This is a genomic window from Brevibacillus sp. WF146, assembly GCF_001673705.2.
In the GTDB taxonomy this organism is placed as follows: Bacteria; Bacillota; Bacilli; order Brevibacillales; family Brevibacillaceae; genus Brevibacillus; species Brevibacillus thermoruber.
The window spans coordinates 4,036,657-4,093,175 of sequence record NZ_CP109943.1 but is presented as its reverse complement, the minus strand read 5'-3'; the positions used below and the strand labels follow the sequence as shown (position 1 = coordinate 4,093,175).

Annotated in this window: 57 protein-coding genes and 2 riboswitches (2 of these 59 only partly in view); of the genes, 37 read left to right on the top strand and 20 right to left on the bottom strand. The window is 59.6% G+C overall.

Going from position 1 to position 56,519, the window contains the following annotated elements; all coding sequences use genetic code 11:
* The 5 genes in view from A6764_RS20290 to xylA are tightly spaced (at most 39 nt apart) and all read left to right on the top strand, a layout consistent with a single transcriptional unit that may run on beyond the window.
* Positions 1–458: the 3' portion of a sugar ABC transporter permease gene (locus A6764_RS20290; protein ID WP_231558734.1), read on the top strand. Its footprint begins 679 nt before the window's first position; 458 of the gene's 1,137 nt are visible here — the last part of the coding sequence; its start codon lies beyond the left edge, outside the window; it ends in the stop codon at positions 456–458.
* Between the two features lie 39 nt (positions 459–497).
* A complete protein-coding gene (locus A6764_RS20285) occupies positions 498–1,490 on the top strand; it encodes a Gfo/Idh/MocA family protein (RefSeq protein WP_065067715.1) in 993 nt (330 codons plus the stop codon).
* A 26-nt stretch (positions 1,491–1,516) separates the two neighbouring features.
* Complete coding sequence (gene xylB / locus A6764_RS20280) at positions 1,517–3,061, top strand: xylulokinase (RefSeq protein ID WP_065067716.1); 1,545 nt, start codon at positions 1,517–1,519, stop codon at positions 3,059–3,061.
* Positions 3,058–4,158 (top strand): M24 family metallopeptidase, encoded by a 1,101-nt coding sequence (locus A6764_RS20275; protein ID WP_065067717.1) that lies wholly within the window; start codon positions 3,058–3,060, stop codon positions 4,156–4,158. The genes xylB and A6764_RS20275 overlap by 4 nt, the downstream gene beginning before the upstream one ends.
* A gap of 31 nt (positions 4,159–4,189) precedes the next feature.
* Complete coding sequence (gene xylA / locus A6764_RS20270; RefSeq protein ID WP_065067718.1) at positions 4,190–5,359, top strand: xylose isomerase; 1,170 nt, start codon at positions 4,190–4,192, stop codon at positions 5,357–5,359.
* 153 nt (positions 5,360–5,512) lie between these two features.
* On the opposite strand, the gene A6764_RS20265 is transcribed toward xylA, so the two are convergent.
* From A6764_RS20265 to A6764_RS20245, 5 genes are all read right to left on the bottom strand, one after another.
* Positions 5,513–6,910: a sodium:solute symporter family protein gene (locus A6764_RS20265; protein WP_065067719.1), complete on the bottom strand. Its 1,398-nt coding sequence runs from the start codon at positions 6,908–6,910 to the stop codon at positions 5,513–5,515.
* A 3-nt stretch (positions 6,911–6,913) separates the two neighbouring features.
* Positions 6,914–7,879, bottom strand: a complete 966-nt coding sequence (gene speB / locus A6764_RS20260) for an agmatinase (RefSeq protein WP_065067720.1) — start codon at positions 7,877–7,879, stop codon at positions 6,914–6,916.
* 27 nt (positions 7,880–7,906) lie between these two features.
* On the bottom strand, positions 7,907–9,238 hold the full coding sequence (locus A6764_RS20255; protein ID WP_065067721.1) for an aspartate aminotransferase family protein: 1,332 nt from the start codon (positions 9,236–9,238) through the stop codon (positions 7,907–7,909).
* A 57-nt stretch (positions 9,239–9,295) separates the two neighbouring features.
* Positions 9,296–10,672, bottom strand: coding sequence for a sigma-54 interaction domain-containing protein (locus A6764_RS20250; RefSeq protein WP_065067722.1), 1,377 nt, complete (start codon positions 10,670–10,672; stop codon positions 9,296–9,298).
* A gap of 220 nt (positions 10,673–10,892) precedes the next feature.
* Positions 10,893–11,723, bottom strand: coding sequence for a copper amine oxidase N-terminal domain-containing protein (locus tag A6764_RS20245; protein ID WP_065067723.1), 831 nt, complete (start codon positions 11,721–11,723; stop codon positions 10,893–10,895).
* A 314-nt stretch (positions 11,724–12,037) separates the two neighbouring features.
* Here A6764_RS20245 and A6764_RS20240 point away from each other — a divergent pair, with 314 nt between their 5' ends.
* From A6764_RS20240 to A6764_RS20220, 5 genes are all read left to right on the top strand, one after another.
* The gene (locus A6764_RS20240; protein ID WP_029100732.1) at positions 12,038–12,322 is read left to right on the top strand and encodes a DUF4183 domain-containing protein; all 285 of its coding nucleotides are present in this window, start codon (positions 12,038–12,040) and stop codon (positions 12,320–12,322) included.
* 155 nt (positions 12,323–12,477) lie between these two features.
* Positions 12,478–12,882: a DUF4183 domain-containing protein gene (locus A6764_RS20235; RefSeq protein ID WP_035290389.1), complete on the top strand. Its 405-nt coding sequence runs from the start codon at positions 12,478–12,480 to the stop codon at positions 12,880–12,882.
* A 128-nt stretch (positions 12,883–13,010) separates the two neighbouring features.
* Positions 13,011–13,424, top strand: a complete 414-nt coding sequence (locus tag A6764_RS20230) for a BlaI/MecI/CopY family transcriptional regulator (RefSeq protein ID WP_065067724.1) — start codon at positions 13,011–13,013, stop codon at positions 13,422–13,424.
* Between the two features lie 3 nt (positions 13,425–13,427).
* The gene (locus A6764_RS20225) at positions 13,428–14,078 is read left to right on the top strand and encodes a M56 family metallopeptidase (protein WP_065067725.1); all 651 of its coding nucleotides are present in this window, start codon (positions 13,428–13,430) and stop codon (positions 14,076–14,078) included.
* A gap of 58 nt (positions 14,079–14,136) precedes the next feature.
* A complete protein-coding gene (locus A6764_RS20220) occupies positions 14,137–14,544 on the top strand; it encodes a DoxX family protein (RefSeq protein ID WP_065067726.1) in 408 nt (135 codons plus the stop codon).
* A gap of 334 nt (positions 14,545–14,878) precedes the next feature.
* Here A6764_RS20220 and A6764_RS20215 read toward each other — a convergent pair whose 3' ends face one another.
* Both A6764_RS20215 and A6764_RS20210 read right to left on the bottom strand, forming a co-directional pair.
* A complete protein-coding gene (locus A6764_RS20215; RefSeq protein WP_065067727.1) occupies positions 14,879–15,544 on the bottom strand; it encodes an MBL fold metallo-hydrolase in 666 nt (221 codons plus the stop codon).
* Positions 15,545–16,183 (bottom strand): TetR/AcrR family transcriptional regulator, encoded by a 639-nt coding sequence (locus tag A6764_RS20210; protein ID WP_065067728.1) that lies wholly within the window; start codon positions 16,181–16,183, stop codon positions 15,545–15,547.
* 257 nt (positions 16,184–16,440) lie between these two features.
* Here A6764_RS20210 and A6764_RS20205 point away from each other — a divergent pair, with 257 nt between their 5' ends.
* From A6764_RS20205 to A6764_RS20175, 7 genes are all read left to right on the top strand, one after another.
* A complete protein-coding gene (locus A6764_RS20205; protein WP_065067729.1) occupies positions 16,441–17,829 on the top strand; it encodes an L-cystine transporter in 1,389 nt (462 codons plus the stop codon).
* A 224-nt stretch (positions 17,830–18,053) separates the two neighbouring features.
* Positions 18,054–18,971, top strand: a complete 918-nt coding sequence (gene metA / locus A6764_RS20200) for a homoserine O-acetyltransferase MetA (protein ID WP_065067730.1) — start codon at positions 18,054–18,056, stop codon at positions 18,969–18,971.
* 599 nt (positions 18,972–19,570) lie between these two features.
* Positions 19,571–20,833 (top strand): group II intron reverse transcriptase/maturase, encoded by a 1,263-nt coding sequence (gene ltrA / locus A6764_RS20195; protein ID WP_065068426.1) that lies wholly within the window; start codon positions 19,571–19,573, stop codon positions 20,831–20,833.
* A gap of 200 nt (positions 20,834–21,033) precedes the next feature.
* Complete coding sequence (locus tag A6764_RS20190) at positions 21,034–21,918, top strand: LysR family transcriptional regulator (protein ID WP_029100724.1); 885 nt, start codon at positions 21,034–21,036, stop codon at positions 21,916–21,918.
* A gap of 102 nt (positions 21,919–22,020) precedes the next feature.
* Positions 22,021–22,410, top strand: a complete 390-nt coding sequence (locus A6764_RS20185) for a CidA/LrgA family protein (protein ID WP_065067733.1) — start codon at positions 22,021–22,023, stop codon at positions 22,408–22,410.
* Positions 22,388–23,083, top strand: a complete 696-nt coding sequence (locus A6764_RS20180) for an LrgB family protein (protein ID WP_065067734.1) — start codon at positions 22,388–22,390, stop codon at positions 23,081–23,083. Before A6764_RS20185 ends, A6764_RS20180 begins: the two co-directional genes overlap by 23 nt.
* Positions 23,084–23,188: 105 nt before the next feature.
* Positions 23,189–24,019: a protein-glutamine gamma-glutamyltransferase gene (locus A6764_RS20175; RefSeq protein ID WP_065067735.1), complete on the top strand. Its 831-nt coding sequence runs from the start codon at positions 23,189–23,191 to the stop codon at positions 24,017–24,019.
* Positions 24,020–24,215: 196 nt separating this feature from the next.
* On the opposite strand, the gene solA is transcribed toward A6764_RS20175, so the two are convergent.
* Positions 24,216–25,346, bottom strand: a complete 1,131-nt coding sequence (solA, locus tag A6764_RS20170; RefSeq protein ID WP_065067736.1) for an N-methyl-L-tryptophan oxidase — start codon at positions 25,344–25,346, stop codon at positions 24,216–24,218.
* 225 nt (positions 25,347–25,571) lie between these two features.
* Positions 25,572–26,297, bottom strand: a complete 726-nt coding sequence (locus A6764_RS20165) for an ArsR/SmtB family transcription factor (RefSeq protein ID WP_264622345.1) — start codon at positions 26,295–26,297, stop codon at positions 25,572–25,574.
* A gap of 104 nt (positions 26,298–26,401) precedes the next feature.
* Here A6764_RS20165 and A6764_RS20160 point away from each other — a divergent pair, with 104 nt between their 5' ends.
* A complete protein-coding gene (locus A6764_RS20160) occupies positions 26,402–27,004 on the top strand; it encodes a flavin reductase family protein (RefSeq protein ID WP_065068419.1) in 603 nt (200 codons plus the stop codon).
* Between the two features lie 126 nt (positions 27,005–27,130).
* Here the strand turns inward: A6764_RS20160 and A6764_RS20155 are convergent, their stop codons facing one another.
* Positions 27,131–27,574: an Hsp20/alpha crystallin family protein gene (locus A6764_RS20155; protein WP_065068420.1), complete on the bottom strand. Its 444-nt coding sequence runs from the start codon at positions 27,572–27,574 to the stop codon at positions 27,131–27,133.
* Between the two features lie 196 nt (positions 27,575–27,770).
* On the opposite strand from A6764_RS20155, the gene A6764_RS20150 reads away from it, so the two are divergent.
* The 5 genes from A6764_RS20150 to motB all read left to right on the top strand — a co-directional run bounded on the left by A6764_RS20150 (position 27,771) and on the right by motB (position 33,062).
* Positions 27,771–28,553 (top strand): IucA/IucC family C-terminal-domain containing protein, encoded by a 783-nt coding sequence (locus A6764_RS20150; RefSeq protein ID WP_065068421.1) that lies wholly within the window; start codon positions 27,771–27,773, stop codon positions 28,551–28,553.
* A 584-nt stretch (positions 28,554–29,137) separates the two neighbouring features.
* Complete coding sequence (ltrA, locus tag A6764_RS20145; protein WP_065068426.1) at positions 29,138–30,400, top strand: group II intron reverse transcriptase/maturase; 1,263 nt, start codon at positions 29,138–29,140, stop codon at positions 30,398–30,400.
* Positions 30,401–30,601: 201 nt separating this feature from the next.
* A complete protein-coding gene (locus A6764_RS20140; RefSeq protein ID WP_029100715.1) occupies positions 30,602–31,333 on the top strand; it encodes a ZIP family metal transporter in 732 nt (243 codons plus the stop codon).
* Between the two features lie 126 nt (positions 31,334–31,459).
* On the top strand, positions 31,460–32,263 hold the full coding sequence (gene motA / locus A6764_RS20135) for a flagellar motor stator protein MotA (RefSeq protein ID WP_035299045.1): 804 nt from the start codon (positions 31,460–31,462) through the stop codon (positions 32,261–32,263).
* On the top strand, positions 32,256–33,062 hold the full coding sequence (gene motB / locus A6764_RS20130; RefSeq protein ID WP_044897081.1) for a flagellar motor protein MotB: 807 nt from the start codon (positions 32,256–32,258) through the stop codon (positions 33,060–33,062). The genes motA and motB overlap by 8 nt, the downstream gene beginning before the upstream one ends.
* 36 nt (positions 33,063–33,098) lie before the next feature.
* Here motB and A6764_RS20125 read toward each other — a convergent pair whose 3' ends face one another.
* Positions 33,099–33,506, bottom strand: a complete 408-nt coding sequence (locus A6764_RS20125; RefSeq protein WP_065067738.1) for a winged helix-turn-helix transcriptional regulator — start codon at positions 33,504–33,506, stop codon at positions 33,099–33,101.
* Between the two features lie 142 nt (positions 33,507–33,648).
* Here A6764_RS20125 and A6764_RS20120 point away from each other — a divergent pair, with 142 nt between their 5' ends.
* Entirely contained in the window at positions 33,649–34,206 is a 558-nt protein-coding gene (locus A6764_RS20120; protein ID WP_029100711.1) for a DJ-1/PfpI family protein, read from the top strand.
* Positions 34,207–34,414: 208 nt separating this feature from the next.
* The gene (locus tag A6764_RS20115) at positions 34,415–35,224 is read left to right on the top strand and encodes an alpha/beta hydrolase family protein (protein WP_413541961.1); all 810 of its coding nucleotides are present in this window, start codon (positions 34,415–34,417) and stop codon (positions 35,222–35,224) included.
* 55 nt (positions 35,225–35,279) lie between these two features.
* Here A6764_RS20115 and A6764_RS20110 read toward each other — a convergent pair whose 3' ends face one another.
* Positions 35,280–35,750 carry a low molecular weight protein-tyrosine-phosphatase gene (locus A6764_RS20110; protein WP_029100708.1) on the bottom strand — a complete coding sequence of 157 codons (471 nt, stop codon included), beginning with the start codon at positions 35,748–35,750 and terminating at the stop codon, positions 35,280–35,282.
* A 97-nt stretch (positions 35,751–35,847) separates the two neighbouring features.
* Here A6764_RS20110 and atoS point away from each other — a divergent pair, with 97 nt between their 5' ends.
* From atoS to A6764_RS20095, 3 genes are all read left to right on the top strand, one after another.
* The gene (gene atoS, locus A6764_RS20105) at positions 35,848–37,701 is read left to right on the top strand and encodes a two-component system sensor histidine kinase AtoS (RefSeq protein WP_035299050.1); all 1,854 of its coding nucleotides are present in this window, start codon (positions 35,848–35,850) and stop codon (positions 37,699–37,701) included.
* On the top strand, positions 37,673–39,067 hold the full coding sequence (locus A6764_RS20100) for a sigma-54-dependent transcriptional regulator (protein WP_065067740.1): 1,395 nt from the start codon (positions 37,673–37,675) through the stop codon (positions 39,065–39,067). Before atoS ends, A6764_RS20100 begins: the two co-directional genes overlap by 29 nt.
* A 178-nt stretch (positions 39,068–39,245) precedes the next feature.
* Complete coding sequence (locus A6764_RS20095) at positions 39,246–40,574, top strand: TIGR00366 family protein (protein WP_035299054.1); 1,329 nt, start codon at positions 39,246–39,248, stop codon at positions 40,572–40,574.
* A gap of 86 nt (positions 40,575–40,660) precedes the next feature.
* Here the strand turns inward: A6764_RS20095 and A6764_RS20090 are convergent, their stop codons facing one another.
* The 5 genes from A6764_RS20090 to A6764_RS20070 form a co-directional block, all read right to left on the bottom strand.
* Entirely contained in the window at positions 40,661–42,478 is a 1,818-nt protein-coding gene (locus A6764_RS20090; RefSeq protein ID WP_035299056.1) for an APC family permease, read from the bottom strand.
* A gap of 78 nt (positions 42,479–42,556) precedes the next feature.
* A riboswitch (cyclic di-AMP (ydaO/yuaA leader) is annotated at positions 42,557–42,681 on the bottom strand.
* Positions 42,682–42,816: 135 nt separating this feature from the next.
* Positions 42,817–44,160, bottom strand: coding sequence for a hemolysin family protein (locus A6764_RS20085; protein WP_035299057.1), 1,344 nt, complete (start codon positions 44,158–44,160; stop codon positions 42,817–42,819).
* A gap of 200 nt (positions 44,161–44,360) precedes the next feature.
* The gene (locus A6764_RS20080; RefSeq protein WP_065067741.1) at positions 44,361–45,479 is read right to left on the bottom strand and encodes a site-2 protease family protein; all 1,119 of its coding nucleotides are present in this window, start codon (positions 45,477–45,479) and stop codon (positions 44,361–44,363) included.
* 119 nt (positions 45,480–45,598) lie between these two features.
* A complete protein-coding gene (locus A6764_RS20075) occupies positions 45,599–45,898 on the bottom strand; it encodes an iron-sulfur cluster biosynthesis family protein (RefSeq protein ID WP_065067742.1) in 300 nt (99 codons plus the stop codon).
* Positions 45,899–45,991: 93 nt separating this feature from the next.
* Positions 45,992–46,342 (bottom strand): DUF3905 domain-containing protein, encoded by a 351-nt coding sequence (locus A6764_RS20070; RefSeq protein WP_029100701.1) that lies wholly within the window; start codon positions 46,340–46,342, stop codon positions 45,992–45,994.
* A gap of 135 nt (positions 46,343–46,477) precedes the next feature.
* On the opposite strand from A6764_RS20070, the gene A6764_RS20065 reads away from it, so the two are divergent.
* The 4 genes from A6764_RS20065 (at position 46,478) to A6764_RS20050 (ending at position 48,226) form a co-directional block, all read left to right on the top strand.
* Entirely contained in the window at positions 46,478–47,641 is a 1,164-nt protein-coding gene (locus tag A6764_RS20065) for a glycosyltransferase family 2 protein (RefSeq protein WP_255309739.1), read from the top strand.
* Positions 47,569–47,838, top strand: a complete 270-nt coding sequence (locus A6764_RS20060; protein ID WP_044897088.1) for a DUF3886 domain-containing protein — start codon at positions 47,569–47,571, stop codon at positions 47,836–47,838. The genes A6764_RS20065 and A6764_RS20060 overlap by 73 nt, the downstream gene beginning before the upstream one ends.
* Positions 47,835–47,981, top strand: a complete 147-nt coding sequence (locus A6764_RS20055) for a hypothetical protein (RefSeq protein ID WP_160297061.1) — start codon at positions 47,835–47,837, stop codon at positions 47,979–47,981. Before A6764_RS20060 ends, A6764_RS20055 begins: the two co-directional genes overlap by 4 nt.
* A gap of 65 nt (positions 47,982–48,046) precedes the next feature.
* Positions 48,047–48,226, top strand: coding sequence for a hypothetical protein (locus A6764_RS20050; RefSeq protein WP_029100697.1), 180 nt, complete (start codon positions 48,047–48,049; stop codon positions 48,224–48,226).
* A gap of 116 nt (positions 48,227–48,342) precedes the next feature.
* Here the strand turns inward: A6764_RS20050 and A6764_RS20045 are convergent, their stop codons facing one another.
* Genes A6764_RS20045 through A6764_RS20035 form a run of 3 tightly spaced genes read right to left on the bottom strand, consistent with a single transcriptional unit; the run spans position 48,343 to position 51,548 of the window.
* Positions 48,343–49,530 carry an ABC transporter permease gene (locus A6764_RS20045; RefSeq protein ID WP_044897089.1) on the bottom strand — a complete coding sequence of 396 codons (1,188 nt, stop codon included), beginning with the start codon at positions 49,528–49,530 and terminating at the stop codon, positions 48,343–48,345.
* A complete protein-coding gene (locus A6764_RS20040) occupies positions 49,527–50,246 on the bottom strand; it encodes an ABC transporter ATP-binding protein (RefSeq protein WP_035299065.1) in 720 nt (239 codons plus the stop codon). The genes A6764_RS20045 and A6764_RS20040 overlap by 4 nt, the downstream gene beginning before the upstream one ends.
* 27 nt (positions 50,247–50,273) lie before the next feature.
* Positions 50,274–51,548, bottom strand: coding sequence for an efflux RND transporter periplasmic adaptor subunit (locus A6764_RS20035; RefSeq protein ID WP_065067743.1), 1,275 nt, complete (start codon positions 51,546–51,548; stop codon positions 50,274–50,276).
* Positions 51,549–51,766: 218 nt separating this feature from the next.
* On the opposite strand from A6764_RS20035, the gene A6764_RS20030 reads away from it, so the two are divergent.
* The 5 genes from A6764_RS20030 to A6764_RS20010 all read left to right on the top strand — a co-directional run.
* Positions 51,767–53,128 (top strand): glucose-6-phosphate isomerase, encoded by a 1,362-nt coding sequence (locus A6764_RS20030; RefSeq protein ID WP_065067744.1) that lies wholly within the window; start codon positions 51,767–51,769, stop codon positions 53,126–53,128.
* Complete coding sequence (locus A6764_RS20025) at positions 53,115–53,360, top strand: excisionase family DNA-binding protein (RefSeq protein WP_029100692.1); 246 nt, start codon at positions 53,115–53,117, stop codon at positions 53,358–53,360. The genes A6764_RS20030 and A6764_RS20025 overlap by 14 nt, the downstream gene beginning before the upstream one ends.
* Positions 53,361–53,422: 62 nt before the next feature.
* Positions 53,423–53,536: riboswitch (TPP riboswitch) on the top strand.
* Between the two features lie 174 nt (positions 53,537–53,710).
* Positions 53,711–54,823: a glycine oxidase ThiO gene (gene thiO, locus A6764_RS20020; protein WP_065067745.1), complete on the top strand. Its 1,113-nt coding sequence runs from the start codon at positions 53,711–53,713 to the stop codon at positions 54,821–54,823.
* Between the two features lie 235 nt (positions 54,824–55,058).
* Positions 55,059–56,081 carry a S1 domain-containing protein gene (locus A6764_RS20015; protein ID WP_065067746.1) on the top strand — a complete coding sequence of 341 codons (1,023 nt, stop codon included), beginning with the start codon at positions 55,059–55,061 and terminating at the stop codon, positions 56,079–56,081.
* A 137-nt stretch (positions 56,082–56,218) separates the two neighbouring features.
* Positions 56,219–56,519: the 5' portion of a YugN family protein gene (locus tag A6764_RS20010; RefSeq protein WP_029100688.1), read on the top strand. 101 nt of this gene lie beyond the right edge of the window; 301 of the gene's 402 nt are visible here — the first part of the coding sequence; the start codon lies at positions 56,219–56,221; its stop codon lies off the right edge, out of view.

Genomic DNA, 56,519 nt, shown 5'->3' with positions numbered 1-56,519 from the left:
CGATCCCCATGCTGATCGTGCTGGTGTTGGGTCTGGTGTTCCTGTTCATCTCGACGAAAACGGGATTTGGCCGCTATCTCTACGCCATCGGCGGCAATCCGGAGGCGGCCCGCTTTTCCGGCATCAACATCAAGGCGCACATGCTTTCGGTTTTCGTGATGATGGGGGCGCTGGCCGGCGTGGCGGGCGTCGTGTTGACGGGCCGGCTCAATGCGGCAACGGTGGGCGCCGGTCAAAGCTTTGAGCTGGACGCCATCGCGGCGTGCGTGATCGGCGGAACCAGCCTGGCCGGCGGAACGGGCAGCATTGTCGGCTCGATCATCGGGGCGCTGGTCATGGTCAGCCTTGACAACGGCATGAGCATGATGAACGTGCAGCCCTTCTGGCAGTACATCGTCAAGGGTTCGATTCTGGTCTTCGCGGTATGGCTGGACATCGCCACCAAGAACAAATCGTAAGCAGCCTGGCAAACTTTTTGCGGAAAGGATGGAGGAAGCATGCGCACCGTGAAATGGGGGATTCTGGGGACGGCGCGGATTGCCCGGGAACAGCTGATCCCGGCTTTGCAGTGGGAAGGGCACAGCGAAGTTGTCGCGATCGCGAGCAAAAGCGGAAAGGCGCGGGACGTGGCTGACCGCTTCGGGATTCCCGCCGCCTACGACGACTATGAAGCGCTGCTGGGCGATCCGGCGGTGGAAGCGGTCTACATTCCGCTGCCAAACGGGCTGCACAAGGAATGGGCCATCAAGGCGGCCCGGCACGGAAAACATGTGCTGTGCGAAAAACCGTCGGCGCTGACCAGCGCAGAAACGCGGGAGATTCTGGAGGCCTGCCGCGAACACGACGTGATCTTCATGGAAGGCTTCATGTACCGCCACCACCCGCAGCATCAGCGGGTAAAAGAAATCATGCAGTCCGGGGAAATCGGCGAGGTGGTCCTGTTTCGCGCTTCGCTCCACTTCCTGCTCGAAGATGTGGAAGGGGATATCCGCATGGACCCGGCGCTGGGCGGCGGCAGCCTGTATGACGTCGGCTGCTACTGCATCCATTCCGCCCGCCACATGTTGGGGGAGGAGCCGGTATCCGTCTTTGCGCAGGGCCGCATGCACGAACGGCGGCAGGTGGACACGCTGGTTACCGCCCTGCTTCGGATGAACAGCGGCGTATCCGTCGTGTTTGACTGCGGTTTCGAGACCGTTTTCCACAATCAATACGAAGTGGTGGGAACGAAGGGGACGATACGCGTTCCGCGTGCGTACCGGCCTGATCTTCAAGGCGGCGAAGGGCTTGTGATCGTGACGACGGACGATGGCCGCGTGCGCGAGGAGAAAATCATCGCCGCTCAGTACGTCCTCGAAGTGGCCGAGATGAACGAAATGATCGTGTACGGCAAGGCAGCCGGGTATTCTCACGAGCAAATGATCAACAACATGCGGGTGATCGACGCCTGCTATGAATCGCTGCGGACAGGAGAAATCGTCGCCTTGTGACCGAAGCGTGAAAGGAGGCAGCACAGATGGGATTCTTGTTGGGCATTGATGTCGGAACCTCCGGCGTGAAAACCTGCTTGTTTCGGATGGATGGATCACTGCAAGCGGCGGCGAGTGCCGATTATCCGCTCCTGCAGCCAAAGCCGGGATGGGCCGAGCAGCATCCCGAAGACTGGTGGCGGGCGGTGAAGCATACCATTCAGAACATCATCAGGAAGGCCGGGATCCGGCCGGCGGATATTGCGGGGATTGGGCTTTCCGGTCAGATGCACGGGCTTGTACTGCTCGACCGGAGTGGGAACGTGCTGCGCCCCGCCATCATCTGGTGCGATCAGCGCACGCAGGCGGAAGTGGAGTGGATGGAGGAGAAGATCGGGCGGGACGCCATCATCCGGATGACGGCCAATCCGCCGCTGCCCAACTTCACCGCGACCAAACTGCTCTGGGTGCGGGAACATGAACCGCAGGTCTATGAAAACATCGCCAAGGTCCTGCTGCCGAAAGATTACATCCGCTACAAACTGACCGGCGAATGGGCGACGGAAGTGTCGGATGCTTCGGGGACCCTGCTGCTGGATGTGGCCCACCGCCAATGGTCCCGGGACATGCTGCGGCATCTGGACATTCGCCCGGAGTGGCTGCCCGCCGTGTACGAGTCGCATGAAATATCGGGCCGCGTCTCCGCCGGTGCGGCGCAGGAGACGGGATTGGCCCAGGGAACGCCGGTTGCGGGCGGGGGCGGCGACCAGGCGGCGGGCGCTGTCGGCAACGGCATTGTCAGGACGGGCATCGTCTCCGGCACGATTGGCACCTCCGGCGTGGTTTTTGCCTGCACCGACAAGATTGTCACCGATCCGAAAGGTCGCCTGCACAGCTTTTGCCACGCTGTTCCGGGAAAGTGGCATGTGATGGGCGTGACGCAGGCGGCGGGCGGCTCGCTTCAGTGGTTCCGCAATCAATTTGGCGATGTGGAACGAAGCGCTGCGTCGTTTTTGCAAAAAGATCCGTACGAATTGTTTTCGGAAGAGGCGGAACATGCGCCGGTAGGGAGCGAAGGTCTGCTGTTTCTTCCTTACCTGATGGGTGAGCGTACGCCGCACCTGGACCCGTTCGCAAAAGGCGCTTTTGTGGGCATCACCGCACGCCACGCAAAAAATCACTTCATTCGCGCGGTAATGGAAGGCGTGGCCTACAGCTTGTTGGACAGCATCGAACTGATGAAGGCGCTCGACATGGATATCTCGCATGTCCGGGCGTCGGGCGGAGGGGCCCGCAGCCGCGTGTGGCGGCAAATCATGGCCGATATTTTCAATCGTGAGGTGGACACGGTGGAAGCGAACGAGGGGCCGGCATTCGGAGCGGCGCTGTTGGCCGGCGTGGGCACCGGTGTGTACGGCAGCGTGGAGGAAGCCTGCGAGGCGGCCGTTCGCACCGCGGATCGGCTGCTGCCCGTTGCCGCCCATGTGCCGGTCTATCAAAAGTACTACGCCGTGTACCGCCGGCTGTACGGCGATCTGCGGGAGAGCATGCACCTCCTGCACAAGCTGGTGGAAGAGGGAGAGCAGGGATGAGGCGGCAGGAAGACATCGACTGCAAACTTCAGCGGGTTCGCCGCTTTTTGCAGGAAAAGGAACTGGCAGGCGCTTTTTTCATGAGCCGCGCTTCCTTTGCCTGGATCACCAGCGGCGGAGACAACCATGTTCCGAGCAGCTCGGAGCAGGGGGAGGCGGGTGTTCTGGTCACGCCGTCCGATTACATCGTCGTGACCAACAACATCGAAGCGCCGAGGCTTATGGCCGAGGAGTTCGTCGGGGTTGACGCGGTGTGGATGGAGTATTCCTGGCATGAGCAGTTGGTCGATGTGCTGTCCCGTGCGGCCGAACTGGAAAAGATCGCTTCGGATGTGCCCATAGCGGGCTGCCGCTACATGCCGCATGAGCTGGCTGCGCTGCGCTTCACGCTGACAGCGCTGGAAGTGGAGAGAATCAGGGAACTGGGAGCGGCGGCCGCCAGGATCACCGAAGAGATCTGCTTCGGGTTGAAACCGGGGGTTACCGAGCGGGAAGTCGCGGCTGGCCTGAATGCCGCGCTGATGAAACACGGCCTCGATCCAACCGTCACCCTGGTCGCCCACGATGAGCGGATCGCCCGCTTTCGCCATCCGATCCCGACAGATAAGCCGCTGCAGCGGCACAGCATGGTCATTTCCTGTGCGAGAAGGTACGGGTTGATCGTCGCGCTGACCCGCATCGTGCATCTGGGACCGGCGCCTGATTCCCTGCTCGCCCTCCATGAACGGGTGGCGCAGATCGACAGCGTGATGATGGATGCCAGCCGGATCGGCACCCCCTATCGGGACGTGCTGCGGCGGGGCATGGAAGCTTACGCGGAAGCCGGATACGGGAATGAGTGGCGGCTTCATCATCAAGGGGGACCGCTTGGATACGCCAATCGCGACGTTCTCGTCACCCCTGCCACCTCCGGATTGATTCAGGACGGTCAGGCGCTGGCCTGGAATCCGTCGATAACCGGGAGCAAATCCGAAGATACGATCCTGGCAGAAGAAACCGGCCCCACCATCCTCACCAGGGGAGGCGGCCATTGGCCGATGATCGAGTGCTGCGTACAGGAGCGCATCTATGCCCGCCCGGCCATTTTGCAATTGTAGTTTCCATATTTGGACCACAGGAGGAGTTATCATGACAAACGCATACCAACCCACACCTGAAGACCGTTTTACCTTTGGCCTATGGACGGTTGCCAACCCGGGGCGGGACCCCTTCGGCGATGCCGTCCGGACCGGGTATTCGCCAGTGGAAGCCGTGAAAATGCTGGCAGAAATCGGCGCCTATGGCGTCAGTCTGCACGACAACGATCTGGTTCCGATTGACGCAACGCCTGGGGAACGAGACCGGATCGTGAACGAATTCAAGCGGGCGCTGGAAGAGACCGGCATGAAACTGCCGATGGCCACGGTCAACCTGTTTACGCATCCGGTGTTCAAGGACGGGGCGTTCACCTCCAACGATCCGCGCGTGCGGGCCTACGCGATTCAAAAAACCACCGACGCCATCGATCTGGGCGTGGAATTGGGCGCCTCCATTTTCGTGCTGTGGGGCGGACGGGAAGGAACGGAAGTGGATGCGTCCAAGGACGCCGTCGAGGCGATGAAGCGGTATCGCGAAAGCATCAACTATCTGTGTGAGTACGCACGCGACCGCAAATACGACATCAAATTCGCGCTGGAAGCGAAGCCGAACGAACCGAGAGGGGACATTTACACGCCGACGACGGGCGCCATGCTGGGATTTATCGCCACGCTGGACCATCCGGACATGGTCGGGGTAAATCCGGAGGTGGCCCATGAGAGAATGGCCGGCCTCAATTTCTACCACGCGGTGGCCCAGGCGCTCGAATGCGGCAAGCTGTTCCATATCGACCTGAATGACCAGAAGCCGGGCCGTTTTGACCAAGACCTGCGATTCGGCTCGGAAGACGTGAAGAACAGCTTCTTCCTCGTCAAACTGCTGGAAGATTACAACTATCAGGGGCCCCTGCATTTTGACGCCCATGCCTATCGCACCGAGGATCTGGAAGGCGTGCGCGAATTTGCCAAGGGCTGCATGCGGACGTACCTGATCCTGAAGGAGAAAGTGAAGCGGTTCAACAGCGATCCGGAGATCCAGGGACTGCTGCAGGAATTGAAACATCATGACGCAGGCGTTCCCGGATTCGACTTCACGTACTCGCCGGCCAAGCACCAGGCCTTGAAAGCCGCTCAGTTCGACCGCGACGGGATTGGCAAAAAAGGACTGGCCTACGAGAAGCTGGATCAGCTCACCATGGAAATCATCCTGGGCGTGCGTTGAGCGGCGGCACGGCGAACATGAGCGGTTGAGCGCTGGTACGACAAACCGGCATCGCAAGGAAAACAAGGAGGCTGACATCCCTGGATACATGGGGGATGTCAGCCTCTTTCCCTTGCGGCTCTCCATTCCGGTTCGCGGCGGAAGCGCGTCCCGTCACTTGACCGAATGGACGTTGTCGGAAACGCTCGGGGCGGTTGCGTACGTCCTGCCGATCATCACGGCCAAACTGACGGCGATGCCGTACATGATCGGGTTTGTCGAGCTGAGTCCTTCGATCGCCAATCCGGCCAGCACGACGACGGTGCCGGCAATGATCGAGGAAAAGGCCGCTTTCGCTGTCGCTCGCTTCCAGAAGTATCCGACCACGAGCGGAACGAATATCGCACCGGATAAAATGGCGTACGCCACGTCAAGAGCGACCAGCACGTCCTGAATCCAGATCGAGAAGACAATGGCGAGCGCGCCGATGAACAGCGTCGTTACCCTGGACAGCCGCAGCAGCCGCTGATCGTCCATGTCCCGAAACCAGTACGGCTTTAGGATGTCGTGGGTAAGCAGCGTGGAGGAAGCGAGCAGCGTCCCGGAGGCGGTCGACATCAGTGCAGAGCAGACGCTGGCCAGGACGATGCCCAACACCCCATTGGGCAGAATGGAGATGGCCATGTTGGCGAACGCATTTTGCGGGTTTTCCAGATGAGGGAGGGCAATGAATGCGCACATTCCGACGATGGTCAATGAAACCGCATACAAAATGCTGTAGACGCCGGCCAATACGGACCCGGTACGGGAAATCTGCAGCGTGCGAGCGGTAAAGACGCGCTGCCAAATATCCTGGGAGACCACCATGCCGAGCGCGTAGAGCAGGAAATATTGAAGAATTTGGCCGCCGCCGATGGCGGTCAGATCAAAATGGGCGGCGGGCAGTCTGGATGCCAGTTGATCCCATCCGCCGACATGCGACAGGCTCATCGGCAGCATGATCAGGAAAACGCCCGCGGTCATGACGATGAATTGGATGATGTCCGTTACCGTTACGCTCCACATGCCGCCCAAAATCGTATAGAACAGCACGATTCCGCCGCCGACGATCATCGAGAGGGTCATGTCCCAGCCAAGCAGCACGTTGATGATGGTGCCCATCCCGATCACCTGCGTCACGGCTACCATCAGCGTGTAAATCGCCGCCACCAGGGCACTGACGAGCCGGGTTTCGGCATTGTAGCGCTTGCCCAAAAACTCGCTGATCGTCGTTACGTTGGACTGGGATATCCGCTTGGTGAACAAAACGCCAAGGAGCATGATGCCTACCCCGATCATGGTGACAAACCACATGCCCGAAATGCCGAATGTGTAGCCCAGCTTTGTCGTGCCGATGGTGGAGGCCCCGCCCAAAATGACGGCGGACAGACAGCCGAGATACATGAACATGCCCAGGTTGCGCCCCGCCAATGCGTACTCTTCCGTTGTCCGGGCACGCTTGGAGCCGACGACGCCCACTGCAATCAGCGACGCGAAATACAGCAGAATGACGATCGTATCGACGCTGTTCATCCTTTATCCCTCCAGGTTTTCCTGTTTTCGGCGCTGTTTCCATGCGATCAGGCTGATCATTTCGTACGCCACGGCCGCGGCCAGTCCGGCCGTAATTTCGCTGGGGTCGTGTGACGGCAGGACTTCGACCAGATCAAAACCGACCAGATGAAGGGTGTCCAGTCCTCTCACCAGTTGAATCGCTTCATAGCTGGTAGGCCCGCAGACTTCCGGGGTTCCTGTGCCCGGTGCGTACGCAGGATCGACGAAATCGATGTCAAACGACACGTACGCCGGCCGATCGCCCACCCGCTGATGGATGCGGCGGATGGCCTGCTTACAGCCGATGGCGCGCAGTTCGCTCATCGGCATCACTTCAAAGCCAAGCGCCCGGGCGTCGTTGATGTCTTCCGGTCCGTAGAGCGGTCCGCGCATCCCCACCTGTATCGAATGGGACGTATCGATCAATCCTTCTTCCACCGCCCGGCGGAACGGCGTTCCATGCGTGTACTTTTCGCCAAAATAGCTGTCCCATGTGTCCCCGTGGGAGTCGAAGTGAATCAGGGCAACTGGACCGAATTTTCTGGCAAATGCACGCAGGCTGCCGAGCGAAATGGAGTGATCGCCGCCCAAAATGATCGGGGTCACGTCGTTGTCGATGAGCGAAAACAGCTCCCGCTCCATGATGTCGTACGTCTTGTGAATGTTGAATGGAACCACGTCGATATCGCCGTAATCAACACCGGAGCAGTATTCAAAGATATGGATGTCTTGGTCGGGATTGTACGGGCGAAGCAGCACCGAAGCGTTCCGGATATGCTGCGGGCCGTACCGCTGACCGGTTCGGTTGGACGCCCCCGTGTCAAAAGGGACGCCCACCACCGCAAAGTCGACACCGTCCGTCGTCCGCACATGTTCCAACCTCATGAACGTGCGCACGCCGCAAAAGCGGGGAGATTGGGATGAATCCTTGGGTTTGTACGCAACCATAGCCGGCCTCCTTGTGTGAAAGGTTCGTTACACGGCACTGCTGCCGATGCACAGTGTTTCCTGTTCGTATTCCGTAATGGCTTCGTCCAGCATGCGCAGGCCAACGTCGATTTGCTCTTTGGTCACAGTGAGCGGAGGAATCATGCGGATGACTTCACCGCGGTTCCCGCACAGGTAGAACAACACGCCTTTGCTCAGGCACTTGTTTAGAATCGTCAGCAATCCTTCTCCATTGGGCGCCTTCGTGCGGGGATCGACGATTTCGATGCCGATCATCAGTCCGACGGCGCGGATGCTGCCAATCGTCGGGTGTTTCTGCTGCAGGCGGCAAAGCTGTTCCCGGGCGTAGCTGCCCATCACGCGCGCGTTTTCCACCAGGTTCTCTTCTTTCATCACTTCCAGCGTGGCCAGAGCCGCTGCACAGGCGATCGGATTGCCGCCAAACGTGGTGCCGTGGCTGCCCAGCGGCCACTGCTTCATCAGCTCCTGGGAAGCGACCGTGGCACTGAGCGGAAGGCCGGAGGCAATCCCCTTGGCAATCGCCATGATGTCGGGGGTGACTTCGAAGGTTTGTGCGGCAAACCAGTTGCCGGTGCGGCCAAAGCCGGTCTGCACCTCGTCGAAAATCAACAGGATTCCGTGCCGGTCGCAGATCTCCCGGAGCTTTTTCAGCCAGCCCTTGGGCGGAACAATGTAGCCGCCTTCGCCGAGAACCGGCTCGACGATCGCGCAGGCCACTTCTTCGGGCGTTACCTGATGGGCGAACAGCGTCTCAAAATCCTTTTCCAGTCGTTCCGCGCAATACGCGTCGGGGTCCGCCCCGGCCGGACACTCCTCCACCCTTGCGTAGGGGAGCTGGTAGGTCAAGCCGCCGGGCTGCAGAAATTTTCGGTACTTGCTTTTGGATGTCGTCACGCTCAGGGAACCCATCGATCGACCGTGAAAGCAGCCGAGAAACGAGAGGACATAGGGGCGTTTCGTCACGTGCTTCGCCAGCTTGATCGCCCCTTCGATCGCTTCCGTGCCGGAATTGGCAAAGAAAAAGCAGTCCAGCCCAGCCGGGAGCACGGTGGTCAATTCCTTGGCCAGACGCAGGATCGACTCGTAAATGACGACGCCGGACGGACCGTGCACCAGTTGGTCCGCTGCCAGCTTGATCGCCTCCACCACTTTCGGGTGGCGATGCCCGGTATTGGCGACGGCAATGCCAGATGTAAAGTCCAGGTAGGTTTTGCCGTCCAATCCGTAGTAATAGGCTCCTTCCGCCTTGACCACCGGCAGATTCGGGTGGTCTTTGGCCATGCTTGGCGCCAGCAAGGCATGCATCTGACCAACCAAATAACTCCAATCGCTTGACATGCTGCAACCCTCCTCGTGTGTCTGCCGGGAAAGAGTTGCAAGTTTCGTTCCAACCCCCTACGTGATTCCGTATTTTTTTAATTTCCGCACCACGGACGGCTGGCTGATCCCCAACGCCTGCGCCATTTTTACCGTGGTCTTGTGCGTTCGTTTCGCCTTCAGCAGAACCTGCCGTTCGACGTGATCCAAAATGTCCTGCAGCGGCCGATTTTCGTGCACATCAAACAGCGGCAGATCGTATCGCCGGTTGATGTACTCCGGCAGCAGATCGACCGTCACCACCGGGGAGGAAGACGTGACGACCAGCCGCTCGATCACGTTGATCAATTCCCGCACGTTCCCTTTCCACTCGTAATAGATCAAGCGGTGGATCACGGCTTCGTCCAGCGTCCGTTTCCGGTTGTATTTTTGCTCAAACTGGCTCAAAAAGTACTGGATCAGCGGCAGGATGTCCTCCGTTCTCCTGCGCAGCGGCGGAATGGTAATCGGCACGACATTGAGGCGAAAATAGAGGTCTTCGCGAAAGGTTTTCTCGATCACCGCCGCTTCCAGGTCCCTGTTGGTGGCGGCAATCAGGCGGAAATCCGCCTCCCGTTCCCGGGTGCCGCCCAGCCGGAAGAATCGCTTCTCCTGAATCATCTTCAGCAGTTTGACCTGGTTGATCAGCGACAGTTCGCCCACTTCGTCGAGAAACAGGGTCCCGCCGGAAGCCAGCTCGGCCAGCCCCATCTTTCCTTTCGGGTTGGCCCCGGTAAAGGCACCGCTCTCGTACCCGAACAGTTCGGCCTCAAACAGCGCATCGGGAATCGCGCCGCAGTTTACCTCGATAAACGGTCCTTTGGCGCGTCCGCTGTGGTTGTGAATAAACTTGGCGATATGCGATTTGCCCACCCCGGACTCGCCGAGCAGCAGGATGGTGGCATCCACTTCGGCCACCCTGAGCGCGGTGTCGATCACGTTTTTCATTTCCTCGCTGTTGGCGATGATTCCATCCGCATGCAGATGCTTGTTTCGCAGCATGTCCAGCTCGCTTTTCACGCGCTCGATGTCTTCTTCCAGCACCTGCAGGTAGTGCTGCAGGTTGATCAGCTCCGTCACGTCGTGGGAGTAGCTGACGATAAAGATCAGCTCGCCGTTGGGGTGAAACACCGGGATGCCCGTGACCAGGAGCTTTTTCCGCTTGTTTGTCGTCTGCACCACGGTGATTTTCTTTCGTTCCTTGATGACCATCGGCGTGACAATCGGCGTGAACAGCCCTTCCTTTTCCAGGTCGTACACCGACTTGCCGATCAAGTCCTTTGTGTCCACATCGTAAATCTGCCCGGTTTTTTCAGTGGCCCGCACGATGATGCCGTCCGTATTCGTGACCAGCAGATCGTCCTTGAGCGACTGCAAGATGGCCAGGTCTTCACTCCACGTGTGTTGATCACTCACGTCGCTGTCCCCCTTTGCTTGCGTCCCTTATCCATTTTTGAATAGATGCCGGCTGTACGCTTTCATTTGGCGGTGAGTTTGCCGTACAATTCCTTGCTATACGTTTTTGTATAATTATTCAGGATTGAATCATGTTCGTCAATTTGCAGATGATTCCCTGGGGGGAGGGCTATGAATCAAACCAAAACCGGACAGCAAAACACTGTCCGGTTTCACGTTGCTAGTCCTGCACGAATTCGATTGACGTTACCTGGAATTGATCCTGCACAAACTGATAGGTGATGTGAAAATGTCCCAAAAAATGTGCGGGTGATATTTGCGCGGGAACCCGGGCAAGGAGCGCGTTTTCCTGCGTTTCATAGATCACAATGCCGCCGATTCCGACGGAGGGGAACCAGGTGGACGGGGCCGCGGGGATTTTGTTTGCGGGGATCACCGTTGTTTTTCCGCCAATCGAAATCTCGACTTGTTCCTTGGCGACCTTGCTCGTCACGTTTTGCTTCACCGTCTCGACCGGATCAGGAACCCTTCGTTCCTCGAATGTATCCGTTTGAAGTACGTGGATGTCCTGTGTCAACGCCCCGGTTCCATATCCTGTCGTCAGAATGATGATCAGCTCGTGTTTTCCGTCACCCGTCAGGTCTCTGGACTCGATCTTCGGCGCGTAGGTCGGGTTTGTAACGTTTTTCCAGTCGGCCAGCTTGAATTGGCCCTTGTGTTCCACGAGCAGCGGAGCATACTGGCCATCTTTTTCTTTCAGGGCATAGAGCGTGGTCTGATCAAGAGGCAAACGGGCGATCGGTTTCGGCCCTTCCGGCTTCCTGACGATCACCGACTTCTGTTCGCTGTCCCATGTCACTTCAGCGCCCATCGCCTCCGACACCGCTCGAACGGGAACCATGACGCGTCCGTTGATGATCTGCGGCGCCACATCCGTTTCGACTTTGTTTCCGTTGACGATCAGCGTGATGGTATCCGTGTTTTTGGCAAGTGCCCAACCGCCGGCAGCTGTCAGTGAGGCGCACAATGCAGCCACTACCCATTTTTTCATCTGAATCAGTCATCCTCTCGCTTGGTTTCCACAAATGAACAATCCCTATTATAGCCATGAACCCCTGCTATTTCCAGATTGCGAGCGGCGTCGTAACGCAGTGTGGCAAGTCTCATGCTGTTGAAAAAGGACCTGTCCACGAGAAGCAGGGCCGAACAAGAGTCCCTGTACGCGGCTTTCAGGAGGCGGCATGTGGTTGCACGGCGAAAATTCCGCGTTTCTCCGATAACGTTTGTCCGTTTCAGAAGAAAGAAAGATAGCATTGTATAGCATTGTGAAAGGATCCTTTCACGATCAAAAAAGGGGGTGAAACCATGCCGATCATCAAGCCGTTTATGACCTCGCTGCGGTTTACGTCCACGATTGGAGCCGGAACGGGTACGGGGGCCACGTTTGCGATTGCCGCAACCGCCTTCAACGACGACACGGGCGCAGCCGCCACGGCGTTTCCGAGTTCGTTTGCTTTCTACAACCTCTACATCAACGGCGTGCTTCAGCCGGGGAATACCTCGACCGTCACCACGACATCCATCACCATTCCGGATGGCGATGCCGAAAACCCCGCTACGCCGGTTATTGTTGAGTTTGTGGTAAACTAGGCACGGGTTGGGGGAAACAGGGCTTACACGAGGGCTGGATTGTATTCGGGTCAGCCCTTTTCTCCTGTTTCAGAAAGGATCAACTCTCAAAGTTCCAGCCTGCCGACAAGCGGGAAAGAGAACAGCAGGGTCATGTTGGAAAAGGAGGTTCACCCATGCATAATCGGGTCAGACATTATGTGGTCACAAGGGACATCAACCCCAAAAATCAGGCGGGGTGCAGTCCGCTGGCGTTGATGGGGCCGTTGGGCTGCCCGCTAATCTTTCCGCGCCAGCCGTCTGCTCCGCAGAGTCCGACGCTGCTGAGAGGCGAAACGTTTCAATATACGGCGATTGCTGACGGTGTAAAAAACGTGTATACCAGCGGAGATGCGGTGCTCCAATTCAGTACATCCGGCATTCTTGATCCCGGCACGTTCACGTTCGCCAGTCTATTTATCAATGGCATACTCCAGCCGCCCAACTCCTATGTGATTCAGCCGGGAATCCTGATCCTGAGCGACGTTCCGGTACAAGGCGCTCCGATTATCATTCAATTTGTGAGAATCATCTCTCAATAATTTCTCCTTTGCCGGGATTGAATCGTAAGCGGAGAGGGCAGGGGAACTTCGTCCTTTCTTTCGCTTTTGGAAATACTTGGCAACTGCGTATCACAGCACTACAATCTGTAGTGGGAGGTTGTACCATCATGAAAATTCTCACCTTCAAATGTCATGAGAGGGGGCTGAACCGGTTCTTCGGACCGCTGGAAGCAAAGGTGATGGATGTGCTGTGGAGCGGTTCGGAAATGAGCATAAAGGACGTCCAGAAAAAGCTGGAGCGGGAGAAACACCTGAATTTCAACACCGTCATGACCGTCATCAACCGTTTGGTGGAGAAGGGGGTCCTGGTGAAGCGAACGGAGGGAAGAACTTCCCTGTACCGTCCGGTGCTGTCGCGGGAGGAATTCATGGAGACGCAATCCAGGGAATTGACGCATGAGCTGATGGATGAGTTTGGTCCGCTGGTGGTCAACCACATGCTCGACGCCTTGGATGAAGTGGATCAGGAACTTCTGGACAAGCTGGAAGAAAAACTGAAGCAGTGGAAAAAGGAAACGTAAGCGATGTGGGAAAAGCGATCAAAGGTGATTGTCAGGCAGATCGTCCTCTCCGCGAGAACCTATAAGCGATTGCGGCATCTTCGGCATGAAGGGCACTGCACCGCGCTCAATCAAGCGTTTTGCGGCAGCAGGGGGGAAGAGGCGATTCTGGTGGTGGAACACCCGGCACCGGTTGCCTTTACGATGGGCATGTGGAAGCCCCGCATTATCCTCTCCACCGGGGTGGTGAAGCTGCTTGACCACAACGAGCTGAAAGCGGTCATCTATCACGAAATATTTCATCAAAAGCATCGGGACCCGGTCAAAACGTTCGTCTTGTCCCTGGTCGCTGCGGTGATGTGGTACCTGCCGATCCTCAAATGGTTCAGACATCACTACAACATCGCCAGGGAAGTGCTGGCGGACCATTACGCGGTGAACCGGCTGGGATCGGGGCAGGACCTGGGAGGCGCCCTGGTCAAAATGCTGAAATACGGACGAACGGCTCCGGTGCAGGCTGCCGTCTCCTTTTCCGACACGTCGATTAACTACCGGATCCTGCGGCTGCTCGACCCGGACATGGACATTCCGTTGAGGCTGCCGTTTGCGCCGACGATGATTTCGGTGCAGGTGCTGCTTTTGCTGTGTTCCCTGTTTCTGATCGAATTCTCCTGAATTTTTTTGGCCGCTTACACTACAGGTTGTAGTTAGAAAATAATGGGAGGAAATGGCGATGGTTCAACAAAACGGATTCGGCTCTTTCATTGTTCGCGTGGTGCTGGGGGTGATCTTTTTTGCGCATGGCCTGCAGAAGTTTCAAGGCGGCCTCGACAAGACGGCAGGGTTCTTTGAAAGCGTCGGCATCCCCGGCTTTCTGGCCTATGTCGTGGCGTTTCTCGAAGGGATCGGCGGCATCTGCCTGGTGCTTGGCCTGGGCACGCGGATCATCGCCGGGGCTTTCGTCGTCATCATGCTGGGCGCGATTGTTACCGTAAAGCTGAAAGGCGGATTTCTCGGCGGGTACGAATTGGACGTGGCCCTGATGGCGATGGGGCTGCACCTGCTGATCAGCGGCAGCCCGGCGCTTGCGCTGGACAACCTGTTCCTTGGGCGGTCCAAGGAAGCGGAGCAGCGGGCGTAGCGATTGCACCGGTGAGACCATGAACGGAGGGGGATGCCCCTCTTCAGACTGTAGGCAAACCGATTGTATCGAAGGAGAAGCATGTTTCCTGGCAGAGCGACTTGTGAGCCCAACCGAGCGGAGCAGCGATTTGCGGGAAAAAGGAGCGCCACCTCTGAATGGGCTGCAAAGCGATGCGGCTTTGGCGATCCCCCGCAAATCGGTGCGTAGCGTGCAGTCTATCTTCCTTGCTGGGCGAGCACGGAGCGGATGCCGGAAACGTGCTTCTCCCCCCAGCAGTCACTTTGTCTACACACTGAGGAGGGGGGATGCCCCTCCTTTTTCTTGCGCGGCTTTACCCGTACATGCGCATATACTCCGCCACCTGCTCCCCGGCCGCAAACACCGGTCCGCTGTGACAAACTTCCAGCCGCCTGGGCATCAACTCCTGCACGATGGCGCTGCTTTTCACCGCTTCCGCCATGTCCGCCGTGAACATCGGCATCGGTCGGCGGAGCTGCCCGTTTTTGGAGGTGAACAGATCGCCGGCGAGCAGCACGCGGTCCTGCTCGTGATAGTAGACGACATGACCGGGAGAGTGGCCGGGGGTCAGATAGGGCTTCAGGCCGGCGATTGGTTCGAGCTGGCCGTCGGGGCTTTCGGCGAGCGGTGCCGCCAGTCCATTGGCGACGTTGCGCTCCGGTTTCTTGCGGCGGGGATACGGAAGCGCCCCTTCCATGTAGGGAATCTCGATGCGGTGTGCGTATACGGGAACCGCGTATCTGTCCAGAATCCCCCTGATCGCCCCCACGTGGTCGGAATGGCCGTGCGTGAGCAGGATGCGCTGCAGCGGCCCGGCGTTCAGGCCGTCGATAAACCGTAAAATGCCGGTGGTCATGAACGGAAGGCCGGCGTCGACCAGCGTGACTCCGTCGTCAGCGGTGACGACCCAGACGCGCACGGGGATCAGCAGCCACGATTTGAGGCTCCAAATGTGCTCGGAGACTTGTTCCACCTTCATCTACGCACCACTTCCTTTTGTCGCGGTTTGGTGAAATCCGGCCAGCATGACTTCCCACGCGAGGTCAAACGTGGGTTCCAGCCGTTTCAGCAGGTGGTCGAGCGGCTCGTCGGAATGGGTGTACGTCCCAATAATCCCGTGCAGGGTAAAGAAATAGATGCGGGTGTAGGCCAGCACCCGGTCATCCGGCGTATCCGGCGGCAGACACGCCCGGACCGCCTGCCTGAGCAGGCCGAACAACCGGTTCCGAAGCTGCTGCACCTCCAGCGCCGGCGTCTCCTCGTCGACACGGGACGCTTTCGCCATGAAAAAAATCGTGTACATGTTCCGGTTCGCGAGACAAAAGCGGACGAATGTGCGGGTGACTGCCTGCAAGCTGTCTGCGGGAGCGAGCGTCCGGTCGCGCAGGACTGCCTCCATCTGCCGATGCAGGGATTGCAGCGGCTCCATGGAGAGATGGTGAAGCAGCGCCTCTTTGTCCTTGAAGTACAGGTAGATGGTCGTGTGGGAGCATCCGGCCTGTTTGGCGATCTCCCGCATGGTCACGGCGTCAAAACCGCGTTTGGCAAACAGCGTGCCGGCCGCCGTCAAAATCGCCCGTCGGGTTTCCTCGGAACGGATTTCCTGTCTGTTCGGCATGGGGACCCTCGCTCCTTTGTCGTGATCCGCTCTATTGTAACCATTGGTTAGTAACCGTTGGTTATAAAATAACCGATGGGAACCTCTGCCGTCAATCCGGTTTCTGCCCATTTCGGACGTTGGCGCGGGCGTTTGGTGATGCGGGTGCATCTGAGGTGCAAACCCCACTTGACCCATCGGTATTTGTGTCATATAAATGTATTGTTCCGCATCGGAACGGAATTCGGAATTCATGCTGGCCAATCGGAGGGAGAATCATGCTGACGTTGTTGTCCATCGTAAACATCGTGTTCATGCTGCTGTTGATGGCCGGATTGTACGCCATGCAGAAGAAGCATGTGTCGTTTTCCAAACGCGTCTTTGCCGCTCTGGGGGCAGGGATCGCATTCGGACTGATCCTGCAGGCTGTTTACGGAATCAAGTCGGACGTACTGCAGACGTCGATCGACTGGTTCAACATTGTGGGGAAAGGCTATGTCAAACTGCTGCAAATGATTGTCATGCCGCTGGTCTTTCTCTCCATTCTGGCTGCCTTTACCAGAATGAAGCTGTCCGCGAACATCGGGAGGATCAGCACGCTGATACTCGGCATCCTGGTGGGCACGACCGCAGTGGCTGCGGCCATCGGGATTGGCTTCACATTCGCGTTTGACCTGGACGGCGTGCAGCTTCAGCAGGGAGAAGCGGAGACCGCGCGCATCGAGCAGGTGGAGCAGAAGCTGGGCGAACTCCAAACCATGACGCTGCCGCAAAAAATCCTGGAGCTACTGCCGGCCAATCCGTTCCTGGATCTCACGGGAGCACGCCCGACGTCGACGATCGCCGTCGTCATCTTTGCCGCGATCATCGGTCTGGCGTTTTTGGGAGTGAAGCGGAAGCATCCCGAACACGCCGAACAATTCGCCGGCATCGTCGATACGTTCTACACGGTCTTGACGAGGGTGGTGACGCTCATTTTGCGCCTGACGCCATACGGCGTGCTGGCCATCATGACACGGGTGGCCGCCACCAGCGACTACGAAGCCATCTGGAACCTGGGAAAATTTGTCGTGGCGTCGTATGCGGCCCTGCTCGTCATGTTTGCCGTTCATTTGCTCCTGCTGGCTCTCGCGGGATTGAATCCGGTCACCTATGTCAAGAAGGCGCTGCCCGTGCTGACATTCGCCTTTACGTCCCGGACCAGCGCGGGTACGCTGCCGCTTAACGTCAAGACGCAGACGGACGAACTGGGCGTGCCGGAGGGAATTGCCAACTTCGCCGGGTCGTTCGGACTGTCCATCGGCCAAAACGGCTGCGCGGGGATCTATCCGGCGATGCTGGCCGTGATGGCGGCTCCGGCTGCTGGAGTCGACCCGCTGACGCCGTCGTTCATTCTGACGCTCATTCTCGTTGTTGCCCTCAGTTCGTTCGGCGTGGCGGGAGTGGGCGGCGGTGCGACATTTGCCGCTCTGATGGTACTGTCGACGATGAATCTGCCGGTGGCGATCGTCGGTTTGCTGATCTCCGTCGAGCCGCTCATCGACATGGGCCGGACGGCTCTCAACGTAAGCGGCAGCATGACGGCGGGCCTGCTCACCAGCAAAGTGACGGGAGAGCTGGATTCCGGCGTGTTCAACGGAACGAAACAGCAGCCGGCGGAGGCGTGACCCGTACACGCCGGTCTGCCGCAAAGAGAAAAGGGAGCCGCGTTTGGGCTCGAACATGGCATCCGCCCCTGACCCGCATGTGGTCAGGGGTTTTTTGCTGCGCAGATTGTCATCATTTTCTTTCCTGGATCCTATGCTGGAAGCAGGAAAGAAAAGTATACTTGTCGAATTTGTCGGATTATTGTCTGGCAGACATCACTGCGACGGACGGAAGGGGGAGAAGCATGCCAATCAAATTGCCTGACGAACTGCCGGCAACGGAGATATTGGCCAATGAAAACATTTTTGTGATGAAGGAGAGCAGGGCCTTTACGCAGGACATTCGGCCGCTGCGCATCGTCATCCTGAACCTGATGCCGGTCAAACAGACGACGGAAACGCAGTTGCTCCGCCTTTTGGGGAACACGCCGCTGCAGGTGGAGATCGTTCTGCTCCATCCCGGCAGCCACACCTCCAAGAACACTTCGGAAGAGCACCTGTCCACGTTTTACAAGACATTTGAAGAGATCAAGGACGAGAAGTTTGACGGCATGATCATCACCGGCGCGCCGGTCGAACAGCTTCCGTTTCACGAGGTCACCTACTGGAAGGAACTGCAGCAGATTCTCGACTGGAAGCTGACCAACGTCACCTCCACGCTGCACATCTGCTGGGGGGCGCAGGCGGGCCTGTACCATCATTTCGGCGTGCACAAGCACCCGCTGCCCGAGAAGCTGTTCGGCGTCTTTGCGCACACGGTGAACAAGCCAAACGTCAAGCTGTTCCGGGGGTTTGACAGCGTGTTCCACATCCCCCACTCGCGTCATACGGAAAATCGGCGGGAGGACATCGAAAAGGTGGCGGAACTGGAGATTCTCTCCGAGTCGGAGGAGGCCGGCGTCTACATCGTGGCCACCAAAGACGGCCGGCAGATCTTCGTCACCGGCCACTCGGAATACGACCAGGGGACGCTGCGGGACGAGTACGAGCGTGACCGCAGCAGGGGCTTGGACATCGCCATCCCCAAACACTATTTCCCCAACGACGATCCGAGCCAGGCGCCGGTGGTAAACTGGCGTGCCCACGCCAACCTGCTGTTTTCCAACTGGCTCAACTACTACGTCTACCAGGAAACGCCGTACGACTGGAACGCCATCCGCTAGCGCCGGAGACGCCAACCATCCGAGCTGATCGGATGGTTTTTTTGCGGTGCGCCCGGCATGGGCGGTAGCTATAGGGTGAAAGTCCCGAACGGGGGTTGGCTGTACCAACCGTTAGCCTAAGGCAAGGGTGTCCGCCGCGAGGCGGAATCTGAAGGAAGCCGGCGGCAAAGTCCCGACCTGAGGTACACGAACCCGATTTGAGGCTGTTGTACTTGGGCGAGCCTGCCGCACAAGGTGAAGCCCCATACAGCCAAAGGGTACAACAGTAAATTGGGCAGGTACATGGGACGAAGGCTACCGCTCTTACCCGGGGAGGTCTGCATGGTACGCCTACTATCGTTGGCAACCGCCTCCGTGAGGGGGCGTTGAACATGCAGAAGTCAGCAGAGGCCATAGTACCCCAATCGGGGACGCCTGAGGGGGAAGGGCCGAACATCAAGTCAGCATATGTCCCAACCTCTTTCGATACGGTGTGTCGAAGCAGAATTCAGAACTGGAACTTCCTCTGGAGAGTAGGGGTGAAGCCCCGAGGGTACAGAGAAGGGCTGAGCATCGTACGGCAAGCTTGGCGACATGTGCGCGGAGGAAGGAGTATCGTTATGGATCTGCTGGAGAAGGTTCTGTCTCGGGACAACCTCACGGCCGCCCTCAAACGAGTGGAAGCCAACAAAGGCGCTGCGGGAGTCGACGGTGTTTCAACTGAACAACTGCGCGACTACCTTCGCCTGCACTGGGCGACCATCCGGTCGCAAATCGAGACGGAAACCTACAAACCGACTCCTGTTCGCAGGGTCGAAATCCCGAAACCTGACGGGGGAATACGGTTGCTAGGCATCCCTACCGTGGTAGATCGCTTCATCCAGCAGGCCATCCTGCAGGTATTGACTCCCATCTTTGACCCAGAATTCTCCGATTCAAGCCTCGGATTCCGCCCGGGTCGCCGCGCTCACAATGCTGTGCAGAGAGCGCAACAGTACATCAAGGAAGGATTCCGGTATGTGGTCGACATCGACCTGGAGAAGTTCTTCGACCGGGTCAACCATGACATCCTGATGAGCCGGGTAGCCCGCAAGGTGAAGGACAAGCGTCTCCTTAAACTAATCCGCGCTTACCTGCAATCCGGAGTTATGGTCAACGGAGTGTGCGTCTCAACGGAAGAGGGTACACCGCAAGGTGGCCCCCTGAGTCCGTTGTTGGCCAACATTCTGCTGGACGACTTGGACAAGGAACTGGAAAGGAGGGGACACCGTTTCTGCCGCTATGCGGACGACTGCAACATCTATGTCCGCACCAAACGCGCGGGGGAACGGGTAAAGGCGAGCGTGGAGCGATACTTGACCAGGGTGCTCAAACTCAAGATAAACCAACAGAAAAGTGCGGTAGATCGGCCGTGCAATCGAAAGTTCCTCGGCTTTAGCTTTGCTCCGGGAAAAGAGGCACGGATACGCCTGCATCCCAAATCGATCATCCGGTTAAAAGAACGAATTCGCCAACTGACCAACCCGCATTGGAGCATCCCTATACAGGAGCGAATTCAAAAACTCAACCAATACCTCATGGGATGGATCGGATATTTTGCGTTGGCTGAGGCGAAAACCCACCTCCTGCGGATTGAGGAATGGATTCGCCGAAGGCTCCGTCTCTGCCTGTGGACGCAATGGAAACGAATCCGTACGCGATACCGCGAACTTCGTTCCCTCGGTCTTCCCCACAGCAAAGCACTGGAGATTGCAAATACCCGCAAGGGTGCATGGCGAACAACCAAATCTCCGCACATTCACAAAGCCCTTGGTATTACCTACTGGCAACAACAAGGGCTCATGAGTTTGGTGCAGCGATATTTCGCACTTCGTCAAGCTTGATGAACCGCCGTATACCGGACGGTATGTACGGTGGTGTGAGAGGACGGGGGTTAGTCGCCCCCTCCTACTCGATCGTGGACAGGCGGCGGGAGTCCCCCCGAAAGCGGGAGACGGACCCGGAGGCGGGAGGATTTCTGCGCGCGCGGACATGTGTGGTAATCTGGAAGGACAGACGAGCTGCGCGAGGAGGAGGCAGAGCCATGGACATCAGGCAGCTTCAGTATTTTGCCGAAGTGGTGAAGCAGCGGAGCTTTACGCGGGCGGCGGAGGTCCTGCACGTCTCCCAGCCGTCCATCAGCAAGATGATCAAAAGCCTGGAAGCGGAGCTCGGGGTGACGCTCCTGGATCGGAGCGACCGGAAGATGGAGCTGACCGACGCGGGCGAGCTGGTGTACGAGCATGCGACCAAGGTGCTTCAGTTGATGGAGAGCCTCACTGCCTCTGTCGCCGAGATGAGAAACCTGCAGCGGGGCAAAGTCAAAATCGGCATGATGCCGACGGTCGGGTCGTTTCTGCTGCCCCATGTGATTGCCCGGTTCAAGCAGGAATACCCCGGCATCGACATGGAGATGAGGGAGTACAGCGCCAAGCGGCTGGAGGTGCAGGTGGAGCAGGGACACATCGACGTCGGGCTGACGGTGCTCCCGGTCAACACGCAATCATTTGCCGCCGTTCCGCTCTCGGCGGAGGACCTGGTTGCCATCGTTCACCGGGAGCATTGGCTTTCCGGCAGGGAGTCGGTCAGTCTGGCGGAACTGAAGGACGAGTCGTTTATCCTGTTCACCGAGGAGTACGCCCTGCACGATGTGGTGCGGCAGGCGTGCAGGCGCTCCGGGTTTGAGCCGCATGTCGCCTACATGAGTTCGCTCTGGGATTTCGTCGGGGAAATGGTCGCGACCCGGCTGGGCATCTCACTGGTTCCCCGTTCCGTAGCCAGGCGGCTCAACAACAGCCTCCTGAAAACCGTCCGCATCTCTTCGCCGCCGATCGACTGGCAGTACGCGCTGATCTACCGCAAGGACGGCTATTTGTCGCACGCGGCGCGGGCGTTTATCGCCTTTGTTCAACAGCACCTCACATCATAACCAACAGGCATCGATTCGATGACGATTATGTATTGTACGAATGGAATCGGGACCGCGTAGAATGAACGTAACCACTTGGCATGTCCGGAGGAGGCGGTCTCGATGAAAAAATGGCTGCAGGCGATGCCGCAACTGCTGCTTCTGCTCCTGTTTTTCTGGTTGGGAAAGGCGGTCGCGGCGCTTTTCCACCTGCACGTGCCCGGCTCCCTGATCGGGCTGCTGCTGCTGTTTCTCGCCCTGCAGGCGGGATGGGTGCGGCTCACGTGGGTGGAAGCGGGAGCGGCGCTGCTCTTTGGCGACATGATCCTGTTCTTCGTGCCGGCTATCGTCGGGATTGTGCAGTACCCGTGGCTGCTGGGCGCAAAGGGGTTGTTGGTGCTTGTCGTCGTGTTGAGCGGAACCGCGCTGGTGATGGCGGCCACCGGTGTCGTATCCGAGCGGCTGCACCGGATGGGGGAGGGGGAGCGGCGTGATTCCGTGGAACGTGTGTAGCTTGCCGCTGACCGTCCTCTTCTACTGGATCAGCAAGCGGCTCAACCGGCGCAGGCCGGGCCTGCTGTTCTCTCCCGCCGTGCTGACCCCGGCGGCGGTGATCGCGGTGCTTGCCGTCACCGGTCTGCCCTACGAGGTATACAGTGAAGCCACCTCCTTTTTAAACGAGATGCTGGGCGTGGTGACGGTGGCGTTTGCCGTCCCTCTGTACCGGAACTGGACGATCCTCGCCGCCAACTGGCGGATCATTGTGTGCAGCCTGGCTGCCGGTTCGCTGGTGTCCATCATCGCCGGCGTCTCGACGGCGATGCTCGTGGGCCTGGGGGAAACGGCGGCAATCAGCGTAATCCCCCGTTCCATCACGATGCCGATCGCCGTCGGCTTGTCGCAGGCGATCGGCGGGGTGCCGTCGCTGACGGCCGTGTTTGGCATGCTGACCAGTTTTGCGGGCGTCTTTATGGCACCGGCGATCATCAAGCACTGCGCTCTCCGCCGGCCCGTGTCGATCGGGCTGATGTACGGCATGGGGGCACATGTGCTGGGCATGGTCAAAGCGTTTGAGCGGGGCGATCTGGAGGGAAGCTCTTCCACGCTTGCCGTGATCGCCGGCGCGCTCATCACCGTGGTGTGGGCGTTTCTCCTGCTGCCGGTGATTCAGACGTGGCTGGCCTAGCGGGAATGCGCACCTCGACGCGGGATCCGAAGCGGAGATGGGGGTGATATTCCCCGCCTCGTCGCATAGACATTTACAAGGATCCGGTTAGGGAGAGGTGATAGCATGATTACAATCGCGGGTTCACCGGTCGATCCGTCCGATCTGCTGGGAGCGTGGTCGTTATCCGGGGGACAGCGGGATGTTGTGAAGGCCATGGCGCGCAGTCGGGACGTGTACGCGTATCCCTCGGCCCAGGTGCTGCGGTTTGAACTGAAGCTGCGCGACCGGCTGGTGAAATCGGCCGTGGCGCTTGCCCACAGCGGGCTGGCATTCGCCACTTTCGAACGGACGAGGTGCAACGAGGAGTTTTGGATGAAAACCGAGTACGGCGGGTGCCTTCTCCGGGAAAACGTGCCGCCGTCCGTCGCCATCGAGGATATTTTCCGCCGCGGCCGGGCATATGCGCTGGAGTGCGCCACGGCGATGGTGGTCGTGATCTACTACGCCGTGCTGCAGTCGATTCGGCGGTCCGACTTTGACCGGCTGTTTTCCGGAATGCTCCTGTACGATTGGCGGTACGACCAGGACCTGCGGTTGGCAACGGTACAGACGACGTCCTTCCTGCCGGGGGACATTGTGTATTTTGAAAACCCCGACTTCAATCCGAACACACCGGAGTGGCAGGGAGAAAACGCGGTGGTGCTGGGAGGGGGCGAGTACTACGGTCACGGCATCGGCATCGGTACGGCCGAGATGATTCTCCACCATCTCAACCGGCAGCGGAGACCGGGAGCCACCCGGTCCGCCTACCTGACTGATCGGGCGACGCGGCCCGGGTTTGCGTATTTGTCCCAGTTTGAGGGCAGCTCGTTCGCCCAGGCTTCACACGCGGAGCCGCTGCCGACATGGGAGCGGATCATCGCCCGGATCGGCTCGTCCGTCTGGGAGGCGTAGCGGAACGGGGGATCGCCAAAGTCGTATCGCTGCGCAGCCTATGTCAAGGTGGCGCTCTTTTTCCCGCACATCGTTGCTCCGCTCGGTAGGGCTCACAAGTCGCTCTGGCAGGAAACAATGCTTCTCCTTCGATCCAATCGGTTTGCTCAATCTGGCAGCCTCGCCCCTGACAGGGCGAGGCTGTTTGCGCGATCGATTAGAAACGGGTCACCGCAAACAGAGACAGGTCGATTTCCGCTTTCCCCCGGGTGATCAACTGGCTGGCCGCTTCTCCCACGGCGCTGGCGAATTTGAACCCGTGGCCGGAAAAACCGGCGGCGATGACGATATGGGGATATTCGGGATGACGATCGATGATGAAGTGTTCGTCGGGCGTATAGGTGTACAGGCAGACCTTGCCCTGGCGGAGCGGCCCGGCGGCCTGGGGCATAAACCGTTCCAGGAACGACCGCGTATCCGCTTCGTCCGAGGGATAAAGGCCAAACGTCCGGTCCAGCAGGTCCGGGTCGGCCGGCTGCCCGCCGTCGTGCCGCCCCACCTTGACCCCCGCGCCGTCCAGGCTGGGAAAGCCGTAAAACATCGAATCGGCCAGTGTGAAAAGAAAGGCCGGAAAGCGATCGGCGCTGTAGAGATGCTCGTCCGCGGCAAACCAGGAGACGGTTTTGCGGGTGGGGGTGAGCGGCAGGGAGAGGCCGAGCGATGCCAGCAGCCCGGCGTTCCAGGCGCCGGCGCTGATCAGCAGCGTACTCCCGCTGTAGGTGCCCGTCTGCGTTTGCACGATCGCACCGTCCCGCTCCGCCCGAATGCCGGTCACCCGCTCGCCGGTGCGCAGCTCCGCGCCGCAGGCCAGCGCCCGGCTGCGGTAGGCGCGGATGCACTCTTCGCTGTAGAGAACGCCCGATGTCGGTTCAAAACAGCCGAGAAACTCCGCGGGCAGACGGATGCCCGGCCAGCGCCGCCCGACTTCCGCCGCGTCCAGCACCTCCAGCGGCAGCGAGTATTGCGCCGCACTCTCCTGCACCTCCCGCAAGAACGGCGCGTCCGCCAGCCCCGCGCTGAGGACGCCTGTCTGCACGAACAGGCGCTTTCCCGTTTCTTCGGCCAGCTCGCTCCACAGCTCTTTGGCCCTGAGCGCCAGCGGCACGTACAGCCTGCCTTCTCCGTACGCGTACCGGATGATCCGGGTATCCCCGTGATGGCTCCCCCATTGGTGAGGCGGATCGCCGGAATCCAGAAGCAGCGTTTTCATCCCCTGCCGGGCCAGGTAATACCCCGCGGCCATGCCCATTGAACCGGCTCCGATGACAATCGCGTCGTAGTGTCGCACGATGGGTTCCTCCTTTTTCCGTTACCCTGTTCCGTTTTTCCTTGTCTCTCTTGCGTTTGTTCCATTATCCTACAGAAGCGCGCGCAGGTCGAGCTCCCTTTTCGCCCCCCGAATACCTGGTTTACCCGTGGGGAGAGGCGGGGGTAAAAAAGCAGATCGATACTGATATCGACAAAACGGGGGACAGGTTCAAGGCGCAGCATGGAGCGGCAAACGGGCGGAACGCTACGATTCCCGCCCGTTTTCGTCTGTGTCGGGGGAAACGCCAAAGGCGTCGTGCAATCCCGTTCGTCCCGCTTCGGTCAGGATGACGGCGCGGGAGGAAGGATGCCGTCTCAGCCAGCCCAGTTCGAACAGGCGGGCGGTCAAGGCGGCGCCGAGCGCCCCGGCGAGGTGGTGGCGCCGTTCCATCCAGTCCAGACAGGGGCGGGCGAACGCGCGGCGGCTTCGTCTGAGGGCAGGGATGTCCAGCCCGAAGGCGGCCAGCGCCTCCTCGCCAGCGGGGGTCAACTCCCACTTCCCCGCTGCGGAGGGAGCGTTGAGTCGCGTCAGCCAGCCGCGGTGGGTCAACTGCTCGGCAAGCCGGACGCCAACCCGGCCGGCCAGGTGGTCGTAGCAGGTGCGGGCAAAGCGCAGCGCCTTCCGCTCCTCCGACTCGCGCAGCGAACGGACCGGACCGGGCGGGGAGAGGATCAAGAGCCCCTCCAACGCCTGAGCCACTTCGGGACCGCGCAGCCGGTAGTAGCGGTGCCGTCCGTGCGTCTCCAGAGCGAGCAGGCCGCCGGCCACGAGCTTCCCCAGATGGGCGCTGGCCGTCTGCGGCGAAATGCGTGCCCGGCGGGCCAGTTCGCCGGCCGGCAGGGCGCGTCCGTCCATCAACTGGAGCAGCATGGCCGCGCGGGACGGGTCGCCGATCAGAGAAGCGGTCTGTGCAAAGCCGGTGTGGGTCATCGAAAGAACACCTCCGTGTGCAGGCATACTTCGATCGTAGTGGAAATAACTGTCGTTTACAATGGGGCCGAACGATCTCGCAGTACAGGGAGGCCGAACCCACCATGATCCATCACGTCACCATCCAACCCAAGATTCTTTACTACGGAACGCCTGTCATCCTGCTGACCACGTTAAACGAAGATGGCAGCACCAACATCAGCCCGATCTCCTCCTCGTGGGCGCTGGGCCGTTACGTGGTGCTGGGCATCGGAAGCGGGTCGAAAGGATTGGACAATCTCAAGCGGCATCCGGAATGCGTGCTGAACATCCCCGAGGCGGCAATGTGGCGGCAGGTGGAAGCGCTCGCGCCGCTGACCGGGCGGGACCCGGTGCCGGACTACAAACAGGCGCTGGGCTTTCGCCACGAAAAGCGGAAGTTTGCCGCCGCAGGCCTGACCGCCCAGCCTGCCGAGACGGTGGCGCCGGAGCGGATTGCCGAATGCCCGCTGCAGGTGGAAGCGGCGGTTCGCCATATCCGCACCCCCGAGTACGACGGGTTTTTTGCCATCGTCGAGACGGAGGTGCTGCGCGTCCACGCCCGGGAGGACATCGTCCTGGGGCGGCACCATGTCAACCCGAACGCCTGGAATCCGCTGATCTACAACTTCCGCCACTATTTCGGGCTGAGTCCGGAACTGGGGAAAACGTACCGGTCGGAGACGTAAAGTAAGGAAGGGACTCCGGACATCAAGTCCTCCGGTGAACAGTTCTCTGCTGCCGCCGGACCAGAGCGCCTGGCCCAAAAACAACGCCTCCCTGTGCGGGGAGGCGTTGTTCCATGCTGCCGGGACCTAGTGAAACTCCACGTCAATGCGCCGCTTCTCATCCGGATGCGCCTTGGGGATGCGCACTTCCAGGACGCCGTTTTTGTAGGTGGCTTTTACCCCTTCCGAAGAGACACGGGCAGGGAGCGTGACGGAGCGGGAAAAGCGGCCGGAGAACCGCTCCTGCCGGTGCATCCGGTCTTCCTTCACCTCGTTGACCTTGTTGATGCTGCCGGTTATGGTCAGGACGTTGTTCTCGATATCGATCTGCACGTCTTCCTTTTTTTCCAGACCGGGAATGTCACACGTCGCGACCACTTCCGTATCCGTCTCGTACACGTCGATGCGGGGAGTGGACAGGAACCCCTCCGTGCCGGTAAGGAGGCCAGGCAATCCGGTGGTAAAGAAGCGGTCCAGCTCCCGCCGCACGTTCTCCAGATGGCGAAATGGTTCATAGGGAATCAGTGACATAACAGCCCTCCTTTTCGTGGTTACACTGTTATTTTGGCGGTACATGGAAATCGTATGCATCGGTTGTGCCGATTTCGACGCTGTGGCCTTGTGTCGGAAGAGAGGGAGTCTTATAATGGAAATCAGCACAAGGATGATAATGAAAATCATTGTAGTTGAACATACTGCAAGGAGAGAACACGAAAGGAAGTCGCCCATGTCCTCCGAATTGAACGTGTCCGTCTTGGAACAAACATACCGCCTCTCGATCGCAGGGGAAGTGACGGCGCCGCTGGTGTTTGCCGCAGACGGTCTCCTGCGGAAAGAGACCGTCAAGCCGTTTTTGCGCCAGGTGGGCGAGCAGATCGGTTCCCCCACGGCCGTGGTGACGGCGTCCATCTTCTTCAAACGCTTCCTGACCGTGATTTGCGGCGGCTTGTACGCCATGTCTGTCCATTCGGCCGGGCTCGATTTGTCGCTGGGCAACGTTCTCTTGACCGCTGAGAAAAACTGGGCCCTTCCCCGGTTTGTCCTGCGCGACGGGAGTGTCAGCACTCCCGGCGGCCCGGGGCGGGACGTCTGGCGGGAACAGGTGCTGCGCCGCTTTTTTGCGGAAACGGTTCACCCGCTGATCGCGACCCTGTCTGCGGTTACCGGCATACACGCGAACGTTTTGTGGGCGCATACCGCCTACATCGTGCACTACTATTACGAGGACTGGCAGCAGCGGGACGAGCTGTCTGCGCTTCGCGGGCAGCTTGCCGCCGATTTCCGTTTTCTTTGCCGCGAGGCCGGGCCGGACCTGTTCGGCCTGACAACAGGCAATCCGCTTGACACCAGCTTTACCGTCGTCTCCCATCCCAAGCAGCCGGACCGGCCGATCCGCATCCGCCGCCAATGCTGCTTCCAGTACCGCCTGGCGGGAGGCCGGTGCTGCTACACATGCCCGCTTCTGAACGAAGAAAAGCGGACGGAACAGATACTCGCTCTCGGACACTGACAGCGCCGTTTTGGACGGCGCTGTTTTTGCGGTGCGCCCGGCATGGGCGGTAGCTATAGGGTGAAAGTCCCGAACGGGGGTTGGCTGTACCAACCGTTAGCCTAAGGCAAGGGTGTCCGCCGCGAGGCGGAATCTGAAGGAAGCCGGCGGCAAAGTCCCGACCTGAGGTACACGAACCCGATTTGAGGCTGTTGTACTTGGGCGAGCCTGCCGCACAAGGTGAAGCCCCATACAGCCAAAGGGTACAACAGTAAATTGGGCAGGTACATGGGACGAAGGCTACCGCTCTTACCCGGGGAGGTCTGCATGGTACGCCTACTATCGTTGGCAACCGCCTCCGTGAGGGGGCGTTGAACATGCAGAAGTCAGCAGAGGCCATAGTACCCCAATCGGGGACGCCTGAGGGGGAAGGGCCGAACATCAAGTCAGCATATGTCCCAACCTCTTTCGATACGGTGTGTCGAAGCAGAATTCAGAACTGGAACTTCCTCTGGAGAGTAGGGGTGAAGCCCCGAGGGTACAGAGAAGGGCTGAGCATCGTACGGCAAGCTTGGCGACATGTGCGCGGAGGAAGGAGTATCGTTATGGATCTGCTGGAGAAGGTTCTGTCTCGGGACAACCTCACGGCCGCCCTCAAACGAGTGGAAGCCAACAAAGGCGCTGCGGGAGTCGACGGTGTTTCAACTGAACAACTGCGCGACTACCTTCGCCTGCACTGGGCGACCATCCGGTCGCAAATCGAGACGGAAACCTACAAACCGACTCCTGTTCGCAGGGTCGAAATCCCGAAACCTGACGGGGGAATACGGTTGCTAGGCATCCCTACCGTGGTAGATCGCTTCATCCAGCAGGCCATCCTGCAGGTATTGACTCCCATCTTTGACCCAGAATTCTCCGATTCAAGCCTCGGATTCCGCCCGGGTCGCCGCGCTCACAATGCTGTGCAGAGAGCGCAACAGTACATCAAGGAAGGATTCCGGTATGTGGTCGACATCGACCTGGAGAAGTTCTTCGACCGGGTCAACCATGACATCCTGATGAGCCGGGTAGCCCGCAAGGTGAAGGACAAGCGTCTCCTTAAACTAATCCGCGCTTACCTGCAATCCGGAGTTATGGTCAACGGAGTGTGCGTCTCAACGGAAGAGGGTACACCGCAAGGTGGCCCCCTGAGTCCGTTGTTGGCCAACATTCTGCTGGACGACTTGGACAAGGAACTGGAAAGGAGGGGACACCGTTTCTGCCGCTATGCGGACGACTGCAACATCTATGTCCGCACCAAACGCGCGGGGGAACGGGTAAAGGCGAGCGTGGAGCGATACTTGACCAGGGTGCTCAAACTCAAGATAAACCAACAGAAAAGTGCGGTAGATCGGCCGTGCAATCGAAAGTTCCTCGGCTTTAGCTTTGCTCCGGGAAAAGAGGCACGGATACGCCTGCATCCCAAATCGATCATCCGGTTAAAAGAACGAATTCGCCAACTGACCAACCCGCATTGGAGCATCCCTATACAGGAGCGAATTCAAAAACTCAACCAATACCTCATGGGATGGATCGGATATTTTGCGTTGGCTGAGGCGAAAACCCACCTCCTGCGGATTGAGGAATGGATTCGCCGAAGGCTCCGTCTCTGCCTGTGGACGCAATGGAAACGAATCCGTACGCGATACCGCGAACTTCGTTCCCTCGGTCTTCCCCACAGCAAAGCACTGGAGATTGCAAATACCCGCAAGGGTGCATGGCGAACAACCAAATCTCCGCACATTCACAAAGCCCTTGGTATTACCTACTGGCAACAACAAGGGCTCATGAGTTTGGTGCAGCGATATTTCGCACTTCGTCAAGCTTGATGAACCGCCGTATACCGGACGGTATGTACGGTGGTGTGAGAGGACGGGGGTTAGTCGCCCCCTCCTACTCGATTGCAGGCGGAAAAGAGGGGATCCGGGAGTCCGGCGCCCGGGATCGACGGACACCTGCCTGTTTCCTTCCTGTCCGCTCTCCGTGGTATCATGTGGGTATCGTCGACACGAAGCGCTGGAGGAGTGGGAATGGAACAACTGGTCATCGGGAGTCTGCTGTCGGCGTTGGCCACGGGCGCAGGAGCCTTGCCGATTCTCTTTTTTAAAACGGTGACGCACCGCTGGCGGGATATCTTGCTTGCCTTTACAGCGGGCATCATGATGGCGGCAGCCACCTTCAGTCTCATTCCGCAGGCGCTGGCGGAAGAGCGGTTTGTCGTCGTCTGTCTCGGCGTGTTGACCGGAACGCTTGTGCTGACCGTGCTGGAAAGCGTCATTCCGCACATCGATCTGGAACACACGCGGGTCAACATCTCGATGGATACACAGGCGGTGTTGATTCTGTCGGCCATCACGCTGCACAACATACCGGAGGGGCTCTCCGTAGGGGTGAGCTACTCCGCCGAGCAGACCGGACTGGGCGGGCTGATCGCCTTTGCGATCGGGGTGCAAAACGCCCCGGAGGGCTTCCTCGTCGCCCTGTTTCTGATCAATCAGCGGGTAAGCCGCTTCAAGGCGTTCCTGCTCGCTACGCTGACCGGCTCGGTGGAGGTCGTCTCCGCCTTGGTCGGCTACCACCTGACGGCGGTTGTGGAGGGACTGGTCCCCTACGGCCTGTCGTTTGCCGCCGGCGCGATGCTGTTTATCGTGTACAAGGAACTGATTCCCGAGAGTCACGGCGACGGGCACGAGCGGTCGGCCACCTTTTCGTTTATTCTCGGCCTCCTGGTCATGATCGGGCTGATTCAGTGGTTTGGCTGAGCGGTTTGGCTCCGTGCCGTCACAAAGAGTTTCGATTTTTCCTCAACTTCCTCTCACAACCCGGAGCGGAAATACCGAAACCATATATAGAGAGATTTTTGATTACGGGAAGTAGGGAGTGTCACCATGGAAAAGTCGACCTTGATCGGTATTGTACTAGGCATCCTCGCAGTAGGTGTCGGGATGGTGCTGAAACACGCCAGCCTGACATCGTTGATCAATCCGGCAGCGTTTATGATCATTATCGTGGGTACGGCTGCCTCCGTGTTCAACGCGTTCCCCCTGTCGGAAATCAAACGGATTCCGGCGTTGTTTCGCGTACTGTTTACCGAACAAAAGCTGCCGTCCAAGCGGGAGCTGATTGACCAGTTCATGAACTGGGCCTCCATCGCCCGCCGCGAAGGCCTGCTGGCGCTGGAGAACACCTCCGACGAGATTGAAGATCCGTTCCTGCGAAACGGCATGAAGATGATCATCGACGGCGGCGAACCGGAGTTTGTCCGCGACGTGCTCAATGAAGAAATCCACTCGATCGAGGAGCGCCATCAAGCGGGCGCGCAAATTTTTTCCCAGGCGGGCAGCTACGCCCCGACACTCGGGGTATTGGGGGCGGTGGTCGGCCTGATCGCCGCACTGGGCAACATGAGTGATGTCAATGCGCTGGGGCAGTCCATCGCGGCGGCGTTCGTCGCTACCCTGCTCGGGATTTTTACGGGGTACGTGCTGTGGCACCCGTTCTCCAACAAGCTGAAGCGCAAATCCAAGCAGGAAATCGAGATCAAGAAGATCATGGTGGAAGGGCTGCTCTCCATTCAGGCGGGCGTGTCGCCGGCGGCCATCGAGCAAAAGCTCCTGGTCTACATCCCGACCCAGGAACGCGTGGGGGCGAAGGATGAGAAGAAGGAGGAGGAGGCCGTGGTAAATGGCTAGACGACAAAAACGTCAGGCTCACCACGAGGAGCACATGGACGAGACCTGGCTGATTCCGTATGCAGACCTGCTGACGCTTTTGCTCGCGCTGTTCATCGTCCTGTTTGCGTCCAGCAAGCTGGATGCGCAGAAATTCGACCAACTGGTCCGCTCCTTCAACGTCGCGCTGAACGGCGGGCTGAGCGTGCTGAACCAGCCGAGCCCGGTGCCGCTCGATCCGACCCTCGCCCAGCAGACCCTGCACAAGGGGCAGCAGGCGGAACGGGAAAAGACGGAAGAAGAGCGGAAGCTGGAAGAGGCCATTCGCAAGGAAACGGAAGACTTGAAAAAGCTGCAGCAGCAGATGGAAGGATACATCATCAGCAACAAGCTGGAAGACAAGCTCCAGACCAGGATGACGGAAGAAGGGCTTTTGATCACCATCCTGGACAACGCGCTGTTTGATTCGGGCAAGGCCGACCTCAAGCCGGAAGCGCGGAAGCTGGCGACGGAACTGGCGGCGATGCTGGTGCCCCACCCCAAAAAGGTGACGGTCACCGGACATACGGACAACGTCCCGATTCACCGTCCGGAGTTTCCCTCCAACTGGGACTTGAGCGTCAAACGGGCGGTCAACTTTTTGAAGGTCCTATTGGAAAACAAGCAGCTCGACCCGGCCAAGTTCAGCGCGACCGGCATGGGCGAGTACCATCCGGTGGCCAGCAACGCGACGCCGGAAGGGCGGGCCAAAAACAGGCGGGTGGAAGTGGCCATTTTGCGCGACCTGGCGGCACCGCCGAAAAACAGCGTGCAGCCATAATCGTAAGGAAAGGCAAAGGGATAGCGCGGCAAGCGGCTATCCCTTTTTTGACGGCTCTTCGGCTTCCGGTTCAGCGAGGCCCATCTCTTTTTTGATTGCGGCCATTCGTTTTTCCCCCCATTCGTACATCATCTGAATAATGGGCAGCAGGGTCATCCCCAGCTCCGTCAAGGAATACTCCACACGCGGAGGCACTTCCGGGTAGACTTCCCGATGAACGATGCCGTCCTCGATCAATTCTTTCAATTGGCTGGTCAGCATCTTGTGGGTAATTTTGGGGAACAGCCGCTGCAGTTCGCTGAAGCGGTGCGGCCCTTCCACTCCGAGATGCCACAGGATGACGATTTTCCACTTGCCGCTGATGATGGACAGCGTCAGTTCCTTCTCGCAGTTGAAATCTCCGTTTCGGATTTTCTCCCGAATTTCTTTTCGAATGTCAGACATGCCCTTCTCCTTGCTCGCTTGTATTTCGTCAAAAGTACCCTTTTCGTAACTATCGCACGAAAAAGTGCATGCTTCCAAAGGATGGCGTACATGACTATAATATTTTCTGTCACATAACCCATTGTAAAGGAGTGGCGCAAGAATGTCGAAAAAAGTGCTGATCCTGACCGGCGACGCCGTGGAAGCACTGGAAGTGTATTACCCGTATTATCGATGCCTGGAGGAAGGATTTGAGGTAACGATCGCTTCCCCTACGGATAAAAAGGTACTCCATACCGTCGTGCACGACTTTGAAGACTGGCAGACGTTTACGGAAAAACGGGGCTACCAGGTGGAAGCCCACGCTTCGTTTGAACAGATCAACCCCGAAGAATACGACGCGCTGATCATTCCGGGTGGGCGCGCTCCGGAACACATCCGGATGCACAAGGATTTTCCCCGCATCGCCCGCCATTTCTTCCAACAGGATAAGCCGATCATGATTCTGTGTCACGCCAGCGTGGCCTTGACGGTGATCGCTGACGAGATCAAGGGACGGAAGATGACCGCCTACATGGCGTGCCGTCCGGAGGTGGAGGCAGCGGGGGCGACCTACGTGGAAACCCGCTTCCATGTGGACCGCAACCTGATTTCCGGCCATGCCTGGAACGATCTGCCGCAGTTGATGAAGGAGTTCATCAAACAGGTACAAGCTTCCTGATTGACAGACAGGACGAACAAGAAGGGACAGCGTCAGAAACACGCTGTCCTTTTTTTGCTGCAGGAATCAGGTGGACCTTTTCACGGTAAAAACACAGGCGGCCGCCAAGCGACGAGGGAGACGGGTCGGCCGTCTCTTGACAAAGGGAGAAGAACACGACATAATACTAAGTAAATTTATCGGATTAATAAGTATAGAGGGGATGCGTGTGGAACAAACGGTGCGGATTCCCGGCGGAGGCTATTCCCTGGCCGCCACCATCCATGTGCCGGAACAATCCGAAGCAGCAGGCCATTTCTCCCGAATCACCGTCTTGATCTGCCACGGCTTCGTCGGCAGCCGGATCGGTGTGGACCGCTTGTTTGTCAAAGCCGCGCGGAACATGGCCGCGCATGGCTTCAACGTGGTACGGTTCGACTACGCCGGATGCGGCGAGAGCGAGGGTGAATACGGTGCGGGCGGGATGGATGCGCTGCTGCGGCAGACACGGGATGTCCTGGAGCATGTGAGGAACATGGAATCGGGCGCTCCCGGCAAGCTGATTCTGCTCGGGCACAGCCTGGGCGGCGCCGTTTCGCTCTTGACCGCGGCCCGGGACAGCCGGGTGGACGGATTGGTGCTGTGGGCGCCGGTTCTCCGCCCGTTTGAGGACATCGTCCGCATTGTCGGAGAGGAATCCTACCGGGAGGCGCTCCAGTACGGCCAGACCGACCATCGCGGGTACGTGCTGCGGGATACGTTTTTCCAGTCGCTGCGGGGGTACGAACCGCTGCGGGAGGCGAAGCGGTTTACAGGAGACGTGCTGCTCCTGCACGGCAACCGCGACGAGGTCATCCCGGTCGATTCCGTCTTTCACTATGAACGGGAGCTGCGCCTGCGGCAGACGGGGCGCTGCGAGACAGAGGTCATCGTCCGCGGCGATCATACGTTTTCCGCCCACGACGCGTATCAGCGCCTGATCAGCCGAACGACCGCGTGGTTGGCACAACAGGCGGGGAACGAGACGGTGGCGGTGTGACGCGGAGGACGGATCATCCGAGCATATAGATTTGTGGCTATAAGGCAAAAGCCCCTCACGCAGAGGGGCTTTCGTTTGCCTTGATATGATCGAGCAGGCCGCGGCAGCCCGCCTCCACCAACTGGTAGACGTAGTCGAACCGGCCGGTGTAATACGGGTCTTCCACGTCGCTCTCCGGCAGGTGCGGCGCGAAGTCCAGCAGGCGGTAAACAGCTTTGCCGGGCGGGGCCATGCGCTTCAGCGCGGACAGGTTTTCCTCGTCCATGCAGACGATGTAGTCAAATTCGGAAAAATCCACCGGCGTGATCTGACGGGCCCGCAGGGTGTCGTGCGGGATGCCCTTTTCGCTCAGGACTTTGCGCGTGCCGGCGTGCGGCGGCTCACCGGCGTGCCATCCGCCGATGCCTGCCGAATCGATGGCGATTCGCTCCGCCAGCCCTTCCTCCTCCACCAGCCGGCGGAAGACGGCTTCCGCCATCGGCGAGCGGCAGATGTTGCCGAGACAGACAAACAAGACTCGAATCATGGACAAGCTCCTTTCGCACATCTCAAAAACGGATACAGTTGTATGATAGAATAGGATCACACCAAAAGGCAAAAGCAAAAAGGGACGGGATTCATTCGTGAAAGCATACCTGTACCGCATCCGCTTTGTCGCCTCCGTCATCGCCGTGACCGTGCTGCCGATTCTCGTCACCGGAGCGGTTTTGCTGAGAGCGGCCGAGCAGGCGCTGCTGGAGGAGAAAAAGCAAAAACTGATCGCGGTAACGGAGCAGCTCGATTACGTGTTGTCGAAAGATTTTGACGCCATGCTCCGGGAACGGGGGATGCAGGCGGCGCCGCGGGAACAGCAGATCGAGGCGTTAAACCGGGCTCTGGCGCCGCTGACGGACCGCCTCGCCGCCGCACATCCGGGGATCGGGGTCGGCTATTACGCGGCGGGATTGGATGCGATCGTGACGTACGGCCCCAGCGAGGAGATGAGCCGTTACGTGGGCAAGTCGATCCCTCCCGACCATCCCGGGCGGCGGGTGATGCGTGACGGCGTCGTCGAGGTGGCGGTCGGCCAGCAGGTGCGGGGGAACATCATGAACGCGATGCACCCGCTGACCCGCAATGGCCGGATCATCGGCTACGCCTGGGCCAACGAACTGATGAGCAGCATCGACGTGCAGCTCGCGGGCATGCGGAAGAGCATCTACGCCATCCTGGGCATCGGCTGCATGGTGGCGGCGGCGGCCAGCGGTCTGCTCATGCACCGGCTGGAAGTGATCCTGGCCGAGATCAAGGCGGGGCTGAGGCGGCTGCGGTTTGACCTGTCCTTTCGCATGAAACGGCTGGACGGCGAGCCGGGGGAGATTTCCGACGCGATCAACAAGCTGGCCAGCGACCTGCAGGCGAGCCGCAGCCATACGGAGACGATCGTGCAGAGCATGGACAGCGGCATCGTCGCGCTTGACCACTGCGGACGGATCACCGCCTGGAACGACGCGGCAGCCCGGATGACCGGACTGGCGGCCGAGCAGGCGGTGGGGCAGACTTATACGGACATCTTTGCGGAGGAGGAGGTGCTGGTGGCCGCGCTGACCGACGCCCTGCATCACGGCCGGACGGCCCGGGACGCGGAGTGGCGGCCCGCCCGCCGCGAGCGGGGAGCACAGGTTGTCAACGTGACCACCTCCATCTGGCGCGGACCGGCGGGAGAGGTGCTGGGTGCCATCGCCGTGCTGGACGACCGGACGGAGTGGAAGCGGATGGAGGCCAAGCTGGCGCAGGCGAAACGGCTGGCCGTGGTGGGCGAGCTGGCCGCCAGCATCGCCCACGAAGTGCGCAATCCGCTGACGTCGATCAAGGCGTTTGCGCAAATCCTCGAGGAAGAATGGCCGCCCGGACACGACAACCGCGAGTACACCGGGATCATCGTGGAAGAAGTGGAGCGGCTGAACCGCTTTGCGGACGAGCTGCTGCTGTTCGCCCGCCCCAACGAGGAGCGGCACGTCCCCTCGTCCGTTTGCGACGTGCTGGACCAGACGCTGGCGCTGGTGGTACCGGGCATGGCCAGGCAGGGCATTGCGGTGGAAAAGACGTACGCCGCTTCTCTGCCGGCTGTATTGGCCTCGCCGGAACTGCTGAAACAGGTGTTTCTCAACATATTGATCAACGCGCAGCAGGCCATGCCGAACGGCGGCAGCGTCAGGGTGGAGGCGGAGGGAGACGAGCGGGAGGCGCGCATTCACGTCACCAACGACGGCCCGCCCATCGCCGAAGAACACCTGCTGTCCGTGTTTGATCCGTTTTTTACCACCAAACCGGCCGGGACGGGGCTGGGGCTGGCGATCTCCCAACGAATCGTCCAGGCGTACGGGGGACAGATCAGCGCCCGCAACGTGCCGGGAGGAGTCCGGTTCACGGTGACGCTGCCGGCGACCGACAGAAAGGAGGAAGAGGATGAAAAAACGGGTGCTGCTGGTCGATGACGAGGCCAATGTGCGCAAGGCGCTGACGACGACGCTGCGCAGGGCGGGGTACGAGACGAGAGAGGCGTCCGGCGGAGCGGAAGCGCTGGAACTAGTGCGCAGCTTTCGGCCCGAGGTGATGCTCCTGGATCTCAGGATGCCGGAGCCGGATGGCATGGAGACGCTGCGGCGGCTGCAGCAGGTGGACGGGCCGCGTCCCAGCGTGGTGATGATGACCGCCTACGGGTCCGCCGCGGACGTGATGGAAGCGATGAAGCTGGGAGCGTTTGACTACGTGCAAAAGCCGTTTGACGTGGCCCGGATCAAGCAGGTGGTGGCCAGAGCGGTGCATCAGCGCGAGCCGGACGAACCGGCGGGGGTGGTCAGGAGGCCGACGGAGGAGCTGACGGACCAGCCGGGGCTGGTGGGATTGAGTCCGGCGATGCAGGAGGTGTACAAGCTGGTCGGGCGGGTCAGCACGACCAAAGCGACGGTGCTGATCCAGGGAGAGAGTGGAACGGGCAAGGAGCTGATCGCCCGGGCGATACACGCCAACAGCCCGCGCGCAGCCAAGCCGATGATCCCCGTCAACTGCGGCGCCATCCCGGAAACCCTGCTGGAAAGCGAACTGTTCGGCTACGAACGGGGCGCGTTTACGGGGGCGGCCGGCCGCAAACCGGGGCTGTTTGAGCTGGCGGACGGCGGCACGCTGTTTCTCGACGAGGTGGGCGAGCTGAGCATGCCGCTGCAGGTCAAGCTGCTGCGCGTGCTGCAGGATCGGACGCTGGTTCGGCTGGGCGGCGTGGAACCCGTGCCGGTCGACGTGCGGATCATCGCGGCCACCAACCGGGACCTGCGGGAGCTGATACGGCGGGGGCAGTTTCGCGAAGACCTGTTCTACCGGCTGCACGTCGTTCCCATTCACATGCCGCCGCTGCGGGAACGAAAGGAAGACATCCCGCTGTTGGTGCAGCACTTTCTCGCCAAGTACGGCCGGGAGCTGGGCAAGGAGGGCTGCTATCTCTCGCCCGCTGCGCTGGACGTCCTGATGGCGTACGACTGGCCGGGCAACGTCCGCCAACTGGAGAACACCATCGAACGCGCCCTGGTGCTGGCCGGCGGCTCCGCCATCCTGCCGGAGCACGTGGAGGTGCACCCGAGGGAAAACGAACCGGCTGGCGCAGCAGACGGCCTCGCCGCGATCCGCATCGAGAATCGGACGATGCGGGACATCATTCGCGAGGTGGAGCGGGAAGCGATCGTCCGCGCGCTGCGCAAAGAGCGGGGCAACCGGCTGCGGACGGCCAAACGGCTGGGCATTTCCCGCCGCGCGCTCCTGTACAAGCTGGAAGCGTACGGGCTGGACGTGCCGGAGCAGAAGCCGTAACGTTCAAACGGCATGCCTCGGTGTGCAAAAAGTATCGATCCTCTGTCTACTTTTTGCGCACTTTGTTTCGGCTTCCGTTCGCGTCACGCCGCAGGTTGTGCAGCGCAGTCGGGCCCGACACGGTTGGAACGGAAATTGAATAATGGATGAGCGACACCATCATGCAAGGAGGACATTTATGAAAGCGCTGTCACGTTTCTTCTCTACGCTCGTTCAGAAGTACCTGCCCGATCCATTCGTGTTTGCCCTTATTCTCACCATTGTCCTGTTTCTGTCCGGCCTCATCTTTACGGAGCACGGTCCGCTTGAGATGGTGCAGTTTTGGGGAAGCGGCTTTTGGAACCTGCTTGCGTTCGCCATGCAAATGAGCCTGGTGTTGGTGACGGGACATGCCCTTGCCAGCTCTCCCCTCCTCAAACGGTATTTGACCCGGTTGGCCGGGGTGGCGAAAACGCCCGCACAAGGCGTGGTCCTGGTCACGTTGGGGGCGGCGCTTGCTTCGCTGTTGAACTGGGGATTCGGCCTGATTGTGGGGGCGCTGTTTGCCAAAGAGGTGGCGAAGCGTGTACCCGGTTCCGATTACCGCTTTTTGATCGCCTGTGCGTATATCGGGTTCCTCACCTGGCATGGCGGACTCTCCGGCTCCATTCCGCTGGTTGCCGCCACGCCGGGCAATCCGATGGAAAAAACCGCCGGTCTGATTCCGCTGACCCAAACGATTTTCACCGACTACAACCTGTTCATCACCGTCGCTTTGCTGATTACCCTGCCGATCATGACGCGCATGATGATGCCGACCGGAAAAGACGTGGTGGAGATCGACCGGCGACTGCTTGGGGATGACGAAGTCGCCACGGCTGCTGCGACTCCCGCGCCCTCGCCAAAATCGTTTGCGGTTGCCATGGAAAACAGCCGGGCGCTGTCCATTCTCATTTCCCTTCTGGGCTATGCGTACCTGGTGTACTACTTTGCGAACAAAGGGTTTAAGGTGGACATCAATACCGTGAATCTGCTGTTCTTTGCCACCGGGCTGCTCCTGCACGGGACCCCGCTTTCGTACATGAACGCCATTGCCCATGCGGCAAAAGGAACGGCGGGAATCATCATTCAATTTCCGTTTTACGCGGGGATTCAGGGGATGATGGAAGAATCCGGCCTGGGCGGAATGATGACCAACGCGTTCATTTCCATCTCCACGCCGGAGACCTTCCCGTTCCTCGCTTTCCTCAGTTCCGGTTTCGTGAACTTTTTTGTCCCTTCCGGCGGCGGACACTGGGTCGTGCAGGGGCCGTTCATCATGCCGGCGGCACAGCAGTTGGGGGTCGACCCGGGGATTGCCGCCATGGCCATTGCTTACGGGGAGGCGTGGATGAACATGGCGCAGCCGTTCTGGGCGCTGCCGGCGCTGGCCATTGCGGGGCTGGGTGTACGGGATATCATGGGATACTGCGTCACGACGCTGCTTGTCTCCGGGATTATTTTCGCGGTTGGCTTGTCGTTCTTCTGACGAGGCGCCGGCATCCGGACATGCCGGCGAATGCAAGAGGGCTGCCCCATGACGTGCGGGGCAGCCCTCGTTTTGGCTGCGGATTCTCATTTTTGCAGGTGATACGGGAACGTCGCGATGGTGACGTCGCGCCGGGTGTAGAGATACGCCCGAATCAACCAACTGGTTTGGTTGTGCAGAAAATTGTGCCACCATTTCTTCGTGATAAACTGGGGAATCAGGACCGTAACGTGGTCGGTATCGGCCGTTTTCCATTCCACGGTCTCGATGAATTTCATCAAGGGCCTGATAATGCTCCGATAGCGGGAGCGCAGCACGATCAAGCGTACGCCCGGGTTCCACTGCTCCCATTTCGCTTCCATTTTTTTGATGGATTCTTCGTCAAACCCCACATACACGGCGACCACGTTGTCCGTCAGCGATTTCGCATAGCCAATCGTGCTGGACACCACTTTGGTCACGCCGGCGACGGGGATGACGATGACACTGCCCTTTACCACCGGTTTTTCGGTGGCGATGTCAATTCGCAGTTCGTCCGCAATATCCCGGTAGTGCTGGTTGATTTTGCGGAAGGCCAGAATCACCGCCGGGAGGAAGAGAAAGACCATCCAGATTTGCGAGAACTTCGTTACGACAAAAATGAGCGTAATGGTCAAGGTCGTCAGCATGCCGACGGTGTTGATCAGGAAGGGAACGGCCCAGCCGGACGGCTTCAACGTGATCCACCGCTTCATCATTCCGGCTTGGGACAGCGTAAACGGGATGAACACGCCAATGGCATAAAGCGGAATCAAATTTTCCGTATCACCGTGGAAGATGACGATCAGAATGGCCGAAAACACGCCCAGGACGATGATGCCGTTGGAAAAGCCCAGCCGGTCTCCGCGCATCATGAACATGTGCGGCATGAACTTGTCCTTGGCAAGCATGAACGCCAGCAGCGGAAATGCGGAAAACGCGGTGTTGGCAGCCAGGAACAGAATGAGTGCCGTGACGGCCTGGATGAAGTAGTACATCATGCCGCGGCCAAACGTGGCGGCAGCGATCTGGGACACGACCGTTTCCTTGGCAGTGGGGGTGATGCCATACCAGTAGGCCAGCAGGCTGATGCCCATGAACATCACGCCCAGAATCGCCCCCATCATCATCAGGGTGCGGGCCGCATTTTTCTCGGCCGGTGCTTTGAAGTTGGGAATCGCGTTTGACACGGCTTCGACGCCGGTCAGCGCCGAACAGCCGGAACTAAACGCCTTTACGAGCAGAAACAGGCTGATCCCGTTGACCGCCGCCCCGTAGGTTGTCCCCGTGAAGGGAACGGCGCCGGTCGCAAACTGAAAAACACCCGCGCCAATCAAGACCAGGATGGCAACAATGAACAAGTAGACCGGGTAGGCAAGAATGGTCGCCGATTCGGTAATCCCCCGAAGATTCAGGATGGTCAAGACCGCAATCATGAAGACGGCAATCAGGACCCGGTCTTCATGCAGGGACGGAAATGCCGACGTAATCGCATCCGTACCGGCAGAGGCGCTGACGGCCACGGTCAGGATGTAGTCGACGAGGAGAGAGCCGCCGGCTACCAGGCCGAACGGCACACCGAGATTTTCCTTGGCGACAATGTATGCTCCCCCGCCGGACGGATAGGCATAGATGGTTTGCCGGTACGAAAGGATGAGAACCAGCAGCAGCCCCAAGACGGCAAGGGAAATGGGAATCGAGTACCAGAGGGCGGAGAAGCCGACCGCCATCAATACCAGCAAAATTTGCTCCGTGCCATACGCCACGGAGGAAAGGGCGTCCGACGACAGAACGGCCAATGCTTTCAGCTTGGTCAGCTTTTCTTCTGCCAGTTCCGTTGATTTCATCGGACGGCCGATCAGGAAGCGTTTCAATTTCGTTACCATGATGTTTGCCTCACTTTGTTTTTCGATGTGTTGTCAGTGAAAAACAAATGAGGGCTAGTCACGATTGTCCATGATGCATCCTCCTCATCCTGCGCTTACGAGGTTAGCTGACGGGTTCGGGCAGATGGGTAGCCCTACTCATGTTCATGAGATTCACCCCGATTGTTGGGTCCCCCGCTCTTGCGATTCAGCGTATCGTAACGGAACTCATTATACATACCGGACCCATGGCCCACAAGAAAAAAAGAAGAGGATGATCTTCCGGTTTGATCCAGATCATGAAAAAACCACCTGCTCCCTTGGGAAACAGGTGGCTGCGTTGTTCGTCAGTGGATGGGTCAGGAGACGTTCGACACCGGCTGCGGCTGCTCCTCTTCCGCCGGGGTCAGCCGTTCGATGGCGACACGGGTGATGCGGTGATTGTCCATGTCGGTCACCGTAAACAGGTGGTTTTCCCACTCGACGGAAGCGCCGACGGCAATCTCTTCTTCGAGCTGGCTGTACAGCCAGCCGCCAATGGTATCGACGTCTTCGGACACCAGTTCAAACGGCAGGTGGTCGTTCAGATCGGTCAGCAGGGTCTTCCCGGCGACGGACAGGCCGTCGACCGTCTTTTCGATGTCGGGACGTTCGTCCGTGTCAAACTCGTCCTGAATGTCGCCGACGATCTCTTCCAGGATGTCTTCCATGGTGACCAGACCGGCCGTTCCGCCGTATTCGTCGATGACGATCGCCAACTGCGAGCGCTTTTTCTGCATCAGCCGCAGCACGTGGCTGATCTCCATCGATTCCGGCACGGTCAGCACGGGGCGGAGGAAATCCTCCAGCCGCACGTCCTTGTTCTGCAGGGCGGCCAGGTAAAAGTCGGTTGCGTGGACAAACCCGACGATGTTGTCCTTATCTTCGTTCGCCACCGGAAAGCGCGTGTGGCGCTCGGTGCGAATAATTTCAAGGTTCTCCTCGAACGTGTTGGAGGTATACAGGCAAACCATGTCGATGCGCGGGATCATGACTTCCCGGGCCAGGGTTTCGGAAAAGTCAAACACGTGCTCCACGAGCGAAAGTTCGGTCTGGTCGATGTGGCCGCTTTGATGGCTCTGGTTGACCAGCAGGCGAATTTCCTCTTCCGTGTGGGCCGCTTCGTGTTCGGACACCGGTTCCAGTCCGGCCCACTTCAGCAGCCGGTTGGCGGTTCCGTTCAGGACCCAGATGGCCGGGTACATTATCTTGTAAAACAGCATCAACGGTGCTGCCACCCACAGCGAGGTCGCTTCCGCTTTCTGAATGGCCAGCGATTTCGGCGCCAGTTCCCCCAACACGATGTGCAGGAACGTGATGATGGCAAAGGCCACGCCGAACGAAATCGCGGAAATCACGTAGTCGGGCAGCGCGAAGTTGTGCAGCAGCGGCTCGACGATCATGTGCGCAATCGCCGGTTCACCGACCCAGCCGAGACCAAGCGAGGCCAGCGTAATCCCCACCTGGCAGGCGGACAGGTAGGCGTCCAGCTTTTGCGTCACTTTTTGCGCGAAGCCGGCCCGTTTGTGCCCTTCATTCACCAGTTGGGTCAAACGCGTCTGGCGCACTTTGACGAGGGCGAATTCGGCGGCTACGAAAAAGCCGTTCAGAAAGACGAGAAAAGCGACAAGCAGCAGGTTCAGCACTATCGGAATACTCTCCAAGCAAACAGTCATCCTCTCTGGAATATTTTGATTGATTCTTTTTTTATGATACAAGATTGGTCCCTGATGCACAAAGCCGAAAAACCGGCGTCCCGGCCCCTGGGGACCCGCTGCCCGGGAAAAACGGCGGTAAGGTGGCCGTCTCACGTGTTTTTGCTCCCGCAACGGCCCGCAGAGGCCTGTACGGAAAAGGCGGCTCGTCAGCGCACGTGCAGCAGGTGCTGGCCGTAGACGAAGAAGGCGGAGAGCACGCCGGCCAGGGCGAGATAGGCGATCAGCACTTTCCACTTGGTGGAGGCCGGTGCCTCATAATACGTCGTCAGACGGTGCAGGAGCTCCTCCACCTGGGCCAGCCGTTGGCGGGCGGCCTGTTCCGCTTCGGTGAGCAGCGCGGAGGGAGCGGGACGGGACGGATCGCCGTCCACGAACAGCACCGGTTCGTGCTCCCACTTCCGGAACAATTCCCAGGTCCGCTCCGCATACTCCTTGTCCATGGCGATGCGGTCGCGGACAAAGCGTTTGTCATCCTGCAAAAACGGGATCAGGAAGCCTTTGGGCGCTTGGGCGGCGAACGCCTCCTCTTTCTCGGCGTAGAGCCGTTCCCGGGTCTCGATCGACGAGTCCAGAAGCGGCCAGCGGGCAATCTCCTGCAGTACGCCCTCCAGCTTTTCTTTTTCGTACCGCAGCATGCGCTGCCGGTACCCTTCCCGCGCACGGCTCCACCAGGTAATCAACCCGATCACAAAAATGAAGACCATCATCGGACCGGGGCTGGCTAACAGCATGGCGCCCAGCCCGAGCAGGCCGAAGAACCAGAGTTTGGTGGACAGCACGGAGACGATCCGCCCGCCGTCCAGCGGCGAGACCGGCAGCAGGTTAAACAGGTTGAGCAGCGCGCCGAGGTAGATCACCAGCGCCCAGAACGGATCGTGCGTCCACCAGTAGAGGGGAAGGGCCGGCAAAAAGGCGAGCATGCCCGCCAGCGGCCCGCCGTAGGCCAGATACGCTTCGGTGCCGGCGTCGCGCGGCTGGTCCTTCATCGCGATAAACGCCCCGGCAAAGGGAATGAACACGGCCGGCGACGTTTTGATCCCCTTTCGTTTGGCGGCGATGACGTGCCCCATTTCATGGACAAAAATCAGATAGACGATGGCTGCTGCGAATTTCCAGCCGTACACCATGGCGTACGCCCACAGGCTGACGATCATCGACAGCAGCGTGGTGCCGAATTTGGAAAATTTCAAGAGGCCCACAAGCCACTTCAGGTTGGTCAGCAGAAAAGCGCCAAGGGCCAATAGAGCCGACCTGGTTTTGTTCATGCCAGTTCCTCCCGAACGGTAATGCTAGGCTGTCATCCGGATATACGAACAGCAGCGGGGAAAGTTTCTCTGCAAGGGGCCGGCTGGCTGCGGGCCCGGTTTGGCGGCTTTTGATGTGTCTATGCGTCCAGACGCGGATTGTGAAAGGTAAAGCCGTATTCCCCGTACAAGGCGTTGTAGCGCAGTTCGGCGCCGTCAAAGTACCAGAAGTCGTTCGGGCGGATCACAAAGCGCATGCCCTCCACCTCGAAGACCGCGTCGCCCGACTGAACCTCGTCTTTTTCTATCGCGTAAAACAGGCCGCCGGTGCCGGGACCGCCCGTGCGGACGTACAGGCGCAGCGTGTCGCCGGGGCGGAATCCGGCGTATCGCTGGTAGGCCTGGGCAAACGCCGGTTCGATGGTCACGTGGATGCTCATGATGGGACTCCTCTCTCACAGGTCATGTACATCCATTGTACCATAAACGGGAAAAACGCCGCTGATGGCACAGCGGCGCAAGCGTCGTCGTCGTCAATCCTTGCCGATGCTGACGTCGTGAGTCGGGTGCATGAACGGCACCCCTTTGGGCGGCTTGTCTTCCAGCAGACCCTTGTTTTCCGCCGTGTTCCAGCCGATGTCGTTGGTCGGGTGAACCCATTTGTCGCCGGACATGACGGACGGGTCCGTCTCCGTGCTCCACTGGTTGAGCGGCGATTCGGGCGAATTGTAGAAGCTGTCGCCAATCACGACGCCGTGTTCGTTGACGAACGGTTTTTGCATGGAGCGGGTCGAGTTTTTGAAATCGGGTGCGCTGATCTGATGGGGAAGCGTGCCATCGATCGAGACGTCTTCATTCACTTCCGTCTTTTGCTTGCGGTCCATCGTGAGCACCTCCTCCCGGCGAAGGTTGTGTTGTGAGCATTCGACTCGGCCTTTTCGCGAATGCGCAGGCACGGCCAGACTGCTCCCGTTCCATTGGACGCGGTCGTGCATAGGGTATAAAAAGGGGGAGATCCGATGTTTACCAGCGTCGTCATTCCGACAAGAAATGCGGCCGATCGGCTCCTGTACACCCTGTTCAGCCTCAACCTGCAGTATACGCCGTTTGACCAATTTGAAGTGATCGTCCTGGACAACGCGTCCCAGGACGACACGAGCGATAAGGTGACCGCCTTCCCTGCCCACTATTCCCTGCACTGTCAGCGATTCCGGAGACGGCTTGCGATGCACCGTCTGCTGAACGCGGGCATTTCCCGGGCAAAGGGGGAGATCATCGTCTTCCTGTCCGGCAGCATGATCGTGCCTCGGGAGTTTGTCGGCACCCACGAGCACGTTCACGCGCAGGAAGCGAAGCAGGTCCTGCTGGGATTGGGGGAGCGCCGTATTTATTCCGTCTACGATCCGCGATTCAGCCCGGCCCAGATGGAGGAATGCAGCGCCTGGCTGGAACATTACCCGCAGATCAAACGGCCCCATTCCAGCGCCTGTGTGGTGCCGCTCCTGGAAGAAAAACCGATTGCCAGCGGACTGCCGTTTCACATCGGTTTGCCCTGCCCGGAAGCGGATCGGCGGCAGGCCATTTGCGACAAGTTTGGAACCAGGCTGGAAGGATTCCGGAGACCCTGGGTGCTGTTTGGCACGGAGCACGTGTCCATTCCCCGTGCGGCGCTGATCAAGGCGGGGGGATTCAAGGAACTGCCGCGGCGGGAGACGGAGCGGGACATGGCCAAACGGCTGTGGAAAGCCGGCTGCCAGTTGCCGGTTTGCCGAGAAGCTTACCCTGCTCAGGCAGGAGCGTCCGCCCGTCGGCGGCCCCGGTCAACGGAAGTCCAGAAACAACCGCCGCGCGAAGTAAAGGCCCGGCGGTTGTTTCGCGCGTGTCATTCTTACCGGTTTTCTTTTAGCCGCTCTTGTGGTTCACTATTGATGGAGCCGTCAGAGCGGACCGCTTCGGATTGGGCTTTCGGCCCGCGGATCTCGGGGGTCTTGCCGAAATCTTTTTCCTTATTTCGTACCATCATCTGCCCTCCTCTTGTGTCGCATGGTGTTAGTATGACCGGAAGCGGCAGTGATGATGAACAGGCAACGGTGAAAGGAGACGATGGTCCATGGCAAAGAAACAGCGCAAACCGCAGCGGCCGACTGCACAACCGGCTGCCGCGGAGGCGAAAACGGGTCTGAACCTGAAAGAGATGCTGAGCCAGGAAGCGCTGGACAAGCTGAAAATGCTGGAGCGGGAGGTACAGGCTGCCCGCGAGCGGGAGGAGAAGGAAGCGGCGGAGCGCAGACGGCGGGAGCAGGAAGAGCGGGAGCGCAACAAGAGCTTTGCCGAACTGCTGGAGGAGTACGACAAAAAAGGCGGAGGCAAGTACAGTTGACGGCGGGCGCTGGCGGCCGGAAGCAGCGGCCGGACACGTCGAAAAACGGCCTGATGAAAAAGCGGCAGCTCTTGGTCAAGGATGAATCCGTCAAGGAGCGGGGACGCGATATCTTGTCCCGGCTGGGGAAAAGGGACAGATAGGCAGCGTACAGGGATTTTTTCCCCGCCTTTCCCATATAGCTAAAAGAAGGGAAGGGGGGAGCCCCGTGGGGACAATCCTGCTGCTTGTCAGCATCTTCTGCGTGGCGGTAGGCACTTGGCGGCTGATCGGCATCTACAAGGAGGGCAAGCCCGAAGGCAAATGGCTCTGGTGGACGGTGGCCAGCGTGGGGATTACGCTCTTTTTTCTCCTGAAGCTGGTCACGGACACCCCTGCCCTCTATTGAATAGCACCTGAAGCGTAGCGCTTGCAGGTGCTTTTTTTGCGTCCCGTCCGGAATCAGGCCATCAGGTCGGCGGACGCTCCCGTGCGGCTTGGCGAAAAGCCGCAGCGAAGGTGGCGTTATTCGTAGCGCAGCGCATCGATCGGGTCCAGCTTGGCCGCCTTGTTGGCCGGATAGAGGCCGAAAAAGATGCCGATCGCGCTGGAAAAGGCAAAGGCGATAAACACGCTGTGCCAGGACATGAGCGGCGGCAGCTTGGCGAAGTAGGAAATCAGCGCGGCGGTGCCGAGGCCGAGCAGGACCCCGATCAGACCGCCAATCAGGCAGACGATCACCGACTCGATCAGAAACTGGACGAGAATGTCCCTTCGCCGCGCTCCCAGCGCTTTGCGGATGCCGATCTCGCGGGTCCGCTCGGTGACGGAGACGAGCATGATGTTCATCACGCCCACGCCGCCGACGACCAGTGAAATGCCCGCGATCACGCTGAATACCATCGTCAGTGTGCCGGTCACCTGGTTGAACTGGCTGACCTGCTGCTGCATGCTCACGGCCCGGTAGTGGCCTTCTTTCTGGTGCTTGCGGCTCAGGTACTGGATCGACTGCTGCATGGCGGCATTGACCGACTCCTTGTCGGTCGCCTTGCCGATCAGGTAGCTGACCCACGGCTCTTCGTACCGGCTCTGGTCAAACCGGATGGGCACGTAGGCGCTGTAGGACTGCTCCATGTCGAAGCGAAACTTGTCCTCCTTGAACGTGCCGATCACGACCAGCGAGGTGCTGCCCATGCGGACGCGCTGGCCCAACGGGTTCATCCGGCCGAACAGCTTCGTCGCCAGCTCCTCCTCGAGGACGACCACCGCCCGCAGCTCCTTGTCATCCGCCGCGCTGAAAAAACGTCCCCTGGACACTTTTACGGTCGGCTGCACCTTCGGAAAATCGGCCGTCGTGGCGTACAGGTTGACGCGCTCTTCCTTTTTCGGCCCCTTGAGCATCGCCGTGGTTTGGTTCATCGGTACGATGTGCTCGATGTTGGGACTGATTTTGCTCAGCACGTCGGCGTCCTCCACGGTGAGGTCGTCCGGCGCATGCTCTTCCTTGCTGTCGAAGTCAACGAAGACGTTGAACGAGTTTTGACCGAATTTCTCCATCTCGCTGACGATGGCTTTCTGTCCGCCTTCTCCCAGCGCGGTGACGGCGATCACCGAGGTAATCCCGATCACAATCCCCAGCATCGTCAAGCCGGAGCGCATCTTGTTCGCCCAAATGCCTTCCAGGGCGCTGCGAAAACTTTCCCAGACGTTCATGTCGTGATCACCTCGTCGGACGGAACGGCAGTCAGCCGGTTTTCCACCCGTTCGTCACGAATGATGACGCCGTCCTTGAACGTGACGATGCGTTCCGCGTGCCGGGCGATGTCCGGCTCGTGCGTAACCAGGATGATGGTGACGCCCTGGCTGTGCAGTTCCTGAAACATGGCCATGATTTCGGTGCCGGAGCGGCTGTCCAGGTTGCCGGTCGGCTCGTCAGCCAGCAGGATGGACGGCCGGTTGACCAGCGCGCGGGCAATGGCCACACGCTGCCGCTGCCCCCCGGAGAGCTGTGTCGGCTTGTGGTGGACGCGCTCGGCCAGCCCGACGCGCCCAAGCGCCTCCAGCGCCCGTTTTCGCCGTTCCGCCCGTCCTACGCCGGCGTACATCATCGGCAGTTCCACGTTGTGCAGCGCCGTGGAACGGGCCAGGAGATTAAAGGATTGAAAGACGAAGCCGATTTTTTGATTGCGCACTTGCGCGAGCTGCTTGTCGGTCAGTTTGCTGACCTCAATCCCGTCCAGCGTGTAGGTGCCGGAATCGGGCCTGTCGAGGCAGCCGAGCATGTTCATGAATGTCGATTTGCCGGAGCCGGACGGCCCCATGATGGCGACGAATTCCCCTTTTTCCACGGTGAGCGAGACGCCTTTCAGGATGGGCAGTACCGACTCGCCCGTCTTGTACGATTTTGTCAGGCCTTCGACGTGCAGCATCGGTCGACCTCCTTTCTTCCGAACAGGTTAGATGCCCGAATTCTGCGGTTCCGCGGATGGCTGGACCGGGGCGTTCTCCTGGAGGGAGTCAAACGGACCGAGAATCACCTGTTCGTCCCCTTTCAACCCCGACTTGATCTCAGCGAACAGCTCGTTTTCCACACCCACGATCACTTTCCGCTTTTTCGCCACGCCGTTCTCCGCCACCCAGACAAACGTGCTGCCGTCCGCATCCTGCTGAACCGCTTCGATCGGCACCTGCAGGGCGTTGTCGATCTTTTCCACGGAGATGTCGATGTCGACGTGGAAGCCCGGTTTCAAGGCGGACAGGTCGCCGCTCGGTTCCAGCGTCACTTTTACCCGGGTCTTCTCCCCTTGGCCCGAGCTGTTTGGCGTTGTGACGGCGATCGGGGAGATGCGGATCACCTTGGCGCTCAGCTTTTGCTTGCCCAGCGCGCTGCCTTCGATCACCGCGGTCTGCCCCAGCCTGATCTTGCTGACGTCGGACTCGTTGATGTCCGCCTCGATCAGCAGATGGTTCAGATTGGCCAGCGTCAGGATTTCCGTTCCCTTGTTCACGTATTGGCCGTTTTCTGCGGCCCGCTCGATGACCGTTCCGTCGGCCGGCGCGACCAGCACGCTTTGCACGCGTTCTTTTTCCAGCAGGGCTTTCTCCGCCAGGCGGGAGTTGATCTGCGCCTCTAGGGAGGCGATCTCTTCCCTGCGCGGCCCTTTTTGCTTCAGCGCGTACTGCTGCCTGGCCACGTTGAGCGCGGACAGCGCGGAGTCCACCTGCGCCTTCGCCTTGTCCAGCTCCTGCTGGGTCGTGGCGCCCGACTCATGAAGCTGCCGAATGCGTTCGTACTCCCGTTTGGCGTTGTCGTAATCCCGCTCCGTCTGGGCGACGCGTTCCCGCTCCTGCGCCAGTTCTTCCGGTTCGCTGCCGGCCTGTGCCTTGGACAGGTTGGCCCGGGCCAGTTCGATCTGCGCGTCGATCTCCATGATCCGGCTGTCCACGTCGGAGGTGTCGATCTTGCCGATGACCTGTCCCTTTTTGACGGCATCCCCCTCCTTCACGGCAAACTCGCGCAGGATTCCGTTGACGTTGGCGTATATCCGCTGCTTGTCTTCGACGGTGACGATCCCGGAGGTGAGTACCTTGGTCTCCAGCGCGGCCGTGGTGACCTTTCCCACGCTGACAGGCGTTCCCGCTGCCTGCTGTGAGCCCATCAGGGTCATGCTTGCGGCTCCCACGGCCAGTACGGCAGCGACGGAGCCGACGATCCACCAGCGTTTCTTCATACGTTCCTGTCTCCTTGCCTAATCATGTTATGAGGTTCGAATGGTTTTACGGGGCTGGAGGGAAAAGGTAACAACGGGCACAGGTTGTTCACAAAATGTTCACAATTATGCGGCGAATCCATGATGGATGGACAGATCGGACTTCTTGCGCTGCCGGTTCGGCGGCAAACATGATAAGATGAGAAGCAGAAACAACCACGTCTTTTGGGGAGGGAGCCATGAACCAAGCGCTTCGTTTCGACTACTCGAACGCCCTGGGCTTTGTTCGGCCGCACGAATGGGCGCAGCTTGCCCCGGCGGTCAAACAGGCCCACGAGCTGCTGCACGAAAAGACGGGGGCCGGCCGCGATTTTCTCGGCTGGGTCGATCTGCCCGTCGACTACGACCGGGTCGAATTTGAACGGATCAAACAGGCAGCGGCGAAAATCCAGGCGGAGTCCGACGTGCTGCTGGTCATCGGGATCGGCGGTTCGTACCTGGGCGCCAAGGCCGCCGTGGACGTGTTGGGCCATCACTTTTACAACCTGCTGCCCAAAGCCAAACGGCGCACGCCGGAGATTTACTTCGTCGGCAACAATCTCAGCCCGGTCTACGTCTCCCACCTGCTGGACGTTCTCGAAGGTAAGGACGTCTCCATCAACGTCATCTCCAAATCGGGCACCACGACGGAGCCGGCCATCGCGTTTCGCCTGTTTCGCGCCTGGCTGGAGAAAAAATACGGGCGCGAGGCAGCGAAAAACCGCATCTACGCGACCACGGACAAGGCGCGGGGCGCATTGAAACGGCTGGCGGACGAAGAAGGGTACGAAACCTTCGTCATCCCCGATGACGTCGGCGGACGCTACTCCGTGCTGACCGCGGTGGGCCTCCTGCCGATCGCCGTGAGCGGCGCGGACATCGACGCGCTGATGCAGGGAGCGGCGGCCGCCCGGGAGCGCTACCTGACGCCCGTCCTGGAAGAGAATCCGTGCTACCAGTACGCGGCCGTCCGCAATGCGCTCTGCCGCAAAGGCAAAACCGTGGAGCTCCTGGTCAGCTACGAGCCGCAGTTCCGCTATTTTGCCGAGTGGTGGAAGCAGCTTTTCGGCGAGTCGGAAGGCAAGGACGGCAAGGGGATTTTTCCCGCTTCCGCCGAGTTTTCTGCCGATCTGCACTCGCTGGGACAGTACATCCAGGACGGCTTGCGCCACCTGTTTGAAACGGTGGTGGCCGTGTCCAAGCCGGCGGCGGACGTGACGATCGGCGAAGACCCGGACGATCTCGACGGGTTGAATTTTCTCGCCGGCAAGGGCATGGACTTCGTCAACAAAAAAGCGTTTGAGGGAACGCTCCTGGCCCATGTGGACGGCGGCGTGCCCAACCTCGTGGTGGAAATTCCGGAAGCGACGGCCTATCACCTCGGCGAACTGATCTACTTCTTCGAAAAGGCGTGCGGCATCAGCGGCTATCTGCTCGGGGTCAACCCGTTCGACCAACCCGGGGTGGAAGCCTACAAGGCGAACATGTTCGCCCTGCTGGGCAAACCGGGGTACGAACGGCAAAAAGCGGAACTGGAAGCGAGACTGCGTGGAAAACAGTAAGACCTACCTGACTGTGGCCGAGACCGCCGCCTACCTGGAACTGCCGGAGACGTTTATTCTGGAAAAAATCCGCGAGGGACGCATCCGTGCCGTTCACAACGGCGAAGAATACCTGATCAACAAGGACCAGTTCCAGCATCATCTGGAGCAGATCCGCAAGCTGCGGGAATGGGAGGAAGCGACCCGAAACGAACCCATTCCCGAAAGCTACGACGTGAAAGACGAGGACTGAGCGCCGCGCTCTTGCCAGGGAGCGGCCACCGGTCTATACTGAAGGGTGTAAACGACATAACGGAAAGCAACTGGGGGAGTCCATCACGCAGGGCTGAGAGGACGGAAGCGATTGACCGTCGACCCTTTGCACCTGATCCAGATCATGCTGGCGCAGGGAAGTGGTTGCAAGCAAAAGAGCTGTCTGTGTTTGCGGATGCGCATCGGCCCACCTTTCCTGCCGGGGAAGGTGGGCTTTTCGCATGCGTTCGTCCGGCGGGGCGGCATCGGCGGGCGGGGGATGGCGGCCGTTTACCAAGGCTTCGCCGCACGGCAGGGCGGGGCGCAGTTCCAGCGAGGAGAGGAAGAACCATGACAAATTGTTTGATCGTAGGCGGAGGCATCATCGGATTAAGTCTGGCATACGAACTGTCGCGGCGGGGGTTGTCCGTCACGGTGGCAGAGCAGGGGCCATGGGGCGGCCAGGCGTCTTCCGCGGCGGCGGGAATGCTGGCTCCGCTCAAGGAGTTTTCCGAGCCCGGACCGCTGCTTGATTTGGGAATGGATTCGCTTCGCCTCTATCCGGAGTGGGCGGCGGAGCTGGAAGCGGAGGCGGGCGGTGACGTGCAGCTCAGCGTCGACGGGCTTTTGACCGTGGCATTGACGGAGGAGGAAGCGGAGCGGCTGCGCGCAAAGTTCGCCTGGCAGCGGGAGAGCGGTTACGACGTCCACTGGCTGACCGGAGCGGCCATCCGGGACGTCGAACCGCTGTTGACGGATCGGGCGGTGGCGGCGATCCACTCGCCGTCCGAAGGGCACATCAACAACCGGCTGCTGCTGCAGGCGCTGGTGACGGCGTGCAGGCGGCGGGGCGTGACGCTGCTTTCCGGCTGCGTGGTGACGGGCATCGCCACGGAAGGAAGCCGGGTAGTGGGCGTCGAGACGACGGCGGGACCGCTGCGGGCCGACGAAACCGTCATCGCCTCCGGGGCATGGGCCGGCATCATGATGGGCTGGCTGGGGCTGTCCATTCCCGTTCGGCCGGTACGCGGACAGATCGCGGCGGTTGCCTCGGCGGGGATTCCGCTGCGCACGGTGATTTTCGGCAGCACGGGCTACATCACGCCCAAACGGGACGGCAAAATCGTCATCGGCGCCACGGAAGACGAGGCCGGCTTTCAGCGGGAGGTCACGCTGTCGGGCTTGACCGGCGTGCTCAACGGCGTCATGCCGTATGTGCCGGCGCTCTCCTCGGCCCCGTTTTTGGAAGCGTGGGCGGGACTGCGCCCCGCTTCCGCCGACGGCAAGCCGCTGTTGGGGCCGGTGCCGGGATGGACGGGATTGTCGATCGCCGGCGGCCACTTTCGCAACGGCATCCTGCTCTCCCCGATCACGGCCAAGCTGATGGCGGATTATCTGGAACAGGGAAGGGCGGAGCGGCTGCAGCCGTTCTTGCCCGAACGATTTGCGGGCGTCTCGTTGTAAACGATCTTCCTTCCATAAATAAAACCGGTGCTTTCTCCTAAGAAGGCGCCGGTTTTTTCGTTTCGCCGCTGGCTTGGCCAAAAGGGGGTGTTCGGGGTGCCGGGCTGGGGCGCCTTGGTTGCCATTCAGGAATGGTTGGGTCGCAAAATGGGCTAGACTTGCCTGGAAAAATAGACACCTCCCCACACGCAGCCGTATATCGTAATACAGAAACAACAAGAGGGGAGGAGTTTTCATGGAGTCGTCGCAAAAACAACTGTTTCAGGCTGAACCGGCGGCGGTCAGCATGTTGAAGGATATGCGCCAAACCGTGCAGAACATTTGCAAGGAGCACGCGCGGCAAAAGGTACGGATCGAAGCGTTGGACGGCCGCGTGTACGAGGGCAAAATCCTCGATGTTGACGATTTCCACGTCTACGTGGAGATCGAGGAGAACGACGAGGGGCCGGACGAAGATCTGGGAGCGGTGGAGCAGGTCTCCAGCCGGTATCCGCACAACCCGCGGCCGCATAACGGATGCCCGCCTCGCGGCAATGCCGTCAGTCCATACGGTACGGCCGGTCCCAATGTCAGTCCGTACGGGTTGGTGAGCCCCTACGAGACAGGTCCCAACGTCAGCCCGTACGGGTTGGTAAGTCCCTACGAGACAGGTCCCAACGTCAGTCCGTACGGGTTGGTGAGCCCCTACGAGACGGGTCCCAATGTCAGTCCGTACGGGTTGGTGAGTCCCTACGAGACAGGTCCCAACGTCAGTCCGTACGGGTTGGTGAGTCCCTACGAGACGGGTCCCAACGTCAGCCCGTACGGGTTGGTGAGTCCCTACGAAACAGGCGGCCCCGATGCCAGCCCGTACGGAATGGTGAGTCCCTATGAGACGGCCGGTCCGCCCGGCAAACCTGACGAAGCGGTGAGCCCCTACGAGGAAGCCAGTCCGTACGAACAACCTGCCGAGAAGGTGAGCCCGTACGAGGCGGTCAGCCCGTACGAAGCGGTCAGTCCCTATGAAACCGTCGGTCCCCAGGGCAACGTCACGCTGCAAAACAACATCAATCTGTACGGCAGCCCGTATCCCCAGGTAAGCCCGTATACTGACGTCAGTCCGTACCCATACCCGCCCGATTATCCGTACGTTCCGTTCTACCCGTATGTTCCGTACGGCGTGTACGAGGCGCCTGTTTGCAAGAAAAAAAAGCGCCGCTGTCGCCGCAAGGTCATTCCCCTCGCGCTGTTTACCCTGCTGTCGATTGCCCTGATTTGACCATGGAACCAGCAAATGTGAAAGCCTCTGCCGGGCTGTTTCCGGCGGGAGGCTTTTTCCATTTTCCCCGTTGGTTGAGTACAACCGCGCCGTTTGTCGCACACTACCGGTTAGAATCCGGAAAGGCAGGGATGGAGATGCAACCGATTGACAGCAGTTTGACGGGAACGAGAGGCACGTTCGGCTACTTTCGCGAGTCGCTCGAACCGAACGGCTTTACCCTGGCCAACTGGGACTACCACCGGGGATTTTTTGACCGCAAGCTGGACGATCAGGGGATGGTGTATCTGCGGCTGCCGGTGACGGTCAAGGAAGGGGAACTGGACAGCCCGGACGCCTGGTTGGAACTGGGCACGCCGTTTGTGCTGAAACACGTCTACCAGACCGGTGTGGAAGAAGACATCGGCTATTACGTGCCCGTCGCTTCGGCGGCCATGA

Excerpts from the sequence above, each read along its gene's own strand:
- motB (WP_044897081.1), top strand. The coding sequence starts at position 32,256 with ATGGCTAGACGACAAAAACGTCAGGCTCACCACGAGGAGCACATGGAC.
- A6764_RS20075 (WP_065067742.1), bottom strand. The coding sequence starts at position 45,898 with ATGAGCATCCACGTGACCATCGAACCGGCGTTTGCCCAGGCCTACCAG.
- xylB (WP_065067716.1), top strand. The coding sequence starts at position 1,517 with ATGGGATTCTTGTTGGGCATTGATGTCGGAACCTCCGGCGTGAAAACC.
- xylA (WP_065067718.1), top strand. The coding sequence starts at position 4,190 with ATGACAAACGCATACCAACCCACACCTGAAGACCGTTTTACCTTTGGC.
- A6764_RS20185 (WP_065067733.1), top strand. The coding sequence starts at position 22,021 with ATGAAAAAATGGCTGCAGGCGATGCCGCAACTGCTGCTTCTGCTCCTG.
- A6764_RS20205 (WP_065067729.1), top strand. The coding sequence starts at position 16,441 with ATGCTGACGTTGTTGTCCATCGTAAACATCGTGTTCATGCTGCTGTTG.
- motA (WP_035299045.1), top strand. The coding sequence starts at position 31,460 with ATGGAAAAGTCGACCTTGATCGGTATTGTACTAGGCATCCTCGCAGTA.
- A6764_RS20230 (WP_065067724.1), top strand. The coding sequence starts at position 13,011 with ATGAAAATTCTCACCTTCAAATGTCATGAGAGGGGGCTGAACCGGTTC.
- A6764_RS20155 (WP_065068420.1), bottom strand. The coding sequence starts at position 27,574 with ATGTCACTGATTCCCTATGAACCATTTCGCCATCTGGAGAACGTGCGG.
- A6764_RS20090 (WP_035299056.1), bottom strand. The coding sequence starts at position 42,478 with ATGGTAACGAAATTGAAACGCTTCCTGATCGGCCGTCCGATGAAATCA.
- A6764_RS20045 (WP_044897089.1), bottom strand. The coding sequence starts at position 49,530 with ATGAACGTCTGGGAAAGTTTTCGCAGCGCCCTGGAAGGCATTTGGGCG.
- A6764_RS20245 (WP_065067723.1), bottom strand. The coding sequence starts at position 11,723 with ATGAAAAAATGGGTAGTGGCTGCATTGTGCGCCTCACTGACAGCTGCC.
- A6764_RS20040 (WP_035299065.1), bottom strand. The coding sequence starts at position 50,246 with ATGCTGCACGTCGAAGGCCTGACAAAATCGTACAAGACGGGCGAGTCG.
- A6764_RS20035 (WP_065067743.1), bottom strand. The coding sequence starts at position 51,548 with ATGAAGAAACGCTGGTGGATCGTCGGCTCCGTCGCTGCCGTACTGGCC.
- ltrA (WP_065068426.1), top strand. The coding sequence starts at position 29,138 with ATGGATCTGCTGGAGAAGGTTCTGTCTCGGGACAACCTCACGGCCGCC.
- A6764_RS20110 (WP_029100708.1), bottom strand. The coding sequence starts at position 35,750 with ATGATTCGAGTCTTGTTTGTCTGTCTCGGCAACATCTGCCGCTCGCCG.
- A6764_RS20100 (WP_065067740.1), top strand. The coding sequence starts at position 37,673 with ATGAAAAAACGGGTGCTGCTGGTCGATGACGAGGCCAATGTGCGCAAG.
- A6764_RS20210 (WP_065067728.1), bottom strand. The coding sequence starts at position 16,183 with ATGCCGAACAGACAGGAAATCCGTTCCGAGGAAACCCGACGGGCGATT.
- A6764_RS20240 (WP_029100732.1), top strand. The coding sequence starts at position 12,038 with ATGCCGATCATCAAGCCGTTTATGACCTCGCTGCGGTTTACGTCCACG.
- A6764_RS20030 (WP_065067744.1), top strand. The coding sequence starts at position 51,767 with ATGAACCAAGCGCTTCGTTTCGACTACTCGAACGCCCTGGGCTTTGTT.
- A6764_RS20220 (WP_065067726.1), top strand. The coding sequence starts at position 14,137 with ATGGTTCAACAAAACGGATTCGGCTCTTTCATTGTTCGCGTGGTGCTG.
- A6764_RS20070 (WP_029100701.1), bottom strand. The coding sequence starts at position 46,342 with ATGGACCGCAAGCAAAAGACGGAAGTGAATGAAGACGTCTCGATCGAT.
- A6764_RS20140 (WP_029100715.1), top strand. The coding sequence starts at position 30,602 with ATGGAACAACTGGTCATCGGGAGTCTGCTGTCGGCGTTGGCCACGGGC.
- A6764_RS20275 (WP_065067717.1), top strand. The coding sequence starts at position 3,058 with ATGAGGCGGCAGGAAGACATCGACTGCAAACTTCAGCGGGTTCGCCGC.
- A6764_RS20080 (WP_065067741.1), bottom strand. The coding sequence starts at position 45,479 with ATGAACAAAACCAGGTCGGCTCTATTGGCCCTTGGCGCTTTTCTGCTG.
- metA (WP_065067730.1), top strand. The coding sequence starts at position 18,054 with ATGCCAATCAAATTGCCTGACGAACTGCCGGCAACGGAGATATTGGCC.
- A6764_RS20125 (WP_065067738.1), bottom strand. The coding sequence starts at position 33,506 with ATGTCTGACATTCGAAAAGAAATTCGGGAGAAAATCCGAAACGGAGAT.
- A6764_RS20150 (WP_065068421.1), top strand. The coding sequence starts at position 27,771 with ATGTCCTCCGAATTGAACGTGTCCGTCTTGGAACAAACATACCGCCTC.
- A6764_RS20065 (WP_255309739.1), top strand. The coding sequence starts at position 46,478 with ATGTTTACCAGCGTCGTCATTCCGACAAGAAATGCGGCCGATCGGCTC.
- thiO (WP_065067745.1), top strand. The coding sequence starts at position 53,711 with ATGACAAATTGTTTGATCGTAGGCGGAGGCATCATCGGATTAAGTCTG.
- A6764_RS20265 (WP_065067719.1), bottom strand. The coding sequence starts at position 6,910 with ATGAACAGCGTCGATACGATCGTCATTCTGCTGTATTTCGCGTCGCTG.
- A6764_RS20225 (WP_065067725.1), top strand. The coding sequence starts at position 13,428 with ATGTGGGAAAAGCGATCAAAGGTGATTGTCAGGCAGATCGTCCTCTCC.
- A6764_RS20255 (WP_065067721.1), bottom strand. The coding sequence starts at position 9,238 with ATGTCAAGCGATTGGAGTTATTTGGTTGGTCAGATGCATGCCTTGCTG.
- A6764_RS20235 (WP_035290389.1), top strand. The coding sequence starts at position 12,478 with ATGCATAATCGGGTCAGACATTATGTGGTCACAAGGGACATCAACCCC.
- A6764_RS20190 (WP_029100724.1), top strand. The coding sequence starts at position 21,034 with ATGGACATCAGGCAGCTTCAGTATTTTGCCGAAGTGGTGAAGCAGCGG.
- A6764_RS20215 (WP_065067727.1), bottom strand. The coding sequence starts at position 15,544 with ATGAAGGTGGAACAAGTCTCCGAGCACATTTGGAGCCTCAAATCGTGG.
- A6764_RS20160 (WP_065068419.1), top strand. The coding sequence starts at position 26,402 with ATGATCCATCACGTCACCATCCAACCCAAGATTCTTTACTACGGAACG.
- A6764_RS20165 (WP_264622345.1), bottom strand. The coding sequence starts at position 26,297 with ATGACCCACACCGGCTTTGCACAGACCGCTTCTCTGATCGGCGACCCG.
- A6764_RS20015 (WP_065067746.1), top strand. The coding sequence starts at position 55,059 with ATGGAGTCGTCGCAAAAACAACTGTTTCAGGCTGAACCGGCGGCGGTC.
- A6764_RS20060 (WP_044897088.1), top strand. The coding sequence starts at position 47,569 with ATGGCAAAGAAACAGCGCAAACCGCAGCGGCCGACTGCACAACCGGCT.
- speB (WP_065067720.1), bottom strand. The coding sequence starts at position 7,879 with ATGGTTGCGTACAAACCCAAGGATTCATCCCAATCTCCCCGCTTTTGC.
- ltrA (WP_065068426.1), top strand. The coding sequence starts at position 19,571 with ATGGATCTGCTGGAGAAGGTTCTGTCTCGGGACAACCTCACGGCCGCC.
- A6764_RS20120 (WP_029100711.1), top strand. The coding sequence starts at position 33,649 with ATGTCGAAAAAAGTGCTGATCCTGACCGGCGACGCCGTGGAAGCACTG.
- A6764_RS20285 (WP_065067715.1), top strand. The coding sequence starts at position 498 with ATGCGCACCGTGAAATGGGGGATTCTGGGGACGGCGCGGATTGCCCGG.
- A6764_RS20175 (WP_065067735.1), top strand. The coding sequence starts at position 23,189 with ATGATTACAATCGCGGGTTCACCGGTCGATCCGTCCGATCTGCTGGGA.
- A6764_RS20095 (WP_035299054.1), top strand. The coding sequence starts at position 39,246 with ATGAAAGCGCTGTCACGTTTCTTCTCTACGCTCGTTCAGAAGTACCTG.